Below are 57252 nucleotides of genomic sequence, written 5' to 3'. Positions count from 1 at the left end.
ACGAGCCGCATTCGACTACACCGACGGTGCCGCCGACGCCGAGATCTCGCTCTCGCGGGCTCGACAGGCCTTCCGTGACGTCGAATTCCACCCCTCGATTCTGCGGGACGTCTCCCACGTCGACACCTCGACGACGGTGTTCGGCGGGCCGTCCGCGCTCCCGTTCGGCATCGCACCGACGGGATTCACCCGCCTGATGCAGACCGAGGGCGAGTACGCCGGTTCTGCCGCGGCCGGAGCTGCCGGAATTCCGTTCTGCCTCTCGACCCTGGGCACCACGTCGATCGAGGACGTCAAGGCCACCAACCCGAACGGTCGAAACTGGTTCCAGCTCTATGTCATGCGAGACCGCGACATCTCGTTCGGGCTGGTCGAACGCGCCGCGAAGGCAGGCTTCGACACCCTCCTGTTCACGGTCGACACGCCCGTCGCCGGATCACGACTGCGCGACAAGCGCAACGGATTCTCCATCCCGCCGCAGCTGACCGCGTCGACGATCGCCAACGCCATCCCGCGGCCCTGGTGGTGGTGGGACTTCCTCACCACGGCCAAGCTCGAGTTCGCGTCACTGTCCTCTACCGGCGGCACGGTCGGAGAGCTGCTCAATTCAGCGATGGATCCATCGATCTCGTTCGAGGACCTCGACGTCATCCGGGAGATCTGGCCCGGCAAGCTGGTCGTCAAAGGTGTTCAATCGGTGGCGGATTCGGTCCGTCTCGCCGAACTGGGAGTCGACGGAATCATCCTGTCCAATCACGGAGGCCGACAACTCGATCGCGCTCCTGTCCCCTTCCACCTGCTGCCGCAGGTGGTGAGCGAAGTCGGCTCCGATTTCGAGGTCGCCGTCGACACGGGAATCATGCACGGTGCCGATATCGTCGCCTCCATCGCGATGGGAGCGTCGTTCACCCTCGTCGGACGCGCGTACCTGTACGGCCTGATGGCCGGGGGCCGCGAGGGCGTCGACCGGATGATCGAGATCCTGCGCGAGGAAATCGTGCGCACCATGCAACTACTGCAGGTCAATTCACTCTCGGAACTGACCCCGGAGCACGTCACTCAACTCACTCGATTCGCTCCCCTCCAGTCCGGGGCCCGCACCTTCACGACACGCTGACCGCTGTAGGCCAGGGTTCGAGGCCGGGGTTCACGGCAAAGGCTCACGGCAAATGCGCGCGCATTCGCTGAATGCTCGCGAAATCGCCGGCCAGACGGGGCGAATCCCCGCGCACCTGACAAACGCGCGCGCATTTGCGAATTCGGCCAGCGGGCGAGGCGGACCGGGGCGGGCAAGCGGGGCGACCCTCACCCCGGACCCGCCCGCGCCGAGGCGATGGCGTCGGACATTCCGAAGCGCCCGAGGAACACCGGCTGCCCCATCGTCACGATCACATCCCAGTCGTCGATCGTGCACTCCCGCAACCGAGTCCCCATTCGCCCCGCCAACTCCCGCGCCGTCTCACAGGCATCCGCCACTCCACGATCGAGGGCCCCCGCCCCGGCAAGCGCCGCGAGATCCGCCGCCGACTGCGCCTGATGACGCGCACCCACCGCCGAGCCGACATGAACCACCATCACCACGACAACGATCAACGCCGACATCGCCAGCGCCGCCAACACCGTCGCGCCACCCTCGTCATCACGCACCGCCCTCCCCAAAGCGAGCCTCATTCCGCGGCAACCGGTTCCGCAACAGCGACCGCCTCTGCAGACAACGTCAGTCCAGGCAGCGGACTCGCCACTTCCACCCGCGCGACGAAGAACTCCCCGTCCTCGGTCACCGTGATGCGAGCCCCCTCCGGCGCAACCCTCTCCCCCACCGACACAGCCCGGTCCGTATCCCCTCTGGCCGCCAACCGAGCTGCCTCCCTGGCCGCATCGACGCAGCCGATGTGCATCGTCACCGACACGATCGCCCCGATGCACACCACGATCACCGCGACGATGGACGCGATCGCGAACGCCGCCTCCACCGTCACGGCACCGTCGTCATCGGCCAGGATCAGACGGCCGTGTTCAACGCTCGATCGATGATCCCCGTCAGCGCCGTCACGATGCTGTCGCCGGTCACCACCGTGTACAGCACCGCCCCGAACGCCGCGGCCGCGATGGTCCCGATCGCGTACTCCGCGGTCGACATGCCATCGTCCTCCACGCCGAACAGAACGATTCGAGTCTTCAACTCCTGCAGTGCATTCTCGATCATCTCGATTCCCCTCCCTGTTGTCCGCTGCGGTAGTTCCGCAACGGAAGATTGTCGGCGCGGCGGTCACAGTAGACCGCCGCCCAGTACGTTGCCCGCCAGTCCGATCACCACGGGGATGATCCCGAGACAGATGAAGGCAGGCAGAAAGCACAGCCCCAACGGCCCGCTGATCAGCACACCCGCGCGTTCGGCCGCAGCGGCCGATGCATCCTCGGCCCGGGTTCGTTGTGTCGCAGCGAGTTCCGTCATCGCCGACGCCATGGACGACCCGGCCCGGGCAGATCGGCGGGCCGTCCTGGCCAGAGCCTCGGTCTCGGGATCCTGCGCGACGGCGTCCCACGCGGCCGCGGCGTCGGCACCGAGTTCGAGCAGATCGGCTGCCTTGCGGAGCGCGATACCGAACGAGGTCGGAGCGGAATGTGCCGCTGCCGCAGCGGCGGTCGATATCGGCAAGCCTGACCGCAGACAGGCTGCGAGCAGATCGAAGGTCGTGGCCACTGCGAGCGGGTCGGGTGTCGGCACATCGACGGTGTCGGTGTCCGCCCGGCGCTCGGATGCCAGCCTGTGCAACCCACCCGAGACCGAGGGCAGCGTGATCGATGCCGTGGCCAGACACAGCACCGCCACCCACATCACGTCGTCACCTTGCCGGTGATTGCATCGGTCCACAGCAGTCCCGCACAGCCCAGCGCCGTGCCGATGAGCAGCAGCATTCCGCCGAGCCCACCGCCGAGCAGAATGTCCAGTGGATCGGCTCCCATCAGCTGACCGAGCGCGACTCCGAGAATCGGTAGACCGGCCAGCACCAGCGCGGTGGCACGGGCACCGGCGAGCGATGCGTCGGTTCGTTCGCGAAACCGTCTGCGTCCCAGCAAGTCCTCGCGGACGGCGTCGAGCAGTTCGGCGAGCGCGAGCCCGTGCTCGTCTGCCACTCTCCACGCGGCGGCCAGCCGGCCGAGCTCGGGGTCCAACAACGAATCGGACGAGGCGATACCGTCGGCGGCCATGCCGCCCAGCCGGGAGCGCGATGCCGCACCGCGCAGTGCCGTCGACGCGATGCCGCCGCACTCGTCCGCCGCGACCGCGCTGGCCGTGGCCGGATGGGACCCGACGCGTAGCTCTCCGATGATCACCTCGACTCCGGTTGCAAGCCAGTTCAATTCGTCGGCACGCCGGTCGCGTTCGAGTCGCCGACGATAGCGACGCCGTCCGGTACCGCCCGCCATCGCTGCTGCGCTCACGGCCCAGATTCCGCCGAACCACCACGCCGCCCCTGCCGCAAGCAGAACGCAGCATGCCGGCACCAGCCATCGCGGCGCGGACGAAGCCGCCCGTTCTTCACCAGGCAACCGACGGAAACTGCTCGGCCACAGGGCAACCGCGAGGGCGAGGACCATCACCGCCGCCGTCATCGCGCGTCACCGCAACGGCGGTCGAGCAGTTCGAGGAGCCGACCTTCACCCGGCGTCGCGTCGGCAGTCACCGACCAGGCCGCCGCGATGTGCACTCGCCCGGTGGGATCGACGTCGACCACTCCGATCTCACGTAGTCGTCGAGTACCGTCGGAACTTCGGTGGACGTGCAACACCACTTGGACCGCAGCGGCGAGTTGGCTGTGCAGCGCGTCTCGGCCCATTCCGCCCAGTGCCGCAAGGGCTTCGAGTCTGGCCGGTACCTCGGCCGGGGAGTTCGCGTGAATGGTTCCTGCTCCACCGTCGTGACCTGTATTGAGTGCCGTCATCAAGTCGATGACCTCGGCCCCGCGCACTTCACCGACCACGAGCCGGTCCGGTCGCATTCGCAGGGCCTGACGCACCAGCTGCCGCACCGATACTTCACCCACGCCTTCGACATTGGGCGCGCGGGCCACCAGCCGGACCACGTGCGGATGTGCCGGGGCCAACTCGGCGGCGTCCTCGACGCAGACGATCCGTTCGGCCGGATCCACCTCTCCGAGAAGGGCGGCCAAGAGTGTAGTTTTTCCAGCGCCGGTACCGCCGACAACGAGAAATGCCAGGCGACCGAGCACGATTCGACGCAGCAGCTCGTACCCGTCTTCGGTCACGGCTCCCGATGCACGGAGCGCGGCGAGTCCTTGAGTTGCCGGTCGCAGCACCCGAAGCGAGACACACGTTCCTCCGCTCGCCACCGGTGCCAGCACCGCGTGCAGGCGGACTCCGAACGCCCCCTGCCCGACGCCCGGCAATCGACCGTCGACCCAGGGCTGCGCGTCGTCCAAGCGGCGGCCGGCCGACAACGCGAGCCGCTGCGCCAAACGACGTACGGCAGCCTCGTCGGCGAAGCGGATACCGGTGCGCTCGAGTCCGCGACCGCGATCGATCCACACCTGATCCGGTGCGGTGACCAGCACATCGGTCACTCCGGGCTCGGTCAGCAGCGGCTCCAACGGCCCCGCGCCGGTCAGCTCGGTCTGCAGAACACGAAGGGCCGCAAGCATATCGGTGTCGCCGATGACTCCACCTGCTTCCGCTCGAATGGCCGCGGCGACGGTCGCGGGAACCGGAGCGTCAGCCGATGCCGCCAAGCGATCACGGACGCGGTCGAGCAGATCCGCGGTGACGACGGCGCTCATGCCGCCCACCGCTGACCACCGGGCTTGTGTGCGAACGTATCGAGCACAGCGTCGGCTGCCGCGGCCAGCGGCGAACGTCGGCCCAGCACCAGACCTCCTCGTTCGAGGCGCTCGGCCAACGCGGGCTCGGCGCGCATCGACGTCAACAGAGGAAGCCCGAGGGCGACGGCGATGTCGTCTGCTCTCAGCCCTCCCGGCGCAGGCCCACGAACGACCAGGCCGACGTTGGCGTTTCGATTTACCACCTGTGCTGCCACCGCCTCAGCCGACGTCACGGCCCGCAGTTCGGCCGGAAGTACCAGCACGACGAGATCCGCCGCGGTGTACAGAGCGTCGGAGACGTCGCTCGGATGACGCGGAGCGTCGCACACCACCAGATCTCCCGCTGCGCGTCCTGCATCGACCACAGCCGCCACTGCAACGGCCGAGAGTCCGACACCCCGGTGCTCGGATCGGCCGAGCGCGAGCACCGACAACCCGTCGCGGGAAGGCAGCGCCCCGTGCAGAGCGTCGCCGGAGACTCGGCCGCCTTCGACGACCAGGCCGGACCACCGCAGACCCGGAGCGTTCTCCCAGCCGAGTAACAGGTCGAGGCCGCTGCCGTACCGATCACCCTCGACGAGGAGAGCACGTCGGTCCGAGCGGCTGCTGCGGAGTCCGAGTGCGGCGGCGAATGTCGATGCGCCCGCGCCGCCGCGAGCGCCGACCACGACGATCACTCCACCGTCTCCCGACGGCACCGACGCGGGTTCGCCGAGTATGCGCACGAGTGTGTCTTCGTCCTGCGGCAGGGAGAGCACATGCTCGGCACCGAGCGATGTGGCGATGCGCCAGTCGTCGAGTGTCGGTTGCGCGTCCGTGACCAGAATGACGCCCGAGCGTCGCGAAAATCCGGACGCCAATGCCGTCTCTGCGGACTCGAAATCGACCAAAATTGTTCCGGGTCGGTCCCACATCGACCGTGTCGATCCGATACCGACCAGTAAGTTCTGCTCTTCCGCAACACAATCCGCGGCTGCGGCTATTCGATAGACGTCCTCGCGGAGTCCGCGAAGTTCGATCGACATCGCCACTGTCGGGTGCGCAATTCGCTGTCGCGGGTCCGTTTCCATGCGCCAAGCCTGCGTGAGAATCTGCTCGAGGTGCGCGCGACTTGGGGAAATGTGGATAGATCGGGGCCTGTGGATGAATACCGGTACTGCTGTACCAGTTTTTGACCCGACCCGGAAAAGAGGACGACCCTCGCCAGGGGGGGAGGAGGCGAGGGTCGTCTGGTTCAGCCCCGGGGGGTCGGGCTGAACACCGCCCGGAATGAACCGGGCTCATAGCAAATACTACACCCGTGGACTTCCTTGTTTGCAAGTTCAACCGTCGCTTTTTCTCGACGGTTTCGGACCGAGTCCGCCAGTGGCACCGCGCAACATCCACCGGTCACCACCGGCCACTATGGTGACAAACGTGACCCAGAGCGCGAGCACCGACGACGCCCCGGCCGGCCGACGCGCAGCGCGCGTGGCGGCATTCTTCGACCTCGACAAGACGATCATCGCCAAGTCCAGCACGTTGGCATTCAGCAGGCCGTTCTTCGACCAAGGACTCATCAACCGGCGCGCCGTTCTCAAGAGCAGTTACGCCCAGTTCCTGTTCCTGCTCTCCGGAGCCGATCACGACCAGATGGAGCGCATGCGCGCACACATCGCGAGCATGACCGCCGGCTGGGACGTCGAACAGGTACGAGCAGTCGTCGCCGAAACCCTGCACGACATCGTCGACCCCCTCGTGTTCGCCGAAGCCGCCGACCTGATCGCAGACCACAAGCTCCGCGGCCACGACGTGGTGATCGTGTCGGCGTCCGGCGACGAGATCGTGCACCCCATCGCAGAACTGCTCGGGGCCGATCACAGCATGGCCACCACGATGGTGACCGTGGACGGCAAGTACATCGGCAAGGTCGACTTCTACTGCTATGGCGAGGGCAAGGTCGACGCCATGAACTCCCTGGCCGCGCAACACGATTACGACTTGGCGTCGAGCTACGCGTACTCGGACTCGATCACCGACGTGCCGATGCTGCGCGCCGTCGGGCATCCCACGGCCGTCAACCCCGACCGAGCGCTGCGCAAGGAAGCCGCATCCCGCGGCTGGCCGATTCTCACCTTCTCCAACCCGGTCTCGCTGCGATCACGGATCCAGACCCCGTCCGGTAAGACCGTAGCGGCAAGTGCGGCAGCAGGTTTCAGCGCTCTTGCGGCCGGCGCGATCACCTACGGACTGCTCCGAAGAAAAAGATGACGCTCAACCCCTTGATGTGAGGCGCGTCACGGGGTACAAATGAGGTACGGAAGAACGGAAGGCCAAGATCGAATCGGAAGAGAAGATTCGCTCTCCCAACCGCCCTTCCCAGCACGGACACCAGGCACCCACGCGGAGCGGCCACCTAATGGCAGAAGCGCTGTGGGCCTGCGAGATTCGTCGATGATCAGCAAGAACCCTGCACCGGTTGCAGGGATGACCTCATCACCGTGGAACCCTCGCCGAGGCCACGTGGTTTTCCATCACAGCCCACCTGAGCACGCTTGGTAACCAGGCGCTCCGTGCTAACGGGCGGCGAAGTCGACGCAAGTCGGCATCGCCGCCCTTTTATGTGCTCACTACTGCAGGCTCCGCTCGCCGCCCTTTTATGTGTGGGCTATACCGCAGCTTCGGCAATCGAAGTCGCCTCTGCCGCACCGGCTTCGAAGGCTCCACAGCACAGGATCACCCAACTCCCGACGCCCGTCGCGGTGCCCTCGGCGAATCCGGTCGCGCCGTCCCGGTAGGCATTTGCTCGACGCATCCAGCTCACTTCCGGCACTCCGAGGTTGTGGGGGTCGAAGCCCGACGACGCCGCCACCAGTCTCGATGCAGCCCGCGCAACGATGCCGTCGGCCGATCCGAAAGCTTTGAGCGTCAACAACTCACCGTGCACCACCGCCGCGATCACCGGAGCGGGTGCAGAGGTTCCACCGGTCACGAGCTGAGCGAGCAGATCGAGTCGCTCGCCGACCCCCGAATCACCGCGCGGACGACCGAGCGCGGAGGCGTCGTCGACGAGATCGGCAGCTGCCAACAAGTGGAGTCGAGCCAGGGTCTGCAGCGGAGCGCGCTTCCACGTCGAGAGCGTGTTCTGCAGGGCGTCGCCATCGAGGGCTGCCGCGACTCGAAGCGCTCCGGCGAGCACGGGGTCGCCTTCTTCGCCCTCGCGGGGGAAATCCATCGACCCGCCCTCGAGTGACGAGGACGAGCGGGCCGCACGGACCGCGGCCTCGGCCGCGGTGGCCGGCCAGCCACGACGGTTGGCCTTGTGTCGATGCACCGCGCCGAGAGCGTCGCGCGCCCGTTCGGCGGAGTCGACAACTCCGGGCAGTTCCAGCAGCGGGGCGAGAGGGTCCGTCACGACAGACGACGGTACCCCCTCCCCTCACCCCTACTTTGCCCCTGCCGCCAACAGCTCGGCGCGGGCCTGGCGACGCTTGGCCTGTTCGGCCGGATCGGGCACCGGGACGGCCGCGAGCAACCGCTTGGTGTACTCGTTGGTCGGACGACGCAGAATCTGATCCGTCGTACCGAACTCGGCGAGTTTGCCCTTGTTCAGCACCGCGATGCGCTTGGCCAGTACCTCCACCACAGCGAGGTCGTGGCTGATGAACAGGCACGCGAAGCCGTACTCACGCTGTAGTTCCTTGAACAGCTCGAGCACCTTGGCCTGCACCGACACGTCGAGCGCGGACGTCGGTTCGTCGGCCACCAGCAGCGTCGGCTCCAGGGCGAGCGCCCGGGCGATACCGACGCGCTGACGCTGCCCACCGGACAACTGGTGGGGGTAGCGGTTGCGCATGGTCCGCGACAGGTGAACCCGGTCGAGCAGTTCCTCGACCTTTCGATTTCGGTCTGCAGCACTGTGCTCGGTGTGCAACAGCATCGGCTCGGCAATGGACTGTCCGATCGGCCAGCGCGGGTTCAGCGACGAACCCGGATCCTGGAACACGATGCCGACCTTGCTTCGCACCGACCGCAGTTCACGATTCGACAGGTTGGTGATGTCGACGCCTGCGATCGACAACGAGCCGCCGGTGAGCTTGTTCAACCCCACCACGGCCTTACCGATCGTGGACTTGCCCGAGCCGGACTCACCGACGAGGCCGACCACCTCACCCATCTCGATGTCGAGGCTGACCCCGTCGACGGCCCGGAACACGGTGCGGCCCGGGTACTCGATGACACCGTCGACGATGCTCAGTGCCCGGGTCTCCTCGACGGCACTGGGCTCGGCGATCTTCCCGGCGGTCACAGCCTCGATGCTGCTGCCCAGGTGCGGGACCGAGGCGAGCAGCTGCTGCGTGTACGGATGCGATGCGTTCTTGAATATGGTTCGCGCAGCGTCTGTTTCGACGATGACGCCGTCCTTCATCACCGCGATGCGGTCGGCCATGTCGGCCACCACACCCATGTCGTGGGTGATCAGGACGATCGACGCGTCGATGCGGTTCCGGAGATCACGCATCAGGTCGAGGATCTCGGCCTGCACCGTGACGTCCAGGGCCGTGGTCGGCTCGTCCGCGATCAGCAGCGACGGATCCGAGGACAGCGCCTGGGCGATCATGGCGCGCTGACGCTGACCACCGGAGAGCTGGTGCGGGTAGAAGTTGACCCGCGTCTGCGGATCCGGCATCTCGACGAGCTTGAGCAGCTCGACGGCCCGCGCTTTCGCTTCCTTCTTCGACAGCGAGGTGTGCGCGCGGATGGCCTCGGTGATCTGCCAGCCGATCGAGTACACCGGATTGAGCGCCGTCATGGGCTCCTGAAAGATCACCGCGACGTTCTTGCCGCGGATGGGTGCGAGCTGCTTCTCGGGCAGCCCGACCAGCTCTTTCTCGCCCAGCTTGATGCTGCCGGACACCCGGGAATTATCGGCCAGCAGGCCCGGGACGGCCATCGCCGTCGTCGACTTACCGGATCCGGATTCACCGACGATGGCGAGAACTTCACCGGAGGCGACCGTGAACGAGACGGTGTCGACCGCCTTGCGCCAGACCTTCTCGACCTCGAACTCGACCGTCAGATCGGTGACGCTGAGAACCGTGTCCTTCTGAATACTCATGTCAGTTCCGTTTCGGATCGAGTGCGTCACGGAGTGCGTCGCCGAGCATGATGAACGCCAGCACTGTGACGGAGAGGAACGCGGCCGGGAACAGCACCAGGTGCGGTGACGTGAGGAACCTGGCTTGACCGAGGTTGATCTGTAGGCCCCAGGAGATCTCGGGGGCTTGCAATCCGATTCCGAGGAACGTCAATGTCGCCTCGGCCGCGATGAACGTACCCACCGAGATCGTGGCGTAGATGATCACCGGGGCCAGCGCGTTGGGAAGGATGTGTCGCACCAGAATGCGGTAGGTCGACGCTCCCAATGCCTGTGCGGCCTGGACGTATTCACTGTTCTTGATGGAGATCACCGACGATCGCACCAGGCGCATCGCCGTCATCCAACCGAAAGCCACCAGGGCCAGCGAGACGGTGAAGATGGTGCGCTGGGCGGTGACGGTGAGCAGGATCAGAGCACCGAGCAGCAGCGGAATCCCGAAGAACACGTCGGTGAAGCGCGCCAGGATGCTGTCGATCGCACCGCCGAAGTAGCCGGCGAGAGCACCGATGAGGACGCCGATGATCAGCACGCCGATCACCGAGAGCACACCGATCGACAGCGAGATCCGCGCACCGTAGATGACGTTGGCGTAGTAGTCGCAGCCCTGGATGTCGGTGCCGAACCAGTGTGCTGCACTGGGTTTTTGACCGGAATCGGACAGCGAGCACACTCGCGGATCGATGCCGCGGGCGAACAGCTGCGGGAACACCGCCATGACCAACAGCACCAACAGCAGGAACGTGCCGATGATGAAGAACGGGCTCTTGCGCAGGTACTTCCACGCGTTGCCCCACAGGCTGGCCTGACCGACCAGCTCGACGGCCTCGCCGGTGACGACGTTTCCGGGCTGGCCCTCGTCCGCGGCGTGCTGAGCTGCGCTCGAATCTTCTTTATTCATAGCGAATCCTTGGATCGAGAACCGCGTAGAGAACGTCCACCACGAGGTTGAAGAAGATGTAGAAGAACACGAAGAGCGTCACGATGCCGACGACGACGGCACCTTCCTGACGGGCGAGACCGTCGTAGATGGCGCGGCCGAGCCCGGGCAGGTTGAACACCGTTTCGGTCACGATGGCGCCGCCCAGCAGACCACCGACGTCGGCACCGATGAAGGTGACAACAGGAATCAGCGAGTTGCGCAACGCATGCCGAACGATGATGCGCCGGTTACTGATTCCTTTGGATTTGGCGGTGCGGATGTAGTCAGCGGCCATCGACTCGGCCACCGAGGTGCGCGTCAGACGAGCCACGTATGCCATCGACAGCGATGCGAGCACCAATCCGGGAAGCAGGTAACTCGACCAGCCGTCGTTGATGCCGGAGATCGGGAAGAGCCCCAACTTGAGACCGAGGGTGAACTGGGCGATGAAGCCGAGAACGAACACCGGCACCGACACCAGCAGCGTCGTCGAGATGAGCACCAGGTTGTCGAAGAACGATCCGCGCTTGAGGGCGGCGAGCACGCCTGCGGCGATACCCATGACGGTCTCGATGACGACGGCCACGATGGTCAATCGGACCGTGACCGGAAGTGCCCGCTCGATGGTGTCGAGAACGGGGCGTCCGGAGAAGTCGGTACCGAAATCGCCCTGGAAGAAGCCGCCGATGTACTTGAAGTACTGCACGAAGAGGTTGTCGTCGAGGTTGAACTCGTCTCGCAACTGGGCAACGACGCCCGGGGCGAGGGGGCGATCTCCGGCGAGGGCGCGGATGGGATCACCCGGGAGCGCGTAGACCATCGCGAAGATCAAGAACGAGGAGCCGATCAGGACGGGAATCGTCAGCAGTAATCGGCGAGTGATGTAGCGACCCACTGTGTGTCTTCTCCTTGAACAAGGGACGAACCTGCGCCTCGGGTCTTGCCGGCGCAGGTCGGTGTGGGGCGGATGCGCCCCACGGTTGAACGAGACCCGGTGGGTGACAGCCGATCACGCTCGGCTCCCACCCACCTGGGTGTGTCGTCAGCTGACTACGACGTCCTCGAGGATGATGTTGCCTCGGTTGTCGATCTTGACGTCGGAGACGCGATCGGACCACACAGCCTGGTTCAGGCCGTAGAACAGCGGAGTAGCGGGCATCTGGTCGATCAGGATGTCCTCTGCCTTCTGGTAGTCCGCGGTTGCAGCGTCGATGTCTGCAGCGTTGTTGCCTTCGGCCAGCGCGGCGTCGAATGCCGGATCGTTGAAGAAGACGTAGTTGCTACCTGCAGGCGGGGTTGCGGCTGCCGAGTACAACGGGGAGAGGAAGTTGTAGATCGACGGGTAGTCCATGATCCAGCCCGAACGGAACGGGCCGGTCATACCCTGAGCGTCCTGCAGCGGCAGGTACTGCGCGAACTGGAGGTCACCGCGCAGTGCGTAGTTCACACCCAGGTTGTCACGCAGCTGGTTGCCCACGGCGGTCATCCACGAGTCGTGGCCCGCACCGGCGTTGAACCACAGATCCACCGGCTGGCTGCGGTCGAATCCGGCCTCGTCGAGCAGACGGTTGGCCTCGTCCGCGTTGAGCTCGCAGTTGGCACCGCAGGCGTCCTCGCGGTAGCCGTCGACGACGGGCGATGCGAAAGATCCTGCCGGAGTGCGGGTATCGGTGAAGATCGCGGTCGCGATGGCCTGGCGATCGATGGCCATCGAGAATGCCTTACGCACGTTCGGATCCTGGAATCGCGGATCGTACGTCGGGAAGCCGAGCGAGGTGATGTCGGGACGTGCGCGCTCGCCGTACCGGTCACCGAACGTGTCGCGGGCAGTGGCCCATGCGTCCTCGGGGAGGTCGAGCATGACGTCGAGTCCGCCACCCTGAACGTCGTTGTAGCCGGTGCTCACCTCGGTGTAGACCTTGAAGTTGACGCCTGCGGACTGTGCCGCATTGTCGCCTGCGTAATCGTCGTACTTGGTGACGGTGAATCCCTGTCCGGGAACGAAGTCCTCGTCGGCCTTGAACGGGCCGTTACCGATCGGGCGAGCGCCGTAGGCGTCGGGGTCGGCATAGAACGCCTCGGGCAGCGGGTCGAATGCGGTGTAGCCGAGGGTCAGCGGGAAGATCGCGAACGGTCCGTTGAGCTTGACGGTGAAGGTCGTGTCGTCGACGACGCTCAGTCCGCTCAGTTCGGTCGCGACGGGCTCGGCGGTGTCGCTGCCCTGCAGGTCTGCGTAGCCTTCGATGTTCTCGAAGAAGTAGGAGGCACCGAAAGCGTTGGTACTCAACGCGTTGTAGCTCCAGGCTTTGGTGTAGGACTCGGCCGTGACGGGGGTGCCGTCGTGGAAGGTCCAGCCGTCCTTGAGCTTGACGGTCCAGGTGGTGTTGTCCTCGGACTCGACGGACTCGGCAACTCCGTTGTACTCGACGCTGTTGTCCTCGTCGTTGAACGTGACCAACGGAGTGAAGAGCGCCTCGAGAACCTGGCTGCCCTCGCTCTCGGTGGTGTTGCCCGGAATCAGCGGGTTCTCGGGCTCGCCGATGTAGATGCTGTAGATACCGTCGGCGCTACCGCCGGAGCTCGAGCCTCCGCCGCCACAGGCGGCGAGCAGGCTCGCACTCATCAGCACAGCCGTGGTGACTACCGCGGCACGTTTGATACGCAAGAAAATCCTCCATCCAGATGTGAACACGGGGTCGTCCGTGCTCAGTTCCTCGGGCGCGACGCCCGGGGATTCGTGGGCGACCGCATGGCACGGCAGGTGGGCCGTTCCAACGATCTGATGGGATGGACTTTAGACACATCCTGAAACGAACATGTGAACTCCCCCAGATTTTGCTGACCCGTGAGTAAGCCGGAAACATGATCGAAACGTTTCGGCAAGTCGATTTCTCACAGTTCGGACATCGGCGTCGCCCGGGGTGCGCGCCAACGGCCCCGATTACCGCCCAGCGTGCAGAAACTACCGATCACCGCAGATCAGGGGGTTGCAGGCGATTGCAACGGTGCGATTGCCATCACATGTGACTACCCTCACAAGGGGCTCGAGACAGGCACGGAAGTGCAGTTTCATGAGCGAAATGCACCGGACGAAAGTGAGCTATTCGAGATGACGACCAGTACCTCCGGAACCGACGAGACCGCGGTTGCCTCCTACGCGCCCTCGGCCGAGTTCGCCGCTCAGGCCAACGCCGGAGCCGACCTCTACGCCGCCGCGGAGAACGATCGACTCGGCTTCTGGGCCGAACAGGCTCGCCGGCTGCACTGGCACACCCCGTTCACCGAGGTACTCGACTGGTCCGACGCCCCCGTCGCCAAGTGGTTCGCCGACGGCGCGCTCAACGTCGCCTACAACTGCGTCGACCGCCACGTCCTCGACGGTCATGGCGACCAGGTGGCCATCCACTGGGAAGGCGAGCCCGGCGACAGCCGCGACGTCACGTACTCCGATCTGCTCGCGGACGTCAGCCAGGCCGCCAACACGCTGACCGAACTCGGCCTCGTCTCCGGCGACCGCGTCGCGATCTACATGCCCATGATTCCCGAGGCCATCGTCTCGATGCTCGCGTGCGCCCGCCTCGGCCTGACCCACTCCGTCGTCTTCGCCGGCTTCTCGGCCACCGCGCTGCGCTCGCGCATCGACGATGCCGAGGCCAAGCTCGTCATCACCACCGACGGTCAGTGGCGACGCGGCAAGCCCGCTCCCATCAAGGACACCGTCGACGAGGCCGTCGACGGCGCTGCCTCGATCGAACACGTGCTCGTCGTCAAGCGCACCGACTCCGAGGTCTCGTGGACCGACGGACGCGACCTGTGGTGGCACGAGACCGTCGCGAAGGCGTCGAAAGAGCATGAGGCACAGCCCTTCCCGGCCGAGCACCCGCTGTTCATCCTGTACACCTCCGGTACGACGGGTAAGCCGAAGGGCATCATCCACACCTCCGGCGGCTACCTGACGCAGACCTCGTACACCCACCACAACGTCTTCGACCACAAGGCAGGCAAGGACGTCTACTGGTGCACCGCCGACATCGGCTGGGTCACCGGGCACTCCTACATCGTCTACGGCCCGCTCTCGAACCGCGCAACGCAGGTCGTCTACGAGGGCACGCCCAATTCGCCCGACGAGCACCGGCATTGGAACGTCATCGAGAAGTACAAGGTCTCGATCTACTACACCTCCCCCACCCTCGTTCGCACATTCATGAAGTGGGGCAAGGAGATCCCCGAGGCACACGATCTGAGCTCGATCCGTCTGCTCGGCTCCGTCGGTGAGCCCATCAACCCCGAGGCGTGGCGTTGGTTCCGCGATGTCGTCGGCGGCGGCACCGCACCGATCGTCGACACCTGGTGGCAGACCGAGACCGGCGCGATCATGATCTCCCCACTGCCCGGCGTCACATCCACCAAGCCCGGCTCCGCAATGACCCCGCTACCGGGTATCTGCGCCAAGATCGTCGACGACGACGCCAAGCCACTCGGCAACGGCGGCAACGGATATCTCGTGCTCGACGAGCCCTGGCCGGCGATGCTGCGCGGCATCTGGGGCGATATGGACCGCTACAAGGACACCTACTGGTCCCGCTACGCCGAGGAGGGTTGGTACTTCGCCGGTGACGGTGCCAAGTACGACGAGGACGGCGCACTCTGGGTCCTCGGCCGCGTCGACGACGTCATGAACGTCTCGGGCCACCGCATCTCGACGTCCGAGGTGGAGTCCGCGCTCGTCAGCCACCACGGTGTCGCCGAGGCCGCTGTCGTCGGTGCCGCCGACGACACCACCGGCCAGGGCATCGTCGCGTTCGTCATCCTCCGCGCAGGTGTGGAGAACACCGGCGACGATCTGATCAAAGAGCTCAAAGCTCAGGTCTCCAAGGAGATTTCACCGATCGCTCGGCCACGCGAGATCTCCATCGTGCCGGAGCTGCCGAAAACGCGTTCGGGCAAGATCATGCGTCGCCTACTGCGCGACGTGGCCGAGGGCCGCGAACTCGGCGACGTCTCAACCCTCGTCGACCCGAAGGTGTTCGAGGCGATCAAGAAGGGCCGCTAGCGGCCAGTGGTGTGGATAAGTGCCCGCTGGGGCACTTATCCACACCACTGCCGAAGGCACTCACACGCTGTCGAGCGACTGATCCCGTGTTTCTTTCATGATGATCAACGAGATCAGCGTCAACGCTGCGGCGATGGCGAGGTAGACGCCCACCCAGCCGACGCCGTAGCTGCTCACCAGCCAGGTGGCGATGAACGGGGCAACTGCGGCCCCGAGGATCGACGCGGTGTTGTACGAGATTCCCGAGCCCGTGTAGCGCACGTTGGTCGGAAACAGTTCGGGCAGAACGGCACTCATCGGTCCGAAGGTCAGACCCATCAGGCCGAGGCCGACGCACATGAACACCAGCATCTTGCCTGCCGACGCGGACGCCGGATCTGCGAACCAGTGGAACGACAGGCCGAACAGCACGATCGCCGTGGTGATGACGATGAGCGTGGGGCGGCGGCCGTACTTGTCGGCAAGCAGTCCGGCGACCGGAATCAGAGCCGCGAAGAACAGCACGGCGATGAGCTGCAGTTCCAGGAAGTCGGTGTACGGAATGGCCAGCTTGGGCCCGTTGACGTCGGAGACCTTGCCCGTTCCGTAGCTGACCACCCACGTGGTCATGATGTAGAAGAGCGTGTAGGTGGCGAGCATGACGAAGGTACCGATGATCAGCTGACGCCAGCTGGTCTTGAACACCTGAGCCAGCGGAGTCTTGACCTTCTGCCCGCGCTCGACGGCCAACTTGAACACCGGCGTCTCCTCGAGCTTGAGCCGGACGTACAGACCGATGATGACCATGATCGCGCTGAGCAGGAACGGGATTCGCCAGCCCCACGTCAGGAACGCGTGGTCGGTGCCGGAGTTCGCAGAATCGTAGCCCGTCGCGATGACGATGAGCAGGAAGATGCCGTTGGCGAAGAAGAAGCCGATGGGCGCGCCCAGCTGCGGGTACATCGCGGCCCAGGCTCGCTTGCCCGGTTTCGCGGTTTCGGTCGCCAGCAATGCTGCACCGCTCCACTCACCACCGAGACCGACGCCCTGGGTGAAGCGCATGATCGCCAGCAGGGCCGGTGCCCACAGACCCACCGCGGCGTACGTCGGCAACAAGCCGATCGCGAACGTCGCGACGCCCATCGTGAGCAGGGAGCCGACGAGGGTCGCCTTGCGTCCGATGCGATCACCGAAGTGGCCGAACAGAATCGACCCGATGGGTCGCGCCACGAACGCCAGACCGAACGTCGCGAACGACGCCAGCAGCGCCGTGGTGTCGTTGCCCGCCGGGAAGAACAGACGCGGGAAGACGAGCACTGCGGCGGTCGCGTAGATGTAGAAGTCGAAGAATTCGATGGACGTGCCGACCATCGACGCGATCACGATGCGTGACCGCGGCACCTGAGGTGCGGGAATTGCGCCGTCGGCGACGGCGTGTGTTGAACTCACGAATGCTCCTGAAAGGGGGAAGTTCCCTGCAAATTACCTGATGAACACCTGAGAATTTCACGACCCGGGCGTGTCCGGTGCCCGATCGCGCAAGATCGGCGAGTTTGCGGGAAGCGGTACCGAGGTACGCGTCCAAACGAGGGCCGAGCGTCGCTCGCCCTTCGCGGAACAGTTAATCTGCTACCCAGGCACTACTGTCGATACGATCTTCCGCACAACACCGAGCAGAGCGATTACAAGGGGTCGAGAGTTGAGCGTCAGCAATGACAAGGGATACGGAAACGGCGTCCCGAACACGATTTCATCGATACCTCTGACCGATGTCGATGCCCGCACCCCTGGTAGCGCCAGCATCGGAAACCTCGTCAAGGACGCCACCACCCAGGTCTCGACGCTCGTGCGCGCCGAAGTCGCCCTCGCCAAGGCCGAGGTCACCGGTGAGGTCAAGAAGGGTCTGCAGGGCAGCGTCTTCTTCATCATCGCCCTGACGGTTCTGCTGTTCAGCACCTTCTTCTTCTTCTTCTTCGCGGCCGAGCTGCTCGACGTGTGGCTCTACCGTTGGGCCGCATTCCTCATCGTGTTCGCGTTCATGGTGTTGGCTGCGGCGCTGTTCGGATTCCTCGGCTACCGCAGGGTCAAGAAACTGCGCAAGCCCGAGAAGACCATCGACTCGCTCAAGCAGGCGTCGACGGTGCTGCCGAACCAGCACGATTCCATCCCCGGGGTTCCCGGCTACAAGAAGTAGTAGCCCGGGCGAATCGAGCAGTATGAATCAGCCCGATCCGTCCACGGTCCGGTATCCGGGACAGTGGATCCATCGCGACATCCACGCCAACGGAATCCGGTTCCACGTCGTCGAGGTCGGCGAACATGCACCGGACGCACCGCTGGTGGTCCTGCTGCACGGCTTCGCCGACTTCTGGTATTCGTGGCGACACCAACTTGCCGCACTCGCTCGGTCCGGCGTCCGGGCAATCGCCGTCGACCTGCGCGGTTACGGTGACTCCGACAAGCCCCCACGCGGATACGACGGGTGGACACTGGCCGGCGACATCGTCGGACTGGTTCGCGCTCTGGGATACCCGCACGCCACCTTCGTCGGTCACGCCGACGGCGGTCTCGTCTGCTGGGCCAGTGCGGCGTTGCACCCCCGCTTGGTGAGCTCGATGGTGCTGATCAACGCACCGCACCCCATCTCGCTGCGGCGAGCGGTGTTGAAGGATTCGGCGCAGCGCGCCGCGTTGCTACCGCACTTCGTTCGCTACCAAATTCCGCTGCGCCCGGAGCGGCTGCTGACCCGTCGAGGCGGAGCCGCGGTGGGCGAGTTGATGAGCAGCCGCGCCGGCTCACAATGGCAGCGGACAGACGATTTCACGGACACCACGGCAAAGATGCAGTCCGCCATCCGAATTCCGGGTGCCGCTCACTGCGCACTCGAATATCAGCGGTGGGCGTTCCGCAGCCAGTTCCGCGCCGAAGGACGACGCTTCATGGCCGCCGTGGACGTCCGTACCTCGATTCCCGTCGCGCAGATCAGCGGCGACCTCGACCCGTACGTGCTGCCCACCACCCTCGATCGCGATCGGCACTGGGCACCCGGGCTGACGCGTCGAACAGTGCGCGACGTGGGGCATTACGTCCACCAGGAAGCACCCGACGTGGTGTCCGAGGAGATTCTGCGGGTCGTGCGCGAAATCTGAACGCGCCCGAGGACGGGCGGCGGGGGTCACCGCATGGTGACGACGACCTTGCCGCTTCCCCGCTCGGCCACGGCGTGGGCGTCGGCGATCTGGGCGAACGGCAGAATGTGGTCGACCCGGGGTACATAGATTCCGCGCCGGCCCAGCTCGGAAGCGCGCTCCACTAGATGAGACTCGTTGCGAGCGTCGATTTTCTGCGCACCCAGACGTTCGGCACCCTCGGCGTCCAGGACGGTCACGACGCGTGCGGGGTCGCCCACCAACGTGATCAGGTCCGCCGACAGAGACGACGGTGCCGTGTGAACAGCCGCGTCCACCCCGGCGGGCGCGAGGAGGGCGACCCGTTCGGCAAGCCCCGGCCCGTAGGTGGTCGGCCGTACGCCGAGGCCGATCAAGTAGTCGTGGTTGTGCTCGCTTCCGGTTCCGATCACATCGGCCCCCGAGTCTTTGGCGAGAACACTCAGGGCTGTGCCCACTGCTCCGGAAGCGCCGTCGATCAGTACGGTCTTCCCTTCCAGGCTCCCGAAAACCTCGAGAGCCTCGATGACCGCGGATGCCGTGCTCGACGCGAGCCCGGCGGCTCCTGCCTGCTCGATGCTCCAGTTCGGGGGTGCGCTGCTCCACGCGGTGAGTACTGCATGGTGCGCGGTGGTGTCACTGATCCCACCCACGCCGAACACGACGTCTCCGACCTGCGTGCCGACAACCCCCGGCCCGACCTCGTCGACCACTCCGGCCGCGTCACGGCCCGGGATGGCGGGCAGATCGAGCGGCAGCACATCACTCAAACGACCGGAGCGCAGCAGATAGTCGATGGGGTTGATGCTCACAGCTCCGACCTCGATGCGAACGGTGCTCGCCTCCGCGTGGGGTTCGGGTGCGTCCTCGACGACGAGGACTTCGGGGGCACCGTAACGGTGGTATCGCGCTGCTTTCATGTGCTTCTCCGTACTACGCATCGGGTGCGGGATTACTTCCCGCGGAAAGTAATCTACCTGATAATACTTTCCGCAGCAAGCAACGGTATTGTGTAACCCGTGTCCGATGCCCAGAACCTCTCGCCTCAGGAAGACCGAACCTGGTCTCTACTCGTGGGAGTGATGATGTGGCTACCGGGCGCCCTCGACGCGTACCTCGGCCACGAGCACGGCCTCACTCACGCGGAGTATCAGGTTCTGCGTTGGTTGTCGACGAGCGAGGAAAGCGACGTCCACATGACTCAGCTGGCCGCAGGTGCAGGCGTCACGCCCTCACACCTGTCGCGCATCGTGACCAGGATGGAAAAGAAGCTGTGGGTCACTCGACGAAGCGATTCCGAGGACGCGCGACGAACAGTGGCACGGTTGACCGACGCCGGCTCGCAGGCGGTGGACCGCATCGAGCCCGGGTACGTGCAGCAGGTCCGCCGACGGGTTTTCGAGCAGCTCGGCCCCGGCCGGATCGACCAGCTCGAGCAGCTGGCCGAAGCGATCCTGACCCCACTCAGACAAGATTGCGTGCATCTGTTGCCCAGCCGGGTTTCGCCAGGCCCTGACGACTAGACGATGCAGTCGCCCGTGGCCACGGGTACCGGCGCATCGAAGCTCTGCGCGAGTTCGTCCGCGATCTCCGTCGCCGTCAGCACGAACCCGGTGTCGGGGTCGTCGACGGCGGCACCGAACACCACTCCGAGTACCTCACCGGACGAGTTGACCAGTGGTCCACCGGAATTGCCTTGACGCACCGATCCGCGGACGGTGTACACCTCACGCTGGACGGTGCCCGCGCGGTAGATGTCCGGGCCGCTGAGGTTGATGATCTCTCGGATCCGTGCCGGGCTCGCCGTGTACGGTCCCCCGCCGGGGTAGCCGAGCACGATGGCGTCGGTTCCGGACTCGGCCGGTATCGGCGCGAACGGCAACACCGGTGCCTGAAGCTCCGAAACCCGAAGCACCGCAATGTCTTCTTCGGGGTCGAACAGGACGACGTCGGCCACCAGGGGTCCGTTCGGCGAATCCACGGTCACCTCGGAGGTACCTGCGACGACGTGGGCGTTGGTCATCACCAGATCCGACCCGACGACGAAGCCCGACCCTTCGAGCGCCTTCTGGCAGCTGGGCGCGACGCCGTTGATCTTGATGACGCTCGATTGGAGCTGCACGGGAATCGGCCCCGCGGCGATCCCGGAATCGGGTGCGGCCACATTCGCGACCGGGGTGCGACCGAACGGCCCGATAACGTCCGGCAGCCCGGAGGTGTCGAGTAGAGCCGAGAATTCCTCGGGTACCTGCCGCAGCCAATCGGGTGCCACTTCGTCGACCTGGCCGAGCACGGCCGATCGTCGGACTGCGCTGGCGACCTCGGGTTGCGAGGATGACGTCAGCGGAATGGCGAGCAGCCACGCGGCGGCGAGCACCGCGACGGCCTGCAGCCCGGCACCGATGGTGCTGTCGACGGATCGCGCTGCCCGCGAATGGATTCCGCTCCGCAGCGCCCTCCCGAGCACCATGCCGGCAACTTCACCGACGATCACCAGCATCACGATCAACGCGATCCCGACGAACACCCGTGTTCGCGAACCGTCGACATGCTCCAGCACGTGCGGTGCCACCAGAATTCCGGCAACGGCTCCGAGAACGACACCGAGAAACGCCAGTGCCGACGCCACCGCACCCTGCCGCCATCCCGACGACGCTGCCAGCAGTGCGATGGCGATCACCGCGATATCGACCCACCCTGAACCCGTCACCGATCGAGCCTCGCTCCTACCGCAGTCAAGCTGGCCTCCAGATCGCGTATGTCCCCCGTGTCCCACTCGGGCTCCCAGCCCGACACAGCCAGCAGACCCGCCAGAATACCGCCCGTGAAACCCCACACCAGCATTCCCTGCACCGCGAACGCCGGGCCCTGGTAGCCGGCGGGGTGACGCACCTGAAATCGATTGTCCGGATCGAGCAACTCGCGCAACGGAACTCGCACCACTCGCTCGGTCTCACCTGGGTCGACGACGCGCACCGGGCTGGGCTGCTTCCAGTAGGAGAGCACCGGAACCACGTCGAAGCGCGACGGCGGAACGTAGATGCCGGGCATCGTCGCCAGTGGCACGACGCCGGCCGGATCGAGTCCGGTTTCCTCCTGAGCCTCGCGCAGTGCGGTGCCGATCGGGCCGTCGTCGCCCGGGTCGGTGGCACCGCCGGGGAAGGCGATCTGCCCGCTGTGATCGCGCAACGTCGACGCGCGCTGGGTGAGCAGAACGTCGGCGTCGGCGGGCAGTCCGCCGGAGGCGGTCGGATCAGCGCCGGCCGTACCGCCGAACAGCACCAGCACGGCGGCGGACCGCGTCCGGTCCGCCGGCGGTGCCTGACGCTGCAGAACGGGATTGATGCCGGTGGTGTCGGTCAGCCCGCCCGCCCTGCCTGCGACGTCGAGCATGCGCCCGAGCCAGTCGGGTGCACTCACGAATCGATCCCGAGGTTCACCCGCACGGCGTCGGCGATGTCGTCGACGCTACGGAAAGGTTGTGGCAGCACCTTGGCGACAGTGCCATCTGCAGATATCAAAACGGAAACGGGCAGCACGTTCGGTGCTCCCACGGCGGCGACGACGCGGCCTGCGCCGTCCTGAACTCCGGGCAGAGTGATGCCGTAGTCGGTGAGCCGCGTCAGACCGTTGGCCTCGTTGGCGTCGTTGTGGACCGTCAAGACCTCGATCTGCTCGCCCGCTCGTTCGGCATATTGCTGCAGGTAGGGCAGCTCTTCGGCGCACGGCCCGCACCAGTACGCCCAGATGTTGAGCAGGGCGGGTCGGCCGGCGAGCACCTGGCCGAGGTCGACGTACGAACCGTCGCCGATGCATTCGAGTGTGATGCCCGTCAGCGGGCCGGCCGCAGCACCCGATGCCGCCGGGCAGGCGGCGAGGCCGGCGTCGCGCCGCAGTGGTGCGAGGGCCTCGGGGGTGTCGGCTGCGCGCCGCTCCTCCGCGGACGGTGCTCGCTGCCCGAGGCCGGGAGAGTCCGTCGGCTGTGCGGTCGGTGCGCCGTCGTTGCGGGGCCACAGCGCGTAGACCATCACGACCACCAGGATCAGAGCGACCAGTGACCACCGCAGAGCGGACTTGTTCACGACACGATTCCGGCAAGAGCGAGGAGGTGATCGGTTTCCGGGCCCTTCACAAGAGCGGCTGCGGTTGCCGGATCGGTGGGACCTGCCCCGAACGACGGGCAGTCCTTGGCGAGGACGCACACCCCGCAGGCCGGCGTTCGGGCATGGCAGACGCGACGGCCGTGAAAGATGACTCGATGCGAGAGCAGCGTCCACTCCTTGCGCTCGATGAGGGCGCCCACGGCGTGCTCGACCTTGACCGGGTCTTCCTCCTCGGTCCACTGCCAGCGACGCACCAGCCGACCGAAGTGGGTGTCGACGGTGATTCCGGGCACGTCGAAGGCATTGCCGAGAACCACGTTGGCCGTCTTGCGGCCGATTCCGGGAAGCGTGACGAGGTCCTTCAGCGTCGCCGGGACCTCACCGTCGAAGTTCTCGAGCAACTTCTGCCCGAGTCCGATCAGCGAGTTGGCCTTGTTGCGATAGAAACCCGTGGTGCGGATGAACTCCTCGAGTTCGGTGCGGTCCGCCTCGGCATAGTCGCGGGCTGTGCGGTATCTCACGAACAACGCCGGGGTGACCATGTTGACGCGCTTGTCGGTGCACTGCGCGGACAGGATCGTCGCGACGGCGAGTTCGAGTGGTGTGGTGAAGTCGAGTTCGCAGTAGACGTGGGGGAAGGCCGTGTTCAGCGTCCGGTTCATTCGCCGAGCTCGGCGCACGAGGCCGAGATGAGTCTCCTGGCGTTTGCGCACGTCGGAGCGTTTCGGAGCTGTCGAATCCACTCCCCAACTGTACGGACAAGAATGCGTAACGTTCCTCGGGTCGGCAGCGGACCGTGTTTGTATCGAGATCTTTTCGGTGTTAACTGGCCGATATGCAAGGACTCGCCGTGGTGCTCTTTCCGGTACTACTCATGCTCTTCGCACTCGCGATGGAACGCGTCGAGTTCCGGCTCAGCAAGCTCGGCGTCCGGGAACAGGAAGTGCAGGAGTTCCTCGATCAAGCGAGCAAGTCCGAGGTCGCCACTCTGGCGAACGAGGGCTTCCCGCACGCATTGGCCCGGTTCAACACCCGCAAACGCCGCCAGACCCCGCCGCGGACCATCGACACGCGCGACGGCCTGGCCGACCAACGAGCAAGTTGAGCGCGCGTTTCGTCCCATTGGTCGTAATTTGGATGAATTTCGGGTGAACGGGAACACACGCCCGAGTCCTCTGGCAACCTGTGGTGGCGTCGATCACTCGGTTTTCACCGACTCGAAGTAGACTCCCCTGAGGTAATTGTTGTGTTTGATCATCGGATCGGCGTCGACGCCTGAACTGCACCGCAGTTCGGTGCATGGCACGAACTGAGTACAAACGCTTTCGGTGGTGCGGGTTTCCGCGACACCGACATCCCAAAAGGAGCGCAAGTGGACGACGTCCTGGCACGGGCCGGCATCTTCCAAGGAGTCGAACCCTCTGCGGTTGCGGCACTGACGAAGCAGCTGCAGCCTGTCGATTTCCCCCGTGGGCACGTGGTGTTCAACGAGGGTGAGCCCGGAGACCGGCTCTACATCATCGTTTCGGGCAAGATCAAGCTCGGGCGACGCTCCCCCGACGGCCGCGAGAACCTGCTGACGATCATGGGACCGTCGGACATGTTCGGTGAGTTGTCGATCTTCGACCCCGGCCCCCGCACGTCCTCAGCCACCACGGTCACCGAGGTGCGCGCGGTCAGCATGGACCGTGCTGCGCTCAAGGACTGGATCGATCAGCGCCCCGAGATCGCCGAGCAGCTGCTGCGTGTATTGGCTCGCCGGTTGCGTCGCACCAACAACAACCTGGCCGACCTCATCTTCACCGACGTTCCCGGACGTGTCGCGAAGGCGCTGCTCCAGCTGGCCCAGCGCTTCGGCACCCAGGAAGCGGGCTCGCTTCGCGTGACCCACGACCTGACACAGGAAGAGATCGCTCAGCTCGTCGGTGCCTCGCGCGAGACCGTCAACAAGGCACTGGCCGACTTCGCACACCGCGGCTGGCTGCGCCTCGAAGGCAAGTCCGTGCTGATCTCGGACTCCGAGCGTCTGGCACGCCGAGCTCGCTAGGCCGAGTTCGGTCGAGACAGCAGCTCGCTAGCTCTCGCGGAGGTAGGCCAGCTGCGTCTTGACCGACATCCGCGCAGCCGGCCACAACTTCTTGTCCACGTCGGAATAGACGTGCCGTACCACCTGCATCGGTTTCGCGTTCTCGCCGATCTCGGCGAGCGCCGAGCGAACCTGATCCAGCCGCTGCCGACGGTGGGCGCGATACGCTCGCGCCACCTCGGCGGTGTCCGGCAACTCCGGCCCGTGCCCGGGAAGTACCGTCTTCCCCGCGCCGGCCGCTTCGAGCCGGTCCAACGACTGCAGATAGTCCGCGAGCGAACCGTCCTTCGGGTCCAGCACCGTCGTGCCGCGACCGAGGACGGTATCTCCTGTCAGGATCGCGTCGTCCAACACGAAACTCACCGAATCCGCGGTGTGACCGGGCGTGTGCAGAACCTCGATGCGCAGCCCGGCTGCCTCGATGACCTCCCCGTGGGCCAGCGTTGCGCCGCCCCCGTGCAGGAACTTCTCCCCTACCGCTCGCACCGGAGCCTTCGTCTTTCGGTGAAACCGCTTCAGCCCAGCAGTGTGATCGGCGTGGCGATGGGTCACCAGCGTCAGCACCACCGTGCCCGACGCGGCGACGGCGTCGAGATGGGCTTTGTCCTTCGGCCCGGGATCGACCACGATGCACTCGTCCGACCCCGGCGCCTGCAGAATCCAGGTGTTCGTCCCGTCGAGCGTCATCTTGCCCGGGTTGTCGGCGAGCAGAACCGAGGCGGTGGGCGTCACCTGCCGGAGAAGTCCGTACGCGGGATGCTGGGGGTTCGAGTCGGCCATGAAAGTACTGTAGGTCGCCTTCTCCACGCGGTGTCCGGGAGGACTACCGTCGATATTCATGAAGGTCGGACTCGTCGGAGCTGGGCCCTGGGCCCGTAAGACTCAAGCCCCCTCGCTACTCGCCCATCCCGCCACCGACTTCGCCGGAGTATGGGCGCGCAGACCCGAAGCGGCAGCCCAGCTGGGGGCACCGGTCTTCGAATCGTTCGACGACCTGCTGGGCGCCGTCGATGCGGTGGCGTTCGCGGTACCACCGGCCGTGCAAGCCGGATACGCACTCCGCGCGGTGCAGGCGGGCAAACATGTGTTGCTGGACAAGCCGATTGCCGCAACAGTGGCCGAGGCCGAAGAACTGGCCGCGGCAGTGACGGCAGCAGGCGTCCGCTCGATGGTGACGCTGACGCTCCGGTTCGCCCCGGAGACAAGGCAATTCCTCGACGAGGTCGCCGGACGACCGTGGGCAGCGGGCTCGGGAACCTGGTTCTCCGGTGCCGTCCTCGGCGGGGCGTACGCGAACTCGCAGTGGCGACACGACGACGGGGCGATCCTCGACATCGGCCCGCACGTGTTCGATCTGCTCGACGCCGCACTGGGAACCATTGTCCGCGTTGCCTACTCGCACCGCGAGGTGGCGTCGGACAGTTGGACCGTGGTGCTCGAGCACGAGGGCGGCGCAACGAGCACCGTGCAGTTGTCGCTGCGGACGCCGATCATGCCGTCCCTGATGCGCATCGAGCTCAGCGGCACCGACGGTATCGCCACTCTGACCGATCGATCCACCTCGTCGACCGACTGCTTCGCCGTCCTGCTGGACGAATTCCTCGAGTCGGTCGACAAGGGTGTCGATCACGAATGCTCGGTACACCGAGGCCTACACCTGCAGAAAGTGATCAGTGCGGCTGCCGCCCCAGTGGCGTGGTTGAGTGCCCCAGAGGGCACCTAGCCACACCACTGCGCGTCAGCGCAGTTCGACGATGAGCTCCACTTCCACCGAAGCACCGAGTGGCAGTTCGGCGACACCCACGGCCGAGCGCGCATGCTTGCCCGCATCACCGAAGATCTCACCGATGACGTTCGACGCCCCGTTGATCACCCCGGGCTGGCCGGTGAATCCCGGAGCGGAGGCGACGAAGCCGACCGCCTTGATCACTCGGGCCACCGAATCGATGCCGACGAGCGCGTGCACGGCGGCGAGCGCATTCAGCGCGCAGAGGCGGGCCGCTGCGGTGGCGTCCTCAGCGGTGACGTCGCCGCCGACCTTGCCCACCGACGTCAGGTTTCCGTCCACGATCGGCAACTGGCCGGAGGTGTGGACGAGCGAGCCCACCTGCACCGCCGGGACGTAGGCCGCCAGCGGCGGGACGACGTCGGGCAGCTCGATGCCCAGCTCGGATAGTCGTTCGCTCCAATTCGCCACGCGCGCTCAGACCTTCGGGCGCTTGAAGTACGCGACCAACGTGTCTCCGCCGTTGGGCCCCGCCATGATCGTGACGAGCTCCCAGCCCTCGGAGCCGTAGTTGTCGAGAATCTGCTTGGTGGCGTGAATCAGGACCGGCGCGGTGAAGTACTCCCAGATGATCTTTTCGCTCATGACTGGTGAGCCTATCGTTCGGTTCCACCGGCGCGGTGCCGGAACTACAGTCGTCGCATGGATCGGCTCGATATCAAGGACGCCATCTATCACTTCGCGCGTGACCGCGGTGATTCTCGAGACCAGTTCTCACTGACGGCATTCGACTCGGTCGAACGCCCCGCGCCCTCGTTCGACGAGATCGTCGCCCACGTGGAGGCCCGCGCACCGCTGGTCCCCGGCCTGGGACTGCGGCTTCGGGAGGCACCGCTGAATCTGGACTATCCGCGATGGGTACCCGATACGTCCCCGCTGTCCGAACGAATGTCGGATCACGATCTCGGCGGTGCGCCCTGGGCCGACTTCGAGATCTTGATGGGCGACCTGCTCCGCACTCGTCTCGATCTCCGAGAGCACTCCTGGCACCTGCACGTGGTCCGTGGAATCGGTTCTGCTCCGTTGGTGCAGGGCGCGGTGACGGTGGTGATACTGCAGGTCGGGCACGCCCTGACCGACGGGCTGGGCGTATCGAGGATGGTTCGCGCACTCTTCGAACCACAGTCCGCGACAGGTGCGGCGCCGTCGCCGAATCTCACTGCCGAGCGGGAGAACGCCGTTCTCGGTGCGGTGTTCCGGGCACCGGTCGATCTCGTTCGATCACGGTGGGAGGCCCGTCGAGCTGTTCGCGCCTACCGGGGGTCGCAGCCCGGCCCGCCGTCGGTGCCGGCCACGGCGCTGAACCGGGCCGTGGGGCCGTATCGAGTCGTTCGCATAGTCCCCATGCAGAAGACGGAAGTCCGCGCGGGTGCCGCTTCGGTGACGGTGTCCGCTCTGTGTGCAGTCGGCTCGTGCCTCGATCGATATCTCGGCGACGGCGACGAGCCGCTGTCCGCGACCGGAGGCACCGTCGCGGCGTTCGTCCCGATGGCCCTACCGCGCGACGTGGAGTGGCCGGCAGCGAATCGAGCGGTGGTCGGAACGGTCGACCTCCACGTCGGAGAACCCGATATCGCGAAGCGAGCCGAGCTGATCACTCGGTCGCTCGCGGCCGAACGAGCCAGAGTGACGGCTGCACCGCTGCTCCGCGTCGCGCGCGCGGACGAGCGAGTGCCTGCACCGATCGTCCGGTTCGTACAGGGACGCCGATTCCGACAACACGACCGCTCTCCGTCGCACGTCGGTGCCCAGACGACCGTCGTCAGTGTCGACCGTGGCCGCGCGGACCTCGAGCTGTGTGGTGCCGTCGCGCGTTTCTCGGCAGGCTTTCCGTTCCTCGAAGACGGCCGGTGTCTCAATCACGGAATCTTCGGCCTGGGCGACGTGGTGACGATCGCGATGGTCGCCTGTCCCGACGCAGTACCGAATCTCGACGCGTACACCCAGGGATTGGTCGACCGACTCCGCCGACACTCCGAGCAGAGTTAGACACTTCGGTCGGACGCCCGGGGACGACCTCTATATGGTCGGGGTGTGGGCATAGCGAACGAAGAGGGATGGCCGGCGAAGGCAGATGCCGCGCGGCTGCATTTCGTATCCGGTAAGGGTGGGACCGGCAAGACGACGGTCGCTGCCGCATTGGCCCTGGCGCTCGCAGCCGGTGGTCGACGGGTGTTGCTGGTGGAGGTCGAGGGCAGGCAGGGCATCGCGCAGCTGTTCGACGTGCCGCAGCTTCCGCCCAAGGAGACACGCGTCGCCTCGGCGGACGGCGGCGGCGAGGTCTACGCACTGGCCATCGACATCGAGACCGCGTTCCTCGAGTACCTCGAGATGTTCTACAACCTCGGCTTCGCCGGCCGCGCGATGCGCAAGATCGGTGCCATCGAGTTCGCGACGACCATCGCACCGGGTCTGCGCGACGTGTTGCTGACCGGCAAGGTCAAGGAATGTGTGGTGCGGACCGACAAGAAGGGCAACCGGGCCTACGACGAGATCGTCGTCGACTCGCCGCCGACCGGACGCATCGGCAACTTCCTCGACGTCACCAAGGCCATGGCCGACCTGGCCAAGGGCGGACCGGTTCGTTCGCAGAGCGAGGGCGTGGTGCGGTTGCTGCACTCGGCCGACACCGTCGTGCACCTGGTGACACTGCTCGAGGCACTGCCGGTGCAGGAGACGGCCGACGCGGTGCGTGAGCTCGAGGCGGCAGATCTTCGACTCGGCGCGGTCATCGTCAATCGCACCGAACCGACGTACCTGCCCGCCGAGTCGCTCGAGGCCATCGCCGAGGGCGAGATCGATGCCGTCGCCATTCAGGACGGTCTCGCCAAAACCGGAATCACGCTCTCCGAGGCGGACTTCGCGGGGTTGCTCACCGAATCGATCGAGCACGCGGCAACGCTCTCGGCTCAGGTGGAGAGCGCAACCACGCTCGACGAACTCGACGTCGCGCGGATGTCGCTGCCGATGTTGGCCGATGGTGTCGATCTCGGCGGCTTGTACGAGCTCGCCGCCAAGCTTGCAGAACAGGGTGTCCGATGACTCGACCAGTAGCAACCGAACTCGATGTCGACCGCATCCTGACCGATCCCACGTCGCGGATCGTCGTCGTCTGCGGGGCAGGCGGAGTCGGCAAGACCACCACCGCGGCCGCGATGGCGCTGCGCGCTGCCGAGCAGGGCAGGCGGGTGGTGGTGCTGACGATCGATCCGGCCCGTCGCCTGGCTCAGGCTCTCGGTCTCGGTGATCTCGACAACAGCCCGCAGCCGGTGAAGTTGGGTGCCGGCGCCAAGGGTGAACTGCACGCGATGATGCTGAACATGCGACGCACGTTCGACGAGATGGTCATCGAGCACTCGACGCCCGAGAAGGCCGAGCAGGTGCTGGCCAATCCGTTCTATCAGACTGTGGCGTCGTCTTTTTCGGGCACGCAGGAGTACATGGCGATGGAGAAGTTGGGGCAGTTGTCCCTGGACTCGTCGTGGGATCTGATCGTGGTGGACACTCCGCCGTCGCGCAATGCACTGGACTTCCTCGATGCGCCGCAGCGACTCGGCTCGTTCCTCGACGGCCGTTTCATCCGGCTGCTCACCGCTCCCGGCCGCGGCATCACCCGCGTGGTCACCAGCGCGATGAGCTTGGCCATGCGCGGCGTCTCCACCGTGATCGGTAGCCAAATGCTCTCCGACGCATCAGCTTTCGTGCAATCGCTGGATTCCATGTTCGGCGGGTTCCGCGAGCGGGCGACGCGTACCTACCAGCTGCTTCGCGAGGACGGCACCAGCTTCCTCGTCGTCGCTGCCGCAGAACCCGACGCGCTGCGCGAGGCGGCCTTCTTCGTCGAGCGCTTGTCTGCGGAGAAGATGCCCCTGGCCGGGTTGGTGGTGAACCGGACGCACCCGACGCTGTCGTCGGTGCAGGCGGATCACGCCGCAACGGCGGCCGATCTACTCGATCGGATCGACGACCCGGGTGCGGATCTGACCGCCGCTGTCCTCCGGATCCACGCTCAGCGCGCCGTCACGGCAGCGCGTGAGGTGCGGTTGCTTCGCCGGTTCACCGGTGCGCACCCCCGCGTGCCCATCGTCGGTGTTCCGTCATTGCCGTTCGAGGTCTCCGACCTCGCCGCGCTGCGTGCAGTGGCCGATCAGCTGACTCGCAAAGGCTGATTCGGCCCTGCCGGGCAGGCGGCTAGATGGCCGCTTGCTGCTGACGCTGGGTCTCGAAGAACTCGGACCAGGAGTCGACCTCGGGGTGCTGCTTGAGCAGCGCCCTGCGCTGGCGTTCCGTCATGCCGCCCCAGACACCGAACTCGACTCGATTGTCGAGGGCATCCGCACCGCACTGCATGAGTACCGGGCAGTGCCGGCAGATGGTTGCGGCCTTGCGCTGCGCTGCACCCCGGACGAAGAGCTGGTCCGGGTCAGTGCCCTTGCAACGGGCGTGCGACACCCAGGCGATGCGTGCCTCGGCTTCTTCTACATCGAGTCGCGTCGGCGCGGTTGTCGTGTGCATGCGGATACCCCTTTGCGTTGCGGACGTCCTCGCTGGACGTCCCGGAGGCTCGAAGCGGTTTGTACCTCGTCAGGCGAAGCACAAATTCTAGGAGCTGCCCCACATTCATTATCAAGTGTTATGCGAATCACACCGTGCTCATAATTTAGGTAAAGCGAGCCCCGAATGCAAGACGGCGGGGTCACATTTCTGGTACGGCCGTCCCGAGCAGGGGCGCAGCACACGGCGCATGCAGGCCTCTGCCGGTCCGAGCCACACCCACGTACGCTGTGCTCTGTGTCAGTTGGAAAAACCGTGGCGAAGCTCGCCGGATGTTCAGCACTCGCCGGTGCATTGCTCGCCGGCGTGATGTTCCCCTTGGCCGGTGGGTTCGGGTACGCCTCCAACCGCGCCGCCGATACCGTCGACAACGTCTCGGCCGAGTTGGTCGAGGGCGCAGTGCCTGCCGTCTCGACGATGACGGACGTCAACGGCACGCCCATCGCCTGGTTGTACGAGCAGCGCCGATTCGAGGTGCCGAGCGACCAGATCTCCAACGAGATGAAGCTCGCCATCGTCTCGATCGAGGACCGCCGCTTCGCCGAACACCAGGGCGTGGACTGGCAGGGCACGCTCCGAGCGTTCCTGACCAACACCACCAGCGGGCAGGTCGAGCAGGGCGCATCCACCATCGATCAGCAGTACGTGAAGAACTACCAGCTGCTCGTGGTGGCCAAGACCGACGCCGAGCGCCGAGCGGCCATCGAGACGACGCCCGCTCGCAAGATCCGCGAGATCCGCATGGCGTTGACGCTCGACAAGGAACTGACCAAGGACGAGATCCTCACCCGGTACCTCAACCTCGTTCCGTTCGGCAACGCGTCCTTCGGCATCCAGGACGCCGCCCAGACCTACTTCGGTATCGATGCGAGCCAGCTCAGCGCCGTCCAGGCCGCGATGCTCGCAGGCATGGTGCAGTCCAGCTCCGCACTCAACCCGTACACCAACGAGGAGGGCGTGCTCGAGCGCCGGAACACCGTGCTCGACACGATGATCCAGAACCTGCCCGAACGCGCCGACGAGCTCGCTGCGCTCAAGTCGGAGCCGCTCGGTGTGCTGCCCGTTCCCCAGACCCTGCCCCGCGGATGCATCGCGGCAGGCGACCGCGGATTCTTCTGCGACTACGCACTGCAGTACCTGGCCGAGGCGGGAATCAGCCAGGAACAGATCGACAAGGGCGGGTACCTCATTCGCACGACGCTCGACCCCGCGGTACAGAACTCCACCAAGGCCGCCCTGGTGGAGAACACCAGCCCGAACCTCGACGGCGTTGCCACCGTCATGAACGTCGTCGCACCGGGCCAGGACCAGCACCGAGTTCTCGCCATGGGCAGCAGCCGCACCTACGGCCTCAATGCCGACGACGACGAGACGGTGCAGCCGCAGCCGCACTCGTTGGTCGGCAACGGAGCGGGCTCCATCTTCAAGGTCTTCACCACCGCCGCGGCGATGGAGCGCGGGCTGGGTACCAGCGCGACGCTGCAGGTGCCCAGGCGCGTCGAGGTCAAGGGCGTCGGCGACGGCGGTGCACGGAACTGCCCGGCAGCGACCTACTGCGTCGAGAACGCGGGCAACTACCCGGCGTCGCTGTCCATCACCGACGCGTTGGCGCAGTCCCCCAACACCGCGTTCGTCAAGCTGATCGAGTCGGTCGGCGTCACCCCGACCGTCGACATGGCCGTTCGTCTGGGCCTGCGGTCGTACAACGACCCCGGCTCGTCGGGCACCGACCAGTCCATGGCCGATTTCCAAAAGGATCAGAATCTCGGCTCGTTCACCCTCGGACCGACCTGGGTGAACCCGCTGGAGCTGTCCAACGTGGCTGCCACCTTGGCCTCGGGTGGCATGTGGTGCCCACCCACCCCCATCGACTCGATCTTCGACCGCGACGGCAAGCCCGTTCCGGTTGCTCACCAGGCGTGTGAGCAGGTCGTCGAGCCCGGACTGGCGAACACCCTCGCCAATGCCATGAGCAAGGACGATCAGCCGGGCGGCACGTCCGCCGCAGCGGCCGGCTCCGCCGGCTGGACCCTGCCGATGGCAGGCAAGACCGGCACCACCGAGTCGAACAGGTCCTCCGGCTTCCTCGGGTTCACCAACAACTACGCCGCCGCCGTGTACACGTACGGCGACTCACCGACGCCGAGCGAGATCTGCTCGTTCCCGCTGCGCCCATGCAGCTCGGGCAACCTGTACGGCGGTAACGAGCCGGCTCGAACGTGGTTCGACGCCATGACACCGATCGCCACCAACTTCGGACCCGTCGCGTTGCCGCCCGTCGACCAGAAGTACGTCCGCGGCTCGGCCAACGGCCAGGTACCCGACGTCACCGGCCAGAGCCAGTCGTCGGCGACATCGACCCTGCAGGGCGCAGGCTTCCAGGTGACGGTGGCCACCACGGCCGACCAGGCGGCTCGCGGCACCGTGGTGTCGACGTCCCCGTCGGGTTCGGCGGTCCCCGGATCGAACATCACGATCTACGTCAGCGACGGTTCGGTTCGACCTGCGCCGGCTCCGGCACCCGCGCTGCCGAACATCCAGATCCCGGACCTACCGCCGGGCATCCAGATTCCGGCGATCCCTGGGATCACGGCACCTCGCTGAGCGGCTCCGCCGCATGTGAGCGGAACCTCGTAGTCCACTACGAGGTTCCACTCACATCGATTGTCACAGGCGGTCTTTGACAGCCTTCGACAGTCGCGATCCGTCGGCCTTGCCTGCGGCGAGTCCCGACGCGATCTTCATGACCTGGCCCATCTGCTTCATCGCCGGTCGCTCACCGAGGTCTTCGGCGACCTGCGCGATGGCGGTGTCGACGATGTTCGCCAATTCCTCGTCGGTCAAGGGCGTTGGCAGGTACTCGTCGATGATCTGTGCTTCGGCGCGCTCGTTCGCAGCGAGTTCGCCGCGGCCGTTCTGCGTGTAGATCTCGGCCGATTCGCCGCGCTTCTTCGCTTCCTTGGCAAGCACTTTGAGAACGTCGTCGTCGGTCAGATCGTGGGCCTCCTTGCCGGAGACCTCCTCGGTCTGGATGGCGGCGAGAATCATGCGCAGCGTTGCCAGGCGGAGCTTGTCCTTCGCCTTCATCGCTGCGGTGAGGTCGGTTCGGAGGCGGGCCTTGAGTTCGGACATGGCGGAAACGCTACGCGGCACAGTCCTCGGCTCGCACGTCCATATCCGGTTGCTGCCGTATCGTGGATGAGGTGTCCGCACAATTCAGTCCCTCGTTTCTCAGCACGTCGACGCAACTGCGCAGTGCCTCCACACAACTGTGCAGCGCGTCCTCGCAACTGCGCTCTGCTGCAGAGCAGGCGCGCGACGCCGTCAGAGCAGCACCGCTGAAGAGTTCCGTGATCGGAACGGCGGGCGCGGCGGCGTTGGGTCTCGGATACGCCACACTCATCGAACGCAATGCGTTCACGCTGCGCGAGACGTCGATGGCGGTGCTCGAGCCGGGTTCGGCGACGCTGCGCGTGCTCCACATCAGCGACCTGCACATGATGCCCGGCCAGCGGATGAAGCAGAACTGGTTGCGTGAGCTGGACCGCCTCGAACCCGATCTGGTCGTCAACACCGGAGACAATCTCTCGCACCAGCGCGCCGTGCCCAGCGTCGTGCAGGCGTTGGGGCCGCTGCTGGCTCGGCCGGGTTTGTTCGTGTTCGGTAGCAACGACTACTTCGCGCCCAAGCCGAAGAACCCGTTCAAGTACTTCGACAAGAACCACAAGCGCACCACCGGCGACTCGTTGCCGTGGCGCGACCTGCGGGCCGCGTTCTCCGAGCGGGGCTGGCTCGACGTGACGCATGTGCGTCGCGAGCTCGAGGTGGCCGGGGTACGGATCGCGTCGGCGGGCGTCGACGACCCCCATCTGAAGCGCGACCGCTACGACACCATCGCCGGCCAGCCCAATCCCCTCGCAGACCTTCGTCTGGGCATCACGCACTCCCCGGAGCCGCGAGTGCTGGACAAGTTCGCTCAGGACGGATACGACCTCGTCCTCGCCGGGCACACCCACGGCGGCCAGCTGTGCCTCCCGTTCTACGGCGCGCTGGTGACGAACTGCGAGATCGACCGTTCGCGGGTCAAGGGCCCGTCCAAGTGGGGCGCGCACACCCAGCTGCACGTCTCCGCGGGCATCGGAACGTCGCCGTACGCGCCTGCGCGGTTCTGCTGCCGCCCCGAGGCCACCCTGATCACGCTGACTCCGGCCCCGAGAACGGGTCCGAAAAACGTCTCCGACGAGGGCGTTTCGCGTTCCGAGGCAGTCGTGAGTTAGACTTCTCCAGCGGTACACGGGGTGTGGCGCAGCTTGGTAGCGCGCTTCGTTCGGGACGAAGAGGTCGTGGGTTCGAATCCCGCCACCCCGACAGTTGGACCACGAAGAGGGACCCATTCGATTCGATCGAATGGGTCCCTCTTTTCACGCAATGGACGGCTACTGTGAGTCGACTCTGTCGACCCCGAGCGAACGGATCTCACGACCCATGCCGACCCCCACCCGCGTTCACGTCAAGCACCGGTTCGTCTCTCCCCCCGAGGTCGTCTTCGCGGCGTTGTCGGAGCACGAGAACCTCGGCCCGCTCTTCATGGCGAAGATCGCCCGCGTTCGGGACGGTGACACCTCCCGCAACGGCGTCGGGTCGACGCGCAGCCTGAAGCTGGGTCCGCTTCCCGCGTTCGAGGAAACCACGATCACCTCCAAGCCCCATTCGCTGATCGAGTACCGCATCACCAAGGGCGGTCCGCTGCGCGGCCACTGGGGCGTGCAGAAGTTCACCCCCACCGCCGACGGCGGCACCGAGCTCGACTACACGATCGGATTCGACGCACCCGTCCCCGGCCTCGCCGCGATCGTCGGTAAAGCACTGACGTCGAGCATCTCGAAGAATTTGTCGACACTCGCTCCGTAGCGCCGCCACCCGGCGGCAAGTCATACCCGAGTAGGACACCGGACATACTCGGGACCGACGATTCTCGCCGCCGAATGCGGGACGGTCGAGGCATGGACATCGTCAGAACTCACAGCCTCGGCAAGCGCTACGGCGCCCATACCGTCGTCGACGACGTGAACCTTCGCATTCCTGAGGGCTGCGTCTACGGCTTTCTCGGTCCGAACGGATCGGGCAAGTCGACGACCATGAAAATGTTGCTGTCCCTGATCCGACCGACCTCCGGTGAGGTGGAGATCCTCGGGAAGCCGATGAATCACGAGACCCGCCGCGGAGTGCTTTCACACATCGGTTCACTCATCGAAGCTCCACCCGGATACGGGCATCTCACGGGTGCGGAGAACCTTCGTATCGTGCAACGCTCGCTCGGATTGCACACCGAACAGATCGACCGGGCGGTGGCCACCGTCCGGCTGCAGGAGCACCTCGACAAGAAGGTGAAGAACTACTCGCTGGGGATGAAACAGCGCCTGGGCATCGCGATGGCGCTGGCGCGCGAACCACGACTTCTGATCCTGGACGAGCCCACCAACGGCTTGGACCCGGCTGGCATCGAAGAGATCCGCGGACTGCTTCGCCATCTCGCCGAACACGGCGTGACAGTGATGGTCTCGAGCCATCTGCTCGGCGAGATCGACAAGACGGCGAAAATGCTGGGGATCCTGAGCCAGGGGCGCTTGATCTTCCAAGGCACCCGCGACGAGCTGTTCGCCGCCTCCACTCCGGATGTACTCATCGACGTCATCGATCCGACTTGTGCGCGTTCGGTTCTGCAACAGCGCATTTCGGTCGAGGTCGAGGATCACACTCTGAGGCTGTCCGGCATCGACGATCGAGGTGCCGCACAGGTGGTGGCAGAACTCGTCGGCGCGAACGCAGGCGTCTACGGCGTTCGGCGCGACGATCAGTCGCTCGAAGACGTATTCATGAATCTGACGAAGGGTGGCCGATTGTGACGACCGTACGCAACGAGTTCGCCAAACTCAGGCACCTGCACATCGGCGCGATCGCCGCTGTGTTGGTCGCCGCAATCGTCGGGTTGACCTTCGTCGGCGCTATCACCGCAACAGCGTCGAAGGATTCGACCACGGTCTCCTGGGCGCTGCTACTGGCCGGGCTGACCCTTGCCGTCCCCGTCGCATCCCCGCTGCTGATCGCCGTGATGGCCAGCCGCACAATGGAAGTCGAGCACCAATCCAAGGGCTGGCTGCTGAACCGGACCAATGGAACCGGGCGCGGAGCCCTCGTGCGCGCGAAGCTCGTCTCGACGGGCCTCGTCGTTGCCGGCGCAACGGTTGCGGCCAGTACTGGAGGTGTATTTCTGGGAATCGCAGTCGGGGTGACCCAACCCTTGCCTGCCGACCTGTGGTTGGGCTACACGGCGGCGGCGGTGACGACCAACCTCGTGATACTCGCTGTGCACCTGCTGATCTCAGCGCGTGTGGACAACCAACTGGTCGCGCTGGGAATCGGCATCGTGGGTACCGTCATCGCGATCTGCGCCTCCGGATTTCCCTCCTGGGCAGCACACCTGACGCCGTGGGGCTACTACTCCTTGGCGTCTGCCGCCGACTACCGAGGCGAACAAGTGGTGACGCTGAACCCGTCCTACGCCAGCGTCGCCGCCCTCGCAGTTGTCGGAGCAGTGTCGTTCTGGTTCATGACCGTTCGACTCGATCGACAGGAGGTACGAGCATGAATGCGTTCTCGGCCGAAATGATCAAGCTCAGGCGCTCGCAGGCATGGGCGGTCGTCGTTCTCCTCCCGCTGATCATCGCGGGGGTCGGAACGTTCAACACGATCGCGTCGGGCGCAGAGCTGACAGAGGGATCGCGCACATTGTGGTTGCGCACAGTCGTGTTCTACGGCCTGTTCCCACTCGCACTCGGAGTTGCGGCACTGGCATCACTGGTTTGGAGATCCGAACACCGAGGCGGGAATTGGAATGCCCTGATGAGTGGCCCGGTTCCGTCGGTGCGCATCGTGATCGTCAAGACGGCTGTGGTGGCAACACTGACCGCGGCCATGAACATCGTCATGCTGGCAGCCGTCGTTGTTCTCGGCAAGGTGGTCTTCTCGCTCGACGGAACGCTCCCTTCCGAGCTCTTCGCGACCGGTGCGCTGATAGTGGTGGGGTCACTACCGGTCGCGGCACTGCACTCCGCGTTGTCGATGGCCGTCAGGTCGTTCGCGGTGCCGATTGCCATCGCTCTCGTCGGGGCCGGTATATCGGTGTTCCTCCTCACCGCCGAGGTGACCGGGGCGATCTTCGTGTTGCCCTATGCCCTGGCCACTCGCGCAACCCAGTTGGCCTCCGGAACTTTCGGTGACTCGGGTTCGCTGACCACCGGGGCCGCACTGTCGGTCCTGACCGCCACGGCGCTGCTCACTGTCGCGGTCGTCGCATCGGCAGGCAGGGCACTCGACCGCAAGGACATTCACGTCCAGTGACAGCTCGAGGCCCCGACCGAATGCTCTCGATCGGGGCCTCGTGAAACGTCGAGTCAGCTGGACGCAGCGCGCAGTTTCTCCAACAGCGGGCCTGCGGCCTCGGCGAGGAAGCGCTCCTGGGTCTCGTCGCCCACCTGCACGAGTGCGATGTCGGTGTACCCGGCCTCCCAGTACGGCTTCACGGCCTCGACGATGGCGTCCAGGTCCGGTCCGCACGGAATCGTGTCGGCCACATCTTCTTTACGGACGAACTTGGTGGCTCCGGCGAATCCAGCCGTCGTCGGCAGATCGGCGTTGACGGCCCAACCGCCCGCGAACCAGCGGAAGCGATCGTGCGCGCGATCGACGGCCGCGTCCTTGTCCGGATCCCAGGAGATCGGGATCTGTCCGATGGACCGCGCCGGGCCCTCGTGGTTGTCCGACCATGCCTTGACGAGATCGGCGTCGGGCTCGGTGGCGATGAGGTGATCGCCGTACTCGGCGAATCGCGCGACGGCCTTCTCGCCACCGGCTGCGATGCCGATGGGCACGCCGCCCTCGGGCAGGTCCCAGATCCGGGCGGAGTCGACGCGAAAGTGCTTGCCGTCGTACGTGACCAAGCCACCGGCGTGCAATGCCCTGATGATCTCGAGCGCCTCGACGAACATGTCCTGCCGCTTGTCGATGGACGGCCAGCCCTCGCCGACGACGTGCTCGTTCAGGTTCTCACCGCTGCCGAGGCCGAGGGTGAAGCGGCCGTCGGCCAGGATCTGCATCGTCGCAGCCTTCTGCGCGACGACGGCCGGGTGATACCGGATGATCGGGCATGTCACGTACGTCATGAGCTCGACGCGTTCGGTGGCCTGAGCCACCGCGCCCAATGTGGTCCAGGCGTACGGCGAGTGCCCCATGGAGGACAGCCACGGCGAGTAATGATCGCTGGCGACCTCGAAGTCGAAGCCGACTCTCTCGGCACCGACTGCGTACTGCACCAGCTCTTTCGGGCCGCTCTGCTCGGTCATCAAGGTGTATCCGAAATTGGTCATGCGTGTCTCCTAGATAGTTGCGACGGAACCGGCGTCGACTCGGTAGTTCGATCCGTTGACGAAGGACGCGCGGTCCGAGCACAGGAACGTGATCACCGAGGCGACTTCCTCGGGCTCGCCACGGCGTCCGAGCTCCATGTACGGACGCTCCTCGTCGAGGAAGCTCTCGATGGCACCGTCGCGGTCGGTTCCCTTCTCCTCGGCGCGCTTGTCCATCATCGCGTCGGTCATCGGGGTGTGAATGAACGCGGGAGAGACCGCATTGACCAGCAGTCCCTCCGACGCATAGCTGCGCGAGAGCCCCTTGGCGAGGGCCAGCACGCCGGCTTTGGCCGCGCAGTAGGGCAATTCGTCGTCGTACGGCTGCACGGCGTCCTCGGAGGTCAGCAACACGATGCGTCCCCAGCCACCGCGGCGGAGTGCGGGCAGAAATGCTCGCAGTAGCCGGACCGGTCCCATCAGGTCGATGTCGAGGGTGGAACGCCACCCCTCCTCGTCGATCTCGTGGAACAGCCCCTGCGCTCCGGTCACTCCGGAGGACTGGACGAGAATGTCGATGTCGCCCACTACCTGCTGCGTCCGTGCTGCCAGGTTCTCGACCGCGTCGGTGTCGGTCACGTCCGCGGCGAACGCGAACAACTGCCCCTCCGTTGCGCCGAGTTTCGCTGCGGCCTCGTCGAGCGAGGTCTGATCCTTGTCGCTGACCACGACGCGAACACCCTCGGCCAGCAACATTTTCGCGGTGTGCCAGCCGATACCGGAGTCTGCTCCGGTGACCAATGCTGTCCTACCGTTGATTCCCAAATCCATCGAATTCCACCTTGTGTATGAGATTACGGTCAGGCTGTGGCGTCGTGCGAGCGCGCAATGGTCAGCGCCGCATTCACCAGGGCCAGGTGGCTCAAGCCTTGTGGGAAGTTACCCAGAAACGATCCATCCGAAGCATCGATCATTTCGCTGTACAAACCGACGTCGTTGGACAGCTCCACCAGTTGGTCCATCAGAGCTGCAGCTTCGTCGTCTCGGCCGACGCAGGACAGCGCCGACACTCGCCAGAACGCGCAGGCCACGAAGGTCACTTCTTCCTTCGAGACCCCGCTGTAGCGGTACATCAACGGGCCGGCACCGAGTTCTTCGACGAGCGCATCGATGGTGGACGAAAGACGTTCTCCCCGATCGAAATCCATCTCGGCCGCGAGCAGTACCGACGCATCGAGACCGTCGGCACCCGGGTACGCCAGGTAGGCCTGCCGCTCGTCCGACCAACACTCGGTCTCGATGTAGAGCCGGATGCGTTCCTTCTCGGCCTTCCATCGATCCGGTATCCCCGGGATCTCGCCTGCTTCTGCCAGGTGCACGGCGCAGTCCAGCGCCTGCCAACAACCGAGCTTGGAGCTGGTGTAGTGCTGTTCGTCCTCGAGCTCCCAGATCCCGGCGTCCTTGCGCTGCCACGAATCGCAGGCCTCGTCGGCGATGGCGGCCAGCAGGCGCCCCGTCTGCGCATCCAGGATGTTCCCCGCGTCGACGTACTGCCGGATGATGGAGAACAGGTCACCGAAGATCATCAGCTGCAGCTGATCCGCGGCGGCGTTGCCGTTGACCACCGGCCCGATGCCTCGCCAGCCGGGAACGTCGGGTTGTTCGGTGCCACCGGGCAATTGACCACCGAGGGTGTAGAAGACGTTGACCAACGGATCGTTGACTCGGATCACTTTCAGCAGCCACGCCACTGCAGCGTGGATCTCCTCGCGGAGCCCGAATCGCTGCAGCGCGCGGATGGTGTACGCGGCGTCGCGCACCCACGCGTAGCGGTAGTCCCAGTTCTTGCCACCGGTCCTGTTCTCGGGCAGAGAGGTGGTGGCAGCGGCGGCGATGGCACCGGAGGGGCTGTGCAGCAACAACTTCAGAGCCAGCGCGCTCCGCGCCACATGCTCCGACCACGGCCCCTGGTACGAGAACTCGTCGGACCACACGCGCCAGTTGGCGATCGTCCGGTCGATCCCCTCGTCGAGGTGCTGCGGATCGGGCAGGGGCAACGGCTCGTTCTCCGTCCCGACGACGCCCAGCACATGCCGAGAATCCGGGCGGGCGGTGAACACACCACCGATGTCGCGGTCCGCGACGTGCACCTCCTCGATGCCCAGAGTCCGCACGGCCAGGGTCAATCCGTCGACCCGCAAAACGGTGCCGTGCTCGGTGTCGTACGCCCAAGGCGACGCGATGCCGAGCATGGTGCCCGGTGCCACGGACCACGACAGCTCGACGGTGCCGTCGAGACCCTCGACGCGGCGGGCCAACTCCACCCACGGAAGACGCCCGGCGACACCGGTGTTCAACGAGTCGGTGACTCGAACGGTGCCGGTGTCGGTACGGAACGTCGTGCTCAGCACATTTGTCCCAGGGACGAATTCACGCTGGACGGTGAACTCCTCCAGCGGCGTCAGCTGGATGTATCCACCGTTCCCAGCGTCGAGCAACGCTGCGAACGGCGGCGGCGAATCGAGGTTCGGAACCGGAAACCAATCGATCCGGCCGTCGTCGGCGATCATCGCCACGGTGCGGCCGTCACCGATGGCGCCGTAGCTCTCTATGGGGACATAACCGTCGACCCTTGGGTGCGGCTTGCGGAACTCGCTCAAGCACTTGCCTTTTCATCGGAGTAGAAGGGACTGTCCTCGATGTGGGCGAGCAGATCGGCGGGGTCGTCGAACACTGCTACCGCCCCCACGTCGAGCAACTCACCACGTGAGATACCGCCACTGCGAACACCGATGGCGCGTACACCCGCGCGACCGGCCGACTCGATGTCCCAGACGCTGTCGCCGACCATCACCGCCTTGGAGGCCTCGACACCGGCCCGTTCGAGTGCAACCGCAACGATGTCGGGCTCGGGCTTGGCTACGTCGGCGTCCTCACCGCTGGTCACCACGGCAACGGAGTCCTCGACGTCGAGCAGGTCGCGCAACGTCGACAACTCGCTCTCCGGAGCCGAGGTCGCAAGCACCACGGTGATGCCGCGAGAGTTCAAGTCCGCCAACAGTTCACGGGCACCCGGCAGCACTTCGAGATCCGCCGACGCAGCAGCGTAGTACTCGCCGTGCAGCGTCTTCGCTTCGTGGGCAAGCGCGCTGTTCGAGGACCCGACGAGCGTCTCGAGCAGCTTCGACCCGTCCATCCCGATGCAGCGGTGAACACGCCAGGAAGGAACGGAACCACCGGCCTCACGAAACGCGCGCGACCACGCGTCGACGTGCACGTAGTTGGAATCGACGAGGGTGCCGTCGATGTCGAGCAGGACCGCGTCGACCGTCGGTTTGGAAACAGGCATGGTTTTCGGATACCCGGGGGTGGTGCAGGCAAACAACAGGCCCCCCGCTGTGCGCGAGGGGCCTGTCGGGTGGGAAAACGTCAGCTGGCCTGGGCCTGCCACATCCAGTGCAGCTGCTCGAGCCGAGCCGTGATGCCGATGAGCAGGTCCTGGGTCACCGGATCGGCTTCGCCAGTGTCGGCGATGCGTCCGCGAAGACGCTCCACGACCGCGGCGAGGTTGTCGACGACCGCTGGGACGACTTCGCTGTCCTTGGTCCATCCGGCACCGAAGCCCTTGGTTCCTGCCGTCGAGGAGACGGTGGCTGCGCGCCCGTCGGGGCTGACGCCGATAGCGGTGGCGCGCTCGGCGGCCTGGTCGGTGAATTCACGTGCGGCCGTGACCAACTCGTCGAGCTCGAGGTGCACCGACCGGAAGTTCTTGCCGATCACGTTCCAGTGCGCCTGCTTGGCGATGAGCGAAAGGTCGATGAGATCGACCACAGTTCCCTGAAGCGCGTCGCCGGCGATCTTCTGCTGGCCTGCGTCGAGGGTGCTGGTGATGGGGTTCGTCATGATGTGGCCTCCCTGCCGTTGGACGACGGTATGCATCGCACACCATTATTGTTCTTTCGTCTGTACTGCACAACGGCAGGTCGACCCGCGTTGTTCCGGATCGGCGTCACATCCGCTGTGACGCCGATCCCAACATCAGACCTTGGCTGCTTCGTCGGCAGGATCGTCGATTGCGCCTGCACCCGTGGTCGGTGCGGTCTCGTTCTGCTGCGACCGAACGCCTTCCTCGACCTTCTTGCCGAGCTCGGGATCGACGTTGGTCCAGTACTCGAACACCCGGCTCAGAACGGGCTCGCTGACGCCGTTGAGGACGTGCCCCACGATGTTCCCGACGAGGCGCTCGCGCTGCGCGTCGTCCATGACCTCGCGGACCAGGGCTCCCGCTTGCACGAAGTCGCCGTCCTCGGGGTGCTCGATGTACCCGGTGCGCACGAAGCGGGGCTCGAAGTCCCATGCTCCGTCGTCGCCGTACTTGTTCGTGTCCGCCGACGGGCCGCCGAACGAGTTCGGCGCGTAGACGGGCGTCTCCGGGGAGTTGAACGAGTACCGCATGTTGCCGTCCTTGGAGTACGAGTTGACCTCGGACTTCGGGGCGTTGACCGGCAGCTGCGCGTAGTTGGCTCCGATGCGGTACCGGTGCGCGTCGGCGTAGGAGAAGACGCGGCCGAGCAGCATCTTGTCGGGGCTGAAGCCGATGCCGGGCACGGTGTTGGACGGCTCGAACGAGCTCTGCTCGATCTGCGCGAAGAAGTTCTCCGGGTTGCGGTTCAAGGTCATCTTGCCGACCTCGATCAACGGGTAGTCCTTCTGCGACCAGACCTTGGTGAGGTCGAACGGGTTGTACTTGTAGTTCTCGGCCTCGTCGTACGGCATGAGCTGCACCTTGAGGGTCCAGCTGGGGAAGTCGCCGTTCTTGATGGATCCGAAGAGGTCCTGACGGTGATGATCGGGGGACGTACCCGCAACCTCGTCCGCCTTGTCCTGCGTCAGGAAGTCGATGCCCTGATCGGTCTTGAAGTGGAACTTGACCCAGGTCTTCGTGCCGTCCTCGGCGATGAGCTGGTACGTGTGCGAACCGAACCCGTCCATGTGGCGGAACGACTTGGGGATACCCCGGTCGCCCATGAGCCACGTCACCTGGTGCGCCGACTCGGGCGAGAGGGTCCAGAAGTCCCACTGCATGTTGTTGTCGCGCAGACCGGAGTCGGGCATGCGCTTCTGGCTACGGATGAAGTCCTGGAACTTGATCGGGTCCTTGACGAAGAAGATCGGGGTGTTGTTGCCGACCAGGTCCCAGTTGCCTTCCTCGGTGTAGAACTTCAGCGAGAATCCGCGCGGGTCACGCCAGGTGTCGGGGCTACCCTGCTCGCCGGCGACGGTGGAGAAGCGCGCCAACATCTCGGTCTTGGCACCGGGCTGCAACGCCTTCGCCTTGGTGTACTTGCTGATGTCCCCGGTGATCTCGAGTTCGCCGAACGCGCCTGCGCCCTTGGCGTGCACGACGCGCTCCGGGACCCGCTCGCGGTTGAACTGCGCCATCTTCTCGATGAGGTAGTGGTCGTGCAGCAGAATCGGTCCCTGCGTTCCGGCGGTCAGCGACTGATCGTCGCTGGGGACGGGGATTCCCGAGTTGCTGGTGGTCGGCTTGTTGCTGATCGGCTTGGTCATACGAAGCCTCCTGAAGGGCTGAATAGAGTCCGAAGAGGGCTGCTCTTCGAAAAAGCTGTGAAACCGAGCGGCCGTACGCTGGACCGCAGTGTCAGACGGAATGCCTCGTGCAGTCGCCGCACAAACCCCAGAGCACGATTTCGGCCTCGTCGACGACGAATCCGTGCGTGTCCCCGGGTACGAGGCACGGCGACGCTCCGACGGCGCAGTCGACATCGGCTACCACGCGGCACTCTCGGCACACGAGGTGGTGGTGATTGTCCGCCGTACGGCTCTCGTACAGCGCGGCCGAGCCGGCGGGTTCGATGCGACGGAGCAAACCTGCATCGACGCAGGCCCTGAGCACGTCGTAGACGGCTTGAGTCGACACCGAACCACCGTCCTCACGGACGGCGGCAGCGATGTCGTCGGCGTCCGAATGCGGTCGGGCTGTGACCGCATTCAGAACTGCAACTCGGGGTCCGGTGACGCGGAGACCGACCGAGCGCAACTGCGCTACGGGGTCGACGCGTTCGGTGAGCTGCATGTACTCCAGCATGCCCCTAATCTGGACTAAGTCAAGAAAAGGGGATCACGGCTGGCCGACCAGGTGCGCTTCACCCGTCCGCATCGAACCCGACACGATCTGCAAGCCGAAATACGTGCCCGACGGCATCCAGCGACTCAGCGTCGGGCCCTTCGCGTCCACCTCGACGCGCGCCAACCTGGCTTTGCCCTTCAAGCTTGCGGTGGCGATGGCCGAGCCGCCGGACACCGGCTGTGCGAAACCGAGGGATCCGAGCATCGGGAACTGCGGTCCCACGGCGCGGGACGTCGTCCGCACCGACCATTCGTCGCCGCTCACCCCGGCCTCGCCCAGCACGTCACCCTCGAACTCGGCCAGCACCTTGGGCAGGTGCCAGTTGGTCCGGCCGCCGTGGACCGAAGTCGCGGAATCGACGGCGATGAACGGCACCGACATCCGCGGAACGCGTCCGACATCGCGGCGCAGCACCGGGCTCGCCAGGATCTCGCGGTACGGGCCGACCGGTGAGGTGACGTAGTCGACGACCATCGCCATCGTGATCGGCAACGTCTTGGCACCGACAGGTGCGAAGTCCGACGAACGGGCCCGATGCCACCAGATCGTGGCCCGCACGTTCGCCGGCCACGGCGCTGCCGGACTGACCGGCCAGTCGGTGCGATCGGTATCGGATTCGGTGACACTCCACATCAGGAATCCCTCCCCACGACGGTCAGGGGAAGCCGCAGGGCACCCGGTGCCGACACCGGCACCACCGGCTGCACGGGCTGAGTGGGTGCGATCTCCTGATAGCCCGAGCCCACCGCGGGTCGCCGATCGGGCTCACCCTTGTTGGGCCACAACGCCATTGCTCGCTCGGCCTGGGCGGTGATCGTCAGGGACGGATTGACGCCGAGGTTGGCGCTGACGGCAGAACCGTCGAGCACGTGCAATCCCTCGTAGCCGTAGACCCGCTGGTAACCGTCGATCACGCCGGTCTGCGGCGAGTCGCCGATCGCGCAGCCACCGAGGAAGTGCGCGGTCATCGGAATGTTGACGATCTCGGCGATCGATCCGCCCGGGTCACCGCCGATCTTGTCCGCGAGCAGACGAATTGCCTCGTGACCCTGCGGAATCCATTGCGGTGGTGGATCACCCGCGCCGGGCCTGCTGGTGAGGCGACGCCCGAACGGCCCCTTCTTCGATCCGAGTTCGAGCGAGTTGTCGTCGGTCTGCATCACCAACGCGATGACGGTTCGCTCCGACCAGCGATGCACCGACAGGCTCCGAACGGCGGCGCCGGGGTGACGCAGCGCGACGCCGAGCGTCTTGAGCACGCGCGGCATCTTGCCGCCGCCGTCGCTGAGCACGGTCTGCAGCAGGCCGATTGCGTTGCTGCCCTTGCCGTATCGCACCGGCTCGATGTGCGTGTGATCGTCCGGGTGGAACGACGACGTGATGGCCACGCCCTCGTGGTAGTCGACCTCACGGCCGCGAGCGGTCGCGGCGAGCACGGCCTCGGAATTGGTGCGCACCAACGAGCCGATCTTGTCCGACAGTCTCGGCAGCGAGCCCTTCTCCTTGGCCGCGAGCATCAGCTTCTGAGTGCCGTAGGTGCCGGCCGAGAAGATCACCTGATCGGCGGTGATCGTCTTCTCCTTGCGACGCAGCTTGCCACCGGTCCGACGCGTCACCACGTCGTAGCCCGCGCCGTTCGGCCGCACGTCCACGACGGTGGTCAACGGAAGAACATGCGCGCCTGCGTGTTCGGCGAGGTACAGGTAATTCTTGACGAGGGTGTTCTTCGCGCCGACGCGGCAGCCGGTCATGCACGCTCCGCATTCGGTGCAGCCGGTGCGCTCGGGCCCGGCACCGCCGAAGAACGGGTCGGGCGCGGTGCGGCCGCGATCTCCGAAGTAGACGCCCACCGGGGTCGAGGTGAACGTGTCCCCCACCCCCATGTCCTCGGCCACCTCTTTCATCACCTTGTCCGAGGCGGTGATGGTCGGGTTGGTCTCGACGCCGAGCATCCGGCGGGCCTGGTCGTAGTACGGATTCAGCTCGCGCTGCCAATCGGTGATCGAACCCCACTGCGGGTCCTCGAAGAACTTCGCCGGCGGCTGATACAGCGTGTTCGCGTAGTTCAGCGAACCGCCGCCCACACCCGCACCGGCCATCACCAGCACATCGGGCAGCAGGTGGATACGTTGCACCCCATAGCAACCCAACGCCGGAGCCCACAGATACTTGCGCAACCGCCAGCTGGTCTTCGGCAGCTCGTCGTCCTCGAACCGTCGACCGGACTCGAGAACCGCCACGCGGTACCCCTTCTCGACGGCCCGCAACGCAGCAACGCTGCCGCCGAAACCGGAGCCGATGATCAATACGTCGTAGTCGCTCATGCGGATACCACCTCGTTGTCTGAGTCGAGAGCGTCGGAGACGAGCCGATAATTCGGCACGTCGAACTCGCGCGTCTTGTTGCGGAACCGGAATGTGTAGGTGGGCCACATCGTGGAATTGCGGCCGTTGGCGTCGAGGTACCAGCTCGAGCACCCGCCGGCATTCCACACGGTGCCGTCGAGCGCGGAATCGACCCACGAATTGTGTTGCCGCTGAGCGGATTCGTTGACCTCCACGGCCGCGATCCTGCGATCCTTCATCGCGTGCAGCGCAGACACCACGTAGTTGGCCTGCGACTCGAGCATGTAGACGATGGAACTGTGCCCGAGATTGGTGTTGGGGCCGTACATCAGGAACAGGTTCGGGAAGCCGGCGACGGTGGTGCCGAGATGCGCCTGCGGGCTACCGCCCCAGTGCTCCGCGAGCGTCCGACCGTCGTTGCCCCGCAGCAGATGCGACACCGGCGGCTCGGTGGGGGTGAACCCCGTCGCGAAGATGATGGTGTCCACCTCGTGGTTGCGGCCCGAGGCGTCGACGACGCCGTTCTCGGTCACCGACGTCAGCCCCGACGTGACGAGATCGACGTCCGGCCGGTCCAGAGTCGGCAGCCAATCATTGGACAGCAGAAGCCTTTTGCAGCCGGGCGCGTAGTCGGGAGTCAGCGCCGCACGTTTCACCGGGTTCTTGACCTGACGCTTCAGATTCGATTTCGCGAACACCTTCACCGCGGGCAGCAGCCACGGGTTGTCCGCCAGCACGGTCACGTAGGCCTCGCGGTAGCCGTAGATGACACCGCGAACCGCGCGGTGCGCCAGAGGGATTTGCTCGTACAGCGTGCGCTCGAGCCGGCCGATGGTGCGGTCCAGGCGCGGAATCACCCACGCAGGGGTGCGCTGAAAGACGGTGAGCCGCTCGGCCCGGTCGACTATCTCGGGGACGAACTGCACCGCAGACGCCCCGGTGCCGATCACGGCGACCCGCTCGCCGGTGAGGTCGTGCTCGTGATTCCAGGTCGCGGAATGGAACACGGTGCCGGCGAACGTGTCGATTCCGGGGACGTCCGGGATCTTCGGAGTGGACAGCGCCCCGGTGGCAGCGACCAACACTCGGGCGCTCGCCGACCCCTGCGACGTCTGCACCGACCAACGGTTGTTCACCTCGTCCCAGGTGGCGGACTGCAATTCACAGTTCGTGACGATGCGATCGTTCAGGTCCAGACGATCCACCACCGAACGCAGGTAGTCGAACAATTCGGGCTGACGCGCGAAGGTGTGACTCCACTTGGGGCTCGGGGCGAACGAGAACGAGTACAGCGAGGTCGGCACGTCGCACGCGCACCCCGGGTAGGTGTTGTCGCGCCACGTGCCACCCACGTCGGACGCGCGTTCGATGACGGTCACGTCGGCGCTCGGGTCGGCGGCGAGGATCTTCGCCACCGCGGCCAGGCCTGCGAAACCGGCTCCGACCACGAGCACGTCGAGCTGTTCGGGGAGAGTTGCGTTCACGAATCCATCACCTTTTCGGACCAGACGGGAAGGAGCCGCCCGCGCAGCTGCGCGTCGGCTTCGGGAGTGCGGAACAGCGCCGAGACGGCCAGCCCGCGGGCGAGTTCGACACTGAGCTCGATGGATTCGGGGGACATCCGGCTACCCATGACGATCTGGGAACCGCCCTGAATGGCCTCGGCGACGCGCCGCTCCAAGGGGATCATCGCCTCGTGCAGCGCCGGGTCGGTACGGGCAGCCACCCAGAGCTCGAGCGCGGCGTAGAACAGGGGCCCGGAGAATGCGTCGGCGAGGATCTCGGGTCCCCGCTCGGGGTCCGGTTCGGCTTCGAGGATCTCCGAGAGACGACGATCGACGAGATGCTCGACGGCCGCGATCAGCAAGGACTCCTTGGTCGGGAAGTGGTGCAGCTGCGCTCCCCGGGAGACACCGGCACGCCGCGCGATCTCCTGGGTGCTGGTCTTGGCGAAGCCCAGTTCGACCAGGCAATCGATCGCGGCGTCGAGCAGCTTCGCCCGAGTGCCCGCGGTGCGTTCGGCCTGCGTCCGGCGCTCGGTGGGCGCTGAGTCGTCGAGCCCTGTGTCGGTAGTCACACTTCGCACAGTAGCGCTAAATCAACAAACAGTCCAGCCTGACTTTAAGTTTGCTGCAGGAAGCAGTCGGTCTGGATCTCACTGATTGATCGGAAAGTCGACTGGACTGCGCGCACCGCTTTCCAATCCATTTCCACTGCTCGGTTCTACGATCCGGTCGGTTCGACCTGCTTTAGCCACACGAATGCTGCATCGGAGCAGACGAAAGAGGGCCGATGACAATCTCTACCGTCGGTGTTCGTGGGGCCGCATGCGCAGTCGTGGGGATCCACGCGTTCACCTCGGCCGGCTGCAGCAGTGGCTCCGACTCGGTGCCGGCCAGCAAGCTGGCACCACAGTTTGCGCTGATCGACCATGGGCAATTCTGTCGCCATGCCCCTCGCTTCTCATGGCCGCTTCGACTACTCCCCCATCGGCGATCGCCCACAGTTCGAGTGGCCGGGTGGCGCGCGCCTCGCGGTGTACGTCGCAGTCAACTGCGAGCACTTTCCGTACGACGACGGAGGGCCAGGGCTGGGCTACACACCCGGAATGGATCAGCCGAACACCTACAACTGGGGTTGGCGCGAGTACGGCAACCGCGTCGGCGGCTTCCGGATCGCAGAGACGTTGCACCGGAGTGGAGTTCGCCCGACGTTGCTGGTCAACACCGAGGTGTACGAGCATGCTCCGCAGCTGGTCGACGCCTTCCGCGCCCTCGATGCGGAGGCCGTCGCGCACGGACGAACGAACGCCGTGCAACCGAACGATCAAGACGAGGAAGCCGAACGACGCTCGATCGACGAGGTGACGACCGCCATCGAGCGCCACGAGGGAGAACCTCCTCGGGGTTGGATGAGCCCCGGTGCCAACCCCAGCCGAGTGACCGAGGACCTGCTGGCCGAACGTGGCTACGAATACACCTTGGACTGGCCCATCGATGATCAGCCGGTCTGGCTGAGGACCCGCGGTGGCCCCTTGCTCAGCGTTCCGTACCCGCACGAGGTGAACGACCTTCCGGTGTTCGTTCACCATCACCAGACCGCAGCGACGTTCGAGCGCAACATAATCGACAGTTTCGACGAACTGAAGGAGAACTCGGAACACCAACCCGTAGTGCTCGCGATCTCTCTGCACACGTTTCTTACCGGACAGCCCTACCGACTTCGCCGGTTCCGGTCCGCCCTGCAACACATGCTCGACAACAGCGACGGCGTCTGGTTCACCACACCGGGCGAGATCGCCACGCACTACCGCGGTCTCGTAGCTCCCTCGGACACCGGCCGTCGACCGCTGCGCGACGGATAGGCGACGGACAGTCCACCGCTGGTGCCGCCAGCGACCTGGTCCACATGGATGCCTACCGAGTGTTGAAAGCCAGCCGGTCGTCGGTGAAAGCTCGGGCGGGCAGGAGAACTGCTGATGCGTGAGGTGCCTGGCCCGTCAGCGCTGATCGACAGCACCGTGCGCGTAGGGGGCCAGCCCGCCGAAGCCGCGCGGCTGGCGCACGGCTTCGAGAGAGGGAATGGCTTGGGCGGCCGAGTGGCGCGACTGATGTGTTGTCAGGCTGCGCGACGTTTTCGGCGGTGGTAGCTGGGGATGGGTTGTCGTGTGGGGTCGATGGATTCGGGTGGGATGGCGTAGGGGTGTCCGTCGTCGCCCATGAGCAGTTGCCAGTCGCCGTGGTGGACCAGGCGATGGCATTCCCCGCAGACCAGCGCGAGGTTGTTCAGGTCGGTGCGGCCGCCGTGTTCCCAGAATTTCACGTGGTGGGCTTGGCACCACTGTGCGGGGCGGCCGCACATCACGCAGCACCGATCGCGGATGGTCAGGGCGATGCGTTGGTCGTCGCTGGCGAGTCTGGTGCTGCGGCCGAGGGCGAGCGGGACGCCGTGGTGGTCGACGATGACCGGGGTGAGGTCGGCGTCGCAGGTGAGGAGTTCGGCGAAGGCGCGGCTCATCGGCCCGGTCCAGTCGAAGTGGAACGGCCAGTCGGCATCACCGGGGTCGGGTGCAGACTTCCGCCCGCAATGGTCACCGGCACCAGCGCTGGGACCGACACGATCGCCGCGGGGATCACCGTTCCATGAACCGTCGCCGGCACCGGCACTCTCACTCACCTGGTGACCGCCATCAGCGCCAGCCGCGGGAGGCGTTTCGGTATCGCCGGTCCGTGAGACGTCGCCGGCACCCGCGCCGCTCCCGCTGACGCGACGACCGTTGCCACGATCGGGACCGACGTCGGTATCGCGGGCTCGTGAACTGCCGCCGGCACCAGCATTGCTCCCGCTGACCCGACGACCAGTGCCACGATCGGGACCGGCCTCGGTATCGCGGGCTCGTGAACTGTCGCCGGCACCGCACCCGACGTAGTGACCGCCGTCAGCGCCCGCAACGGGACCCGCGTCGACATCACCGGTCCGCAAACTGTCGCCGGCTTCGGGACTCTCACTGACGTGGTGCCCGCCGTCAGCGCCGGCAACGGGACCCGTATCGGTATCGCCGGCCCGTGAGTCGCCACCGGAACCGTCTGTCGTCGAACCCGTTGTTGCGCTGTTCGATTGCGTGTGTCCGCGGTCGGCGAGCAGGTCCCGCAGCGGGACGATCAAGTGCACCGATGCCCGCGACCCGCCCGCCGATCCGCGGCCACCACCGCTCAGGTGCCGGTCGAGGATCCGATCGAGTGCATCCGCCCGCCGCTTCGACGGACCACGTAGATCGCGTTCACCTCCAGGGCCGGGCTGCGGCGCGGTCAACGCCGACAGCGCGGTGAGCAGCTTCTCGGCCAGGAGCCGGTCGACGTTGCCACCCATCTGGAAGCGGCCACTGGCAAGCGGGTGAACATCGAAACGGTTCAACTCCGGGTTCTCCGACACCGGTATCGGCGGCGGTCCAGCTGGAACAGGTTCGGGCTCAGCAGGTTCGGGCTCACTTGAGCCACCTGCATCACCCGCGCCACCGGCATCAGCTCGGGTCGCCCGGTCCCGCTCCTGTGTCCGCTCCTGTTCTTGTCGTTGCTTCTCGGCCTGCTCGTGGCGGGCTCTGGCGTCCTCGGCCGCGGAATGCGCCAGTGCCTGCGCGCGGGAGGCGACCTGCCCGGCGGTGCTGCGCATGGCGGTTTCGAGCAGTTCGGCGACGACAGCCTCGCGGCGTTGTTCGTCGAGGGTGGGGTCGGCGACCACCACGGTGGCGTAGCCGTCGGCGATCGCCGAGGCGTGCGCGGCGTGGATATCGCCACCTGCGAGGGCATTCAACACGCTGGGCCGGTCGGTGAGCCACTGCCCCAGCTCCATCTGACGGGCCGCGGACCCGTCGGTGATGCGCACCGATCGCGCGTACCACCGGGTGACCGACGAGTAGCCGAGTTTCATGGCCAAACCACGCCGGTCCATCTCCGCCAGCAGCGTCAATCGCGTTGCAGCGAGCTCGTTTTCGAGGGAGGACACGCCAGCGAGCTCGGAGACCAAATCCTGGTCACCGAGCCCGAACACATCCCCCAATGTCTTCACACCACGAAAGCTATACCCACCCACCGACAAGCTTTGTCACGGAGCGACGGTGCGGTACCTGAGCATCATTTCGTGGTCCTCGTGATCGAGCATGTGGCAGTGCCACATGTACCCCTGCAGTTCGCCGCCCCCACCCATGTCGTGTCCACCGTGCTCGCCGCCGTGGTGCGCGGCCGGCCCGGCGAAGGTGGCGTCGGGGTCGAAGCCGAGCTCGTCGGCCGTCGGGAATCGAACGAGGATCTGCGTGACGGTGCCCGGGTAGGTGTTGACGGTGTCCTTCCACCCGGCTTCCCACGCCGCAGGCGGCACCGACGGACCGGTGAGGAACTTCTCCACCGGCGGAGCCCATCTGGTACCGAATGTTGGCCTGGGGAAATCACGTTGGTAAGCGGCGAGGTCGATGGGGATGCGTCCCAGCGTCCGGAAGTGCGCCAAGTGCAGGTGAATCGGGTGCGGCTCCACCGTCGTGTTGACGATGTTCCACATCTCCACGGTCCCCTGCTTGGGCATCTCGATGTCCGGGTCCGAGTACCTCAGGTTGTTCAGGTTCATCAGAGTCATGTCCAGGTTGAGCCCGCCGGACGGCTGGTTGACGGTGACCGTTCGCGTGAATTTCGCGGTCGGCAACGGCGGCAACACATCCGGCTGTCCCTTGCCGCCGCGCAGCAACGTCGGCATACCGCCCCGGAACCCGGCCGCGGACGCGACGCGAAACTGGCAGAACATCGGCATCGGGACGGCTCCGAGGGACGCGGCCTGCGCCGGCGGCGGCTCGTCGTTGAGTAGTTCAACGAGAGCACCTGCCTCGACGGCACCGAAGTCGACGAGGATGTCGGCGCGCTCGGCCGGGGCGAGTCGGATGCTGGTGGCTTCCACAGGAGCGTCGAGCAATCCCCCGTCGTTCCCGATGACCCAGAATCGAAGTCTGTTGGTGAAGAACAGGTTCCACACGCTGTACGACCCGGCGTTGACGACGCGCAGCCGGTACATACCCCGGGCCACTTCCATCGTCGGCCAGATCTTGCCGTTGACGACGCCCACGTCTCCGGTGCCGCCGCCTTCCCATTTACCCTGCGGCACGGTGATATTGGAACGGATGCTCATGCTGCCGTCGGGGTTCATGATCTTTTCCTGCAGCACCAACGGCAGCTCGAACTCACCCGACGGCAGCCCCAGCGCATTGTCGGGCGTGCCGGTGTCCCAACGGTCCCGCACGAGGTTCATGCCGAGCAGGCCCGCGTACACGTTGATGCGCGTCATCGACATGGCGTGATCGTGGTACCAGAGTCCCGCGGCGTCGTTGAGCCCCGAGAAGTTGTGCGTCATCGACTCCCCCGGGCGCACCAGCATCTCGGAGTGCCCGTCGCTCGCCGGTTCGGTGACGGCCCCGTGCAGGTGCAGCGCCGTCGGTGTCATCGTGCGGTCCATCTCGCTCATGCCGTGCAGCGAGGTGTCGATGTCGGCGGCGAGCGGGTTGCCCGCGGTGGTGTTGGAATACTTCAGTGTCCAGGGCTGACCGGTCTGCGACTCGATGGTCGGTCCGAGGTAGTCGCACTGGCCGTACCCGAAGGTGGGCGCGGGTCGTAGATCGGCGTGGAACACGTGGGTGGAGCTGTGCGCGTCCAACGTCACCTCGGTACCGCTGATCAGCGGCAACCTGGGCAGCTCGTCCCGGAACGGCGTGAGGGGCGGTGAGTGGAACAGCAGGGGGCTTTGGCCACGGAGGAAGTCGTCGGCCATCGCGCGGCGCGTCGTCGACGCCACCGGGAGTGCAGCGGCACCAGCGGCTACTGCGGCGACGGCGAGCCCTCGAAGGGCGGTTCGCCTGGACACAGATCCGCTCACCGAGCCTCCTCTCTCCTTGTTGTGATTGGGGCCATACTATGTGCCCGTCGGCTCCCGCCGTCACCCCACACTCGGATCGTCCGGCACGTTCCTGCCGGTGGAGGGATCTATCTGTCATGGCAACGATTACTTTCGAGCGCACCACCAGGCTGTTTCCGGGCTCCGACGCCCCCGCGGTGGACGAGCTCGACCTGCACATCGAGGACGGTGAATTCCTCGTTCTGGTCGGCCCGTCGGGTTGCGGAAAGTCGACGTCGCTGCGGATGCTCGCGGGGCTCGAAGAGGTCAATTCCGGTCGCATCCTCATCGGCGGCAAGGACGTCACCCACTCCGAACCCAAGGATCGCGACATCGCGATGGTGTTCCAGAACTACGCGCTGTATCCGCACATGACCGTCGCGGAGAACATGGGCTTCGCTCTGAAGTTGGCGAAGGCGAACAAGGACGACATTCGCACTCGCGTCGAGGAGGCCGCGAAGCTACTCGACCTCGAGCCGTATCTCGACCGCAAGCCCAAGGCGCTCTCGGGCGGTCAGCGTCAGCGAGTTGCCATGGGCCGCGCCATCGTTCGTCAACCCCAGGTGTTTCTGATGGACGAGCCCCTGAGCAATCTCGACGCCAAGCTGCGGGTCCAGACGCGCACCCAGATCGCCCAGTTGCAGCGAAGGCTCGGAACGACGACGGTGTACGTCACCCACGATCAGGTAGAGGCCATGACGATGGGCGATCGCGTCGCCGTCCTGAAAGGTGGTGTGCTGCAGCAGTGCGCCACCCCGCGCGAGCTGTACCGGAAGCCGGTCAATGCGTTCGTCGCCGGGTTCATGGGCTCACCGTCGATGAATCTGTTCCGTGTCCCGGTCACCGACGGCGGCGTTCGCCTGGCCGATCAGGTGATTCCCGTGCCGCGCCAGACCCTCGGGTCGGCCGCCGAGGTGATGTTCGGCATCAGGCCCGAGCACATCGAGATCGCGAGCAGCGGAATCGCTCTCGAGATCGACGTGGTCGAAGAACTCGGCTCCGAGGCCTTCGTGTTCGGCCGTGCAGACATCAACGGCCGCACCGAGACCATCGTCGCCCGGGCCGATTGGCGCAGCCCACCCGAGAAGGGTGACCGCGTCCACGTCCGTATCGACGACGCGCACGCGCACATCTTCGACGCCTCCGCCGAGGGTCACCGCCTGAACTGACCGTCGTGGGGGGGGGGGGGGGGGCCGGGGGGGGGCCCCCCCCCCCCCCCCCCCCCCCCCCCCCCCCCCCCCCCCCCCGGGCGCGGCCCCCCCCCCGGCGCCCCGCCGGCGCCGCGCGCCCCGCCG

At 65.8% G+C, this 57252-nt stretch carries 56 protein-coding genes and 1 tRNA gene (1 of these 57 cut by a window edge); 21 read left to right on the top strand and 36 right to left on the bottom strand.

Annotated features, from left to right (window positions below; translation table 11 throughout):
* Positions 1–1117: the 3' portion of an alpha-hydroxy acid oxidase gene (locus tag R4P47_RS17430; protein ID WP_317785310.1), read on the top strand. The gene continues 146 nt to the left of window position 1, outside the view; the window shows 1117 of its 1263 coding nt (coding positions 147–1263); its start codon lies beyond the left edge, outside the window; it ends in the stop codon at positions 1115–1117.
* Positions 1118–1305: 188 nt separating this feature from the next.
* On the opposite strand, the gene R4P47_RS17425 is transcribed toward R4P47_RS17430, so the two are convergent.
* The 7 genes from R4P47_RS17425 to ssd all read right to left on the bottom strand — a co-directional run bounded on the left by R4P47_RS17425 (position 1306) and on the right by ssd (position 5911).
* Complete coding sequence (locus R4P47_RS17425; RefSeq protein WP_317785309.1) at positions 1306–1671, bottom strand: Rv3654c family TadE-like protein; 366 nt, start codon at positions 1669–1671, stop codon at positions 1306–1308.
* Positions 1668–1979: a TadE family type IV pilus minor pilin gene (locus R4P47_RS17420; RefSeq protein WP_317785308.1), complete on the bottom strand. Its 312-nt coding sequence runs from the start codon at positions 1977–1979 to the stop codon at positions 1668–1670. Before R4P47_RS17420 ends, R4P47_RS17425 begins: the two co-directional genes overlap by 4 nt.
* A gap of 23 nt (positions 1980–2002) precedes the next feature.
* Positions 2003–2206, bottom strand: coding sequence for a DUF4244 domain-containing protein (locus tag R4P47_RS17415; RefSeq protein ID WP_068054150.1), 204 nt, complete (start codon positions 2204–2206; stop codon positions 2003–2005).
* Positions 2207–2269: 63 nt separating this feature from the next.
* Positions 2270–2842: a type II secretion system F family protein gene (locus R4P47_RS17410; protein WP_317785307.1), complete on the bottom strand. Its 573-nt coding sequence runs from the start codon at positions 2840–2842 to the stop codon at positions 2270–2272.
* A complete protein-coding gene (locus R4P47_RS17405; protein WP_317785306.1) occupies positions 2839–3618 on the bottom strand; it encodes a type II secretion system F family protein in 780 nt (259 codons plus the stop codon). The genes R4P47_RS17410 and R4P47_RS17405 overlap by 4 nt, the downstream gene beginning before the upstream one ends.
* The gene (locus tag R4P47_RS17400) at positions 3615–4799 is read right to left on the bottom strand and encodes a TadA family conjugal transfer-associated ATPase (RefSeq protein ID WP_317785305.1); all 1185 of its coding nucleotides are present in this window, start codon (positions 4797–4799) and stop codon (positions 3615–3617) included. Before R4P47_RS17400 ends, R4P47_RS17405 begins: the two co-directional genes overlap by 4 nt.
* On the bottom strand, positions 4796–5911 hold the full coding sequence (ssd, locus tag R4P47_RS17395) for a septum site-determining protein Ssd (protein WP_317785304.1): 1116 nt from the start codon (positions 5909–5911) through the stop codon (positions 4796–4798). Before ssd ends, R4P47_RS17400 begins: the two co-directional genes overlap by 4 nt.
* A gap of 334 nt (positions 5912–6245) precedes the next feature.
* Between ssd and R4P47_RS17390 the strand changes: the two genes are divergently transcribed.
* Positions 6246–7091, top strand: a complete 846-nt coding sequence (locus R4P47_RS17390; protein WP_373454860.1) for an HAD family hydrolase — start codon at positions 6246–6248, stop codon at positions 7089–7091.
* Between the two features lie 397 nt (positions 7092–7488).
* On the opposite strand, the gene R4P47_RS17385 is transcribed toward R4P47_RS17390, so the two are convergent.
* The 5 genes from R4P47_RS17385 to R4P47_RS17365 all read right to left on the bottom strand — a co-directional run bounded on the left by R4P47_RS17385 (position 7489) and on the right by R4P47_RS17365 (position 13565).
* On the bottom strand, positions 7489–8235 hold the full coding sequence (locus tag R4P47_RS17385; RefSeq protein WP_068054137.1) for an oxidoreductase: 747 nt from the start codon (positions 8233–8235) through the stop codon (positions 7489–7491).
* A gap of 30 nt (positions 8236–8265) precedes the next feature.
* Entirely contained in the window at positions 8266–9939 is a 1674-nt protein-coding gene (locus R4P47_RS17380; RefSeq protein ID WP_317785303.1) for an ABC transporter ATP-binding protein, read from the bottom strand.
* 1 nt (position 9940) lies between these two features.
* The gene (locus R4P47_RS17375) at positions 9941–10879 is read right to left on the bottom strand and encodes an ABC transporter permease (RefSeq protein ID WP_094638621.1); all 939 of its coding nucleotides are present in this window, start codon (positions 10877–10879) and stop codon (positions 9941–9943) included.
* Entirely contained in the window at positions 10872–11795 is a 924-nt protein-coding gene (locus R4P47_RS17370; RefSeq protein WP_094612081.1) for an ABC transporter permease, read from the bottom strand. The genes R4P47_RS17375 and R4P47_RS17370 overlap by 8 nt, the downstream gene beginning before the upstream one ends.
* Positions 11796–11942: 147 nt before the next feature.
* Positions 11943–13565 (bottom strand): ABC transporter substrate-binding protein, encoded by a 1623-nt coding sequence (locus R4P47_RS17365; RefSeq protein ID WP_094638619.1) that lies wholly within the window; start codon positions 13563–13565, stop codon positions 11943–11945.
* Positions 13566–14009: 444 nt separating this feature from the next.
* Between R4P47_RS17365 and acs the strand changes: the two genes are divergently transcribed.
* On the top strand, positions 14010–15953 hold the full coding sequence (gene acs, locus R4P47_RS17360; RefSeq protein ID WP_317785302.1) for an acetate--CoA ligase: 1944 nt from the start codon (positions 14010–14012) through the stop codon (positions 15951–15953).
* A gap of 60 nt (positions 15954–16013) precedes the next feature.
* Here the strand turns inward: acs and R4P47_RS17355 are convergent, their stop codons facing one another.
* A complete protein-coding gene (locus R4P47_RS17355) occupies positions 16014–17381 on the bottom strand; it encodes an MFS transporter (RefSeq protein ID WP_188078774.1) in 1368 nt (455 codons plus the stop codon).
* Positions 17382–17631: 250 nt separating this feature from the next.
* On the opposite strand from R4P47_RS17355, the gene R4P47_RS17350 reads away from it, so the two are divergent.
* On the top strand, positions 17632–18126 hold the full coding sequence (locus tag R4P47_RS17350) for a phage holin family protein (protein WP_068054119.1): 495 nt from the start codon (positions 17632–17634) through the stop codon (positions 18124–18126).
* A 22-nt stretch (positions 18127–18148) separates the two neighbouring features.
* Positions 18149–19081 (top strand): alpha/beta hydrolase, encoded by a 933-nt coding sequence (locus R4P47_RS17345; RefSeq protein ID WP_317785301.1) that lies wholly within the window; start codon positions 18149–18151, stop codon positions 19079–19081.
* Positions 19082–19107: 26 nt separating this feature from the next.
* Here the strand turns inward: R4P47_RS17345 and R4P47_RS17340 are convergent, their stop codons facing one another.
* Positions 19108–20019 (bottom strand): NADP-dependent oxidoreductase, encoded by a 912-nt coding sequence (locus R4P47_RS17340; RefSeq protein WP_317785300.1) that lies wholly within the window; start codon positions 20017–20019, stop codon positions 19108–19110.
* Between the two features lie 99 nt (positions 20020–20118).
* Here R4P47_RS17340 and R4P47_RS17335 point away from each other — a divergent pair, with 99 nt between their 5' ends.
* Complete coding sequence (locus tag R4P47_RS17335; protein WP_317785299.1) at positions 20119–20622, top strand: MarR family winged helix-turn-helix transcriptional regulator; 504 nt, start codon at positions 20119–20121, stop codon at positions 20620–20622.
* On the opposite strand, the gene marP is transcribed toward R4P47_RS17335, so the two are convergent.
* Genes marP through nth form a run of 4 tightly spaced genes read right to left on the bottom strand, consistent with a single transcriptional unit; the run spans position 20619 to position 23864 of the window.
* Positions 20619–21809 (bottom strand): acid resistance serine protease MarP, encoded by a 1191-nt coding sequence (marP, locus tag R4P47_RS17330; RefSeq protein WP_317785298.1) that lies wholly within the window; start codon positions 21807–21809, stop codon positions 20619–20621. The genes R4P47_RS17335 and marP overlap by 4 nt on opposite strands.
* On the bottom strand, positions 21806–22492 hold the full coding sequence (locus R4P47_RS17325) for a CoA pyrophosphatase (RefSeq protein WP_317785318.1): 687 nt from the start codon (positions 22490–22492) through the stop codon (positions 21806–21808). The genes marP and R4P47_RS17325 overlap by 4 nt, the downstream gene beginning before the upstream one ends.
* 23 nt (positions 22493–22515) lie before the next feature.
* Positions 22516–23127, bottom strand: coding sequence for a TlpA disulfide reductase family protein (locus R4P47_RS17320; protein ID WP_317785317.1), 612 nt, complete (start codon positions 23125–23127; stop codon positions 22516–22518).
* A 50-nt stretch (positions 23128–23177) separates the two neighbouring features.
* On the bottom strand, positions 23178–23864 hold the full coding sequence (gene nth / locus R4P47_RS17315; protein WP_317785316.1) for an endonuclease III: 687 nt from the start codon (positions 23862–23864) through the stop codon (positions 23178–23180).
* A gap of 173 nt (positions 23865–24037) precedes the next feature.
* Between nth and R4P47_RS17310 the strand changes: the two genes are divergently transcribed.
* Positions 24038–24307, top strand: a complete 270-nt coding sequence (locus R4P47_RS17310) for a hypothetical protein (RefSeq protein WP_068054099.1) — start codon at positions 24038–24040, stop codon at positions 24305–24307.
* Positions 24308–24574: 267 nt separating this feature from the next.
* A complete protein-coding gene (locus R4P47_RS17305; RefSeq protein ID WP_027494494.1) occupies positions 24575–25249 on the top strand; it encodes a Crp/Fnr family transcriptional regulator in 675 nt (224 codons plus the stop codon).
* A 27-nt stretch (positions 25250–25276) separates the two neighbouring features.
* On the opposite strand, the gene R4P47_RS17300 is transcribed toward R4P47_RS17305, so the two are convergent.
* Positions 25277–26068, bottom strand: coding sequence for an MBL fold metallo-hydrolase (locus R4P47_RS17300; protein ID WP_317785297.1), 792 nt, complete (start codon positions 26066–26068; stop codon positions 25277–25279).
* A 58-nt stretch (positions 26069–26126) separates the two neighbouring features.
* On the opposite strand from R4P47_RS17300, the gene R4P47_RS17295 reads away from it, so the two are divergent.
* Entirely contained in the window at positions 26127–27011 is an 885-nt protein-coding gene (locus tag R4P47_RS17295) for a Gfo/Idh/MocA family oxidoreductase (RefSeq protein ID WP_317785296.1), read from the top strand.
* A 15-nt stretch (positions 27012–27026) separates the two neighbouring features.
* Here R4P47_RS17295 and R4P47_RS17290 read toward each other — a convergent pair whose 3' ends face one another.
* The gene (locus R4P47_RS17290; protein ID WP_068054093.1) at positions 27027–27485 is read right to left on the bottom strand and encodes a RidA family protein; all 459 of its coding nucleotides are present in this window, start codon (positions 27483–27485) and stop codon (positions 27027–27029) included.
* A gap of 6 nt (positions 27486–27491) precedes the next feature.
* Positions 27492–27659, bottom strand: coding sequence for a DUF4177 domain-containing protein (locus tag R4P47_RS17285; protein ID WP_094638696.1), 168 nt, complete (start codon positions 27657–27659; stop codon positions 27492–27494).
* Between the two features lie 57 nt (positions 27660–27716).
* Here R4P47_RS17285 and R4P47_RS17280 point away from each other — a divergent pair, with 57 nt between their 5' ends.
* Genes R4P47_RS17280 through R4P47_RS17270 form a run of 3 tightly spaced genes read left to right on the top strand, consistent with a single transcriptional unit; the run spans position 27717 to position 31243 of the window.
* Positions 27717–29063 (top strand): wax ester/triacylglycerol synthase domain-containing protein, encoded by a 1347-nt coding sequence (locus R4P47_RS17280; RefSeq protein ID WP_317785295.1) that lies wholly within the window; start codon positions 27717–27719, stop codon positions 29061–29063.
* A 45-nt stretch (positions 29064–29108) separates the two neighbouring features.
* The gene (locus tag R4P47_RS17275; protein ID WP_068054088.1) at positions 29109–30116 is read left to right on the top strand and encodes an ArsA family ATPase; all 1008 of its coding nucleotides are present in this window, start codon (positions 29109–29111) and stop codon (positions 30114–30116) included.
* Entirely contained in the window at positions 30113–31243 is a 1131-nt protein-coding gene (locus R4P47_RS17270) for an ArsA family ATPase (protein WP_094638698.1), read from the top strand. The genes R4P47_RS17275 and R4P47_RS17270 overlap by 4 nt, the downstream gene beginning before the upstream one ends.
* A 22-nt stretch (positions 31244–31265) precedes the next feature.
* Here R4P47_RS17270 and R4P47_RS17265 read toward each other — a convergent pair whose 3' ends face one another.
* Entirely contained in the window at positions 31266–31589 is a 324-nt protein-coding gene (locus tag R4P47_RS17265; protein WP_008712729.1) for a WhiB family transcriptional regulator, read from the bottom strand.
* Positions 31590–31883: 294 nt separating this feature from the next.
* Between R4P47_RS17265 and R4P47_RS17260 the strand changes: the two genes are divergently transcribed.
* Positions 31884–34232, top strand: a complete 2349-nt coding sequence (locus R4P47_RS17260; protein ID WP_149407339.1) for a penicillin-binding protein — start codon at positions 31884–31886, stop codon at positions 34230–34232.
* A 63-nt stretch (positions 34233–34295) separates the two neighbouring features.
* Here the strand turns inward: R4P47_RS17260 and R4P47_RS17255 are convergent, their stop codons facing one another.
* The gene (locus R4P47_RS17255; RefSeq protein ID WP_032395267.1) at positions 34296–34760 is read right to left on the bottom strand and encodes a GatB/YqeY domain-containing protein; all 465 of its coding nucleotides are present in this window, start codon (positions 34758–34760) and stop codon (positions 34296–34298) included.
* A 206-nt stretch (positions 34761–34966) separates the two neighbouring features.
* Here R4P47_RS17255 and R4P47_RS17250 point away from each other — a divergent pair, with 206 nt between their 5' ends.
* The 6 genes from R4P47_RS17250 (at position 34967) to R4P47_RS17225 (ending at position 39029) form a co-directional block, all read left to right on the top strand.
* Positions 34967–35905 (top strand): metallophosphoesterase, encoded by a 939-nt coding sequence (locus R4P47_RS17250; RefSeq protein ID WP_231893981.1) that lies wholly within the window; start codon positions 34967–34969, stop codon positions 35903–35905.
* Between the two features lie 17 nt (positions 35906–35922).
* A tRNA-Pro gene (locus tag R4P47_RS17245) sits at positions 35923–35996 on the top strand.
* 117 nt (positions 35997–36113) lie between these two features.
* The gene (locus tag R4P47_RS17240; protein WP_317785294.1) at positions 36114–36539 is read left to right on the top strand and encodes an SRPBCC family protein; all 426 of its coding nucleotides are present in this window, start codon (positions 36114–36116) and stop codon (positions 36537–36539) included.
* A 92-nt stretch (positions 36540–36631) separates the two neighbouring features.
* Entirely contained in the window at positions 36632–37534 is a 903-nt protein-coding gene (locus R4P47_RS17235) for an ABC transporter ATP-binding protein (protein ID WP_317785293.1), read from the top strand.
* Positions 37531–38277, top strand: coding sequence for an ABC transporter permease (locus R4P47_RS17230; protein WP_317785292.1), 747 nt, complete (start codon positions 37531–37533; stop codon positions 38275–38277). Before R4P47_RS17235 ends, R4P47_RS17230 begins: the two co-directional genes overlap by 4 nt.
* Positions 38274–39029, top strand: a complete 756-nt coding sequence (locus tag R4P47_RS17225; RefSeq protein WP_317785291.1) for an ABC transporter permease — start codon at positions 38274–38276, stop codon at positions 39027–39029. Before R4P47_RS17230 ends, R4P47_RS17225 begins: the two co-directional genes overlap by 4 nt.
* A gap of 53 nt (positions 39030–39082) precedes the next feature.
* Here the strand turns inward: R4P47_RS17225 and R4P47_RS17220 are convergent, their stop codons facing one another.
* The 11 genes from R4P47_RS17220 to R4P47_RS17170 all read right to left on the bottom strand — a co-directional run bounded on the left by R4P47_RS17220 (position 39083) and on the right by R4P47_RS17170 (position 50615).
* The gene (locus R4P47_RS17220) at positions 39083–40054 is read right to left on the bottom strand and encodes an LLM class F420-dependent oxidoreductase (RefSeq protein WP_149407292.1); all 972 of its coding nucleotides are present in this window, start codon (positions 40052–40054) and stop codon (positions 39083–39085) included.
* A 9-nt stretch (positions 40055–40063) separates the two neighbouring features.
* Entirely contained in the window at positions 40064–40864 is an 801-nt protein-coding gene (locus R4P47_RS17215) for an SDR family oxidoreductase (protein WP_317785290.1), read from the bottom strand.
* A gap of 29 nt (positions 40865–40893) precedes the next feature.
* Positions 40894–42693: a glycoside hydrolase family 15 protein gene (locus tag R4P47_RS17210; protein WP_317785289.1), complete on the bottom strand. Its 1800-nt coding sequence runs from the start codon at positions 42691–42693 to the stop codon at positions 40894–40896.
* A complete protein-coding gene (locus R4P47_RS17205) occupies positions 42690–43382 on the bottom strand; it encodes an HAD family hydrolase (protein WP_317785288.1) in 693 nt (230 codons plus the stop codon). The genes R4P47_RS17210 and R4P47_RS17205 overlap by 4 nt, the downstream gene beginning before the upstream one ends.
* Before the next feature lie 80 nt (positions 43383–43462).
* Positions 43463–43936, bottom strand: coding sequence for a Dps family protein (locus R4P47_RS17200; RefSeq protein ID WP_068054046.1), 474 nt, complete (start codon positions 43934–43936; stop codon positions 43463–43465).
* A gap of 135 nt (positions 43937–44071) precedes the next feature.
* Positions 44072–45604: a catalase gene (locus R4P47_RS17195; protein WP_283347339.1), complete on the bottom strand. Its 1533-nt coding sequence runs from the start codon at positions 45602–45604 to the stop codon at positions 44072–44074.
* A 91-nt stretch (positions 45605–45695) separates the two neighbouring features.
* Positions 45696–46142 (bottom strand): Fur family transcriptional regulator, encoded by a 447-nt coding sequence (locus R4P47_RS17190; RefSeq protein ID WP_411567348.1) that lies wholly within the window; start codon positions 46140–46142, stop codon positions 45696–45698.
* A gap of 33 nt (positions 46143–46175) precedes the next feature.
* Positions 46176–46817 carry an acetoacetate decarboxylase family protein gene (locus R4P47_RS17185; RefSeq protein WP_317785287.1) on the bottom strand — a complete coding sequence of 214 codons (642 nt, stop codon included), beginning with the start codon at positions 46815–46817 and terminating at the stop codon, positions 46176–46178.
* Complete coding sequence (locus tag R4P47_RS17180) at positions 46817–48508, bottom strand: GMC oxidoreductase (RefSeq protein WP_068054039.1); 1692 nt, start codon at positions 48506–48508, stop codon at positions 46817–46819. The genes R4P47_RS17185 and R4P47_RS17180 overlap by 1 nt, the downstream gene beginning before the upstream one ends.
* A complete protein-coding gene (locus tag R4P47_RS17175; RefSeq protein ID WP_317785286.1) occupies positions 48505–50013 on the bottom strand; it encodes an NAD(P)/FAD-dependent oxidoreductase in 1509 nt (502 codons plus the stop codon). Before R4P47_RS17175 ends, R4P47_RS17180 begins: the two co-directional genes overlap by 4 nt.
* The gene (locus R4P47_RS17170) at positions 50010–50615 is read right to left on the bottom strand and encodes a TetR/AcrR family transcriptional regulator (protein ID WP_411567347.1); all 606 of its coding nucleotides are present in this window, start codon (positions 50613–50615) and stop codon (positions 50010–50012) included. The genes R4P47_RS17175 and R4P47_RS17170 overlap by 4 nt, the downstream gene beginning before the upstream one ends.
* 363 nt (positions 50616–50978) lie before the next feature.
* Between R4P47_RS17170 and R4P47_RS17165 the strand changes: the two genes are divergently transcribed.
* Positions 50979–51893: a polysaccharide deacetylase family protein gene (locus tag R4P47_RS17165; RefSeq protein WP_317785284.1), complete on the top strand. Its 915-nt coding sequence runs from the start codon at positions 50979–50981 to the stop codon at positions 51891–51893.
* Between the two features lie 254 nt (positions 51894–52147).
* Here the strand turns inward: R4P47_RS17165 and R4P47_RS17160 are convergent, their stop codons facing one another.
* Positions 52148–54094 carry a DUF222 domain-containing protein gene (locus R4P47_RS17160; RefSeq protein ID WP_317785283.1) on the bottom strand — a complete coding sequence of 649 codons (1947 nt, stop codon included), beginning with the start codon at positions 54092–54094 and terminating at the stop codon, positions 52148–52150.
* A gap of 36 nt (positions 54095–54130) precedes the next feature.
* Positions 54131–55939, bottom strand: a complete 1809-nt coding sequence (locus R4P47_RS17155; protein ID WP_317785282.1) for a multicopper oxidase family protein — start codon at positions 55937–55939, stop codon at positions 54131–54133.
* 116 nt (positions 55940–56055) lie between these two features.
* On the opposite strand from R4P47_RS17155, the gene R4P47_RS17150 reads away from it, so the two are divergent.
* Positions 56056–57126 (top strand): ABC transporter ATP-binding protein, encoded by a 1071-nt coding sequence (locus R4P47_RS17150; RefSeq protein WP_283347341.1) that lies wholly within the window; start codon positions 56056–56058, stop codon positions 57124–57126.
* Positions 57127–57252 lie beyond the last annotated feature (126 nt).

This window comes from Rhodococcus sp. IEGM 1370 (genome assembly GCF_033142325.1).
Classification (GTDB): Bacteria; Actinomycetota; Actinomycetes; order Mycobacteriales; family Mycobacteriaceae; genus Rhodococcoides.
Note: the sequence above shows the minus strand (reverse complement) of the source record. Positions and strands in the feature narration are given on the sequence as shown.

Bases quoted from the DNA above. Each gene is read 5' to 3' on its own strand.
- R4P47_RS17205 (WP_317785288.1), bottom strand. From the start codon at position 43,382: ATGCCTGTTTCCAAACCGACGGTCGACGCGGTCCTGCTCGACATCGAC.
- R4P47_RS17235 (WP_317785293.1), top strand. From the start codon at position 36,632: ATGGACATCGTCAGAACTCACAGCCTCGGCAAGCGCTACGGCGCCCAT.
- R4P47_RS17375 (WP_094638621.1), bottom strand. From the start codon at position 10,879: ATGAATAAAGAAGATTCGAGCGCAGCTCAGCACGCCGCGGACGAGGGC.
- R4P47_RS17425 (WP_317785309.1), bottom strand. From the start codon at position 1,671: ATGAGGCTCGCTTTGGGGAGGGCGGTGCGTGATGACGAGGGTGGCGCG.
- R4P47_RS17215 (WP_317785290.1), bottom strand. From the start codon at position 40,864: ATGGATTTGGGAATCAACGGTAGGACAGCATTGGTCACCGGAGCAGAC.
- R4P47_RS17320 (WP_317785317.1), bottom strand. From the start codon at position 23,127: ATGGTCTACGCGCTGTGGCCCCGCAACGACGGCGCACCGACCGCACAG.
- R4P47_RS17265 (WP_008712729.1), bottom strand. From the start codon at position 31,589: ATGCACACGACAACCGCGCCGACGCGACTCGATGTAGAAGAAGCCGAG.
- R4P47_RS17220 (WP_149407292.1), bottom strand. From the start codon at position 40,054: ATGACCAATTTCGGATACACCTTGATGACCGAGCAGAGCGGCCCGAAA.
- R4P47_RS17390 (WP_373454860.1), top strand. From the start codon at position 6,246: ATGGTGACAAACGTGACCCAGAGCGCGAGCACCGACGACGCCCCGGCC.
- R4P47_RS17300 (WP_317785297.1), bottom strand. From the start codon at position 26,068: ATGGCCGACTCGAACCCCCAGCATCCCGCGTACGGACTTCTCCGGCAG.
- ssd (WP_317785304.1), bottom strand. From the start codon at position 5,911: ATGGAAACGGACCCGCGACAGCGAATTGCGCACCCGACAGTGGCGATG.
- R4P47_RS17255 (WP_032395267.1), bottom strand. From the start codon at position 34,760: ATGTCCGAACTCAAGGCCCGCCTCCGAACCGACCTCACCGCAGCGATG.
- R4P47_RS17225 (WP_317785291.1), top strand. From the start codon at position 38,274: ATGAATGCGTTCTCGGCCGAAATGATCAAGCTCAGGCGCTCGCAGGCA.
- R4P47_RS17270 (WP_094638698.1), top strand. From the start codon at position 30,113: ATGACTCGACCAGTAGCAACCGAACTCGATGTCGACCGCATCCTGACC.
- R4P47_RS17240 (WP_317785294.1), top strand. From the start codon at position 36,114: ATGCCGACCCCCACCCGCGTTCACGTCAAGCACCGGTTCGTCTCTCCC.
- R4P47_RS17310 (WP_068054099.1), top strand. From the start codon at position 24,038: ATGCAAGGACTCGCCGTGGTGCTCTTTCCGGTACTACTCATGCTCTTC.
- R4P47_RS17400 (WP_317785305.1), bottom strand. From the start codon at position 4,799: ATGAGCGCCGTCGTCACCGCGGATCTGCTCGACCGCGTCCGTGATCGC.
- R4P47_RS17150 (WP_283347341.1), top strand. From the start codon at position 56,056: ATGGCAACGATTACTTTCGAGCGCACCACCAGGCTGTTTCCGGGCTCC.
- R4P47_RS17200 (WP_068054046.1), bottom strand. From the start codon at position 43,936: ATGACGAACCCCATCACCAGCACCCTCGACGCAGGCCAGCAGAAGATC.
- R4P47_RS17415 (WP_068054150.1), bottom strand. From the start codon at position 2,206: ATGATCGAGAATGCACTGCAGGAGTTGAAGACTCGAATCGTTCTGTTC.
- R4P47_RS17195 (WP_283347339.1), bottom strand. From the start codon at position 45,604: ATGACCAAGCCGATCAGCAACAAGCCGACCACCAGCAACTCGGGAATC.
- R4P47_RS17165 (WP_317785284.1), top strand. From the start codon at position 50,979: ATGCCCCTCGCTTCTCATGGCCGCTTCGACTACTCCCCCATCGGCGAT.
- R4P47_RS17185 (WP_317785287.1), bottom strand. From the start codon at position 46,817: ATGTGGAGTGTCACCGAATCCGATACCGATCGCACCGACTGGCCGGTC.
- acs (WP_317785302.1), top strand. From the start codon at position 14,010: ATGACGACCAGTACCTCCGGAACCGACGAGACCGCGGTTGCCTCCTAC.
- R4P47_RS17190 (WP_411567348.1), bottom strand. From the start codon at position 46,142: ATGCTGGAGTACATGCAGCTCACCGAACGCGTCGACCCCGTAGCGCAG.
- R4P47_RS17280 (WP_317785295.1), top strand. From the start codon at position 27,717: ATGGATCGGCTCGATATCAAGGACGCCATCTATCACTTCGCGCGTGAC.
- nth (WP_317785316.1), bottom strand. From the start codon at position 23,864: ATGAACCGGACGCTGAACACGGCCTTCCCCCACGTCTACTGCGAACTC.
- R4P47_RS17405 (WP_317785306.1), bottom strand. From the start codon at position 3,618: ATGACGGCGGCGGTGATGGTCCTCGCCCTCGCGGTTGCCCTGTGGCCG.
- R4P47_RS17340 (WP_317785300.1), bottom strand. From the start codon at position 20,019: ATGAAAGCAGCGCGATACCACCGTTACGGTGCCCCCGAAGTCCTCGTC.
- R4P47_RS17285 (WP_094638696.1), bottom strand. From the start codon at position 27,659: ATGAGCGAAAAGATCATCTGGGAGTACTTCACCGCGCCGGTCCTGATT.
- R4P47_RS17180 (WP_068054039.1), bottom strand. From the start codon at position 48,508: ATGAGCGACTACGACGTATTGATCATCGGCTCCGGTTTCGGCGGCAGC.
- R4P47_RS17295 (WP_317785296.1), top strand. From the start codon at position 26,127: ATGAAGGTCGGACTCGTCGGAGCTGGGCCCTGGGCCCGTAAGACTCAA.
- R4P47_RS17325 (WP_317785318.1), bottom strand. From the start codon at position 22,492: ATGCTCGACGTCGCAGGCAGGGCGGGCGGGCTGACCGACACCACCGGC.
- R4P47_RS17345 (WP_317785301.1), top strand. From the start codon at position 18,149: ATGAATCAGCCCGATCCGTCCACGGTCCGGTATCCGGGACAGTGGATC.
- R4P47_RS17380 (WP_317785303.1), bottom strand. From the start codon at position 9,939: ATGAGTATTCAGAAGGACACGGTTCTCAGCGTCACCGATCTGACGGTC.